General features: G+C 68.7%; 56 protein-coding genes and 1 tRNA gene (2 of these 57 running past the window's edge). 39 read left to right on the forward strand and 18 right to left on the reverse strand.

What is annotated here, in order from left to right; all coding sequences use genetic code 11:
* Nucleotides 1–399, forward strand: partial view of an acyl-CoA dehydrogenase gene (locus KBO27_RS01025; protein ID WP_210968126.1) — the 3' portion only. 1,443 nt of this gene lie to the left of the window's left edge; the window shows 399 of its 1,842 coding nt (coding positions 1,444–1,842); its start codon lies beyond the left edge, outside the window; the stop codon is at nt 397–399.
* Between the two features lie 65 nt (nt 400–464).
* On the opposite strand, the gene KBO27_RS01030 is transcribed toward KBO27_RS01025, so the two are convergent.
* The gene (locus tag KBO27_RS01030) at nt 465–1,775 is read right to left on the reverse strand and encodes a glycosyltransferase family 87 protein (protein ID WP_210968127.1); all 1,311 of its coding nucleotides are present in this window, start codon (nt 1,773–1,775) and stop codon (nt 465–467) included.
* A gap of 64 nt (nt 1,776–1,839) precedes the next feature.
* The gene (locus KBO27_RS01035; protein ID WP_210968128.1) at nt 1,840–2,607 is read right to left on the reverse strand and encodes a deoxyribonuclease IV; all 768 of its coding nucleotides are present in this window, start codon (nt 2,605–2,607) and stop codon (nt 1,840–1,842) included.
* A gap of 177 nt (nt 2,608–2,784) precedes the next feature.
* Between KBO27_RS01035 and KBO27_RS01040 the strand changes: the two genes are divergently transcribed.
* The 6 genes from KBO27_RS01040 (at nt 2,785) to dnaB (ending at nt 8,889) form a co-directional block, all read left to right on the forward strand.
* Entirely contained in the window at nt 2,785–3,723 is a 939-nt protein-coding gene (locus KBO27_RS01040; protein WP_210968129.1) for a hypothetical protein, read from the forward strand.
* A 379-nt stretch (nt 3,724–4,102) separates the two neighbouring features.
* Nucleotides 4,103–4,453 carry a 30S ribosomal protein S6 gene (gene rpsF, locus KBO27_RS01045; RefSeq protein ID WP_235874909.1) on the forward strand — a complete coding sequence of 117 codons (351 nt, stop codon included), beginning with the start codon at nt 4,103–4,105 and terminating at the stop codon, nt 4,451–4,453.
* 44 nt (nt 4,454–4,497) lie between these two features.
* Nucleotides 4,498–4,989, forward strand: coding sequence for a single-stranded DNA-binding protein (locus KBO27_RS01050; protein WP_132672017.1), 492 nt, complete (start codon nt 4,498–4,500; stop codon nt 4,987–4,989).
* Nucleotides 4,990–5,039: 50 nt separating this feature from the next.
* The gene (gene rpsR, locus KBO27_RS01055) at nt 5,040–5,276 is read left to right on the forward strand and encodes a 30S ribosomal protein S18 (protein WP_093419808.1); all 237 of its coding nucleotides are present in this window, start codon (nt 5,040–5,042) and stop codon (nt 5,274–5,276) included.
* A gap of 21 nt (nt 5,277–5,297) precedes the next feature.
* Entirely contained in the window at nt 5,298–5,750 is a 453-nt protein-coding gene (gene rplI, locus KBO27_RS01060; protein ID WP_132686483.1) for a 50S ribosomal protein L9, read from the forward strand.
* A 496-nt stretch (nt 5,751–6,246) separates the two neighbouring features.
* Complete coding sequence (gene dnaB / locus KBO27_RS01065; RefSeq protein ID WP_210968130.1) at nt 6,247–8,889, forward strand: replicative DNA helicase; 2,643 nt, start codon at nt 6,247–6,249, stop codon at nt 8,887–8,889.
* A gap of 119 nt (nt 8,890–9,008) precedes the next feature.
* Here the strand turns inward: dnaB and KBO27_RS01070 are convergent, their stop codons facing one another.
* On the reverse strand, nt 9,009–9,506 hold the full coding sequence (locus KBO27_RS01070) for a hypothetical protein (RefSeq protein WP_132672014.1): 498 nt from the start codon (nt 9,504–9,506) through the stop codon (nt 9,009–9,011).
* Between the two features lie 604 nt (nt 9,507–10,110).
* On the reverse strand, nt 10,111–10,671 hold the full coding sequence (locus KBO27_RS01075; RefSeq protein ID WP_210968131.1) for a DinB family protein: 561 nt from the start codon (nt 10,669–10,671) through the stop codon (nt 10,111–10,113).
* 86 nt (nt 10,672–10,757) lie between these two features.
* On the opposite strand from KBO27_RS01075, the gene KBO27_RS01080 reads away from it, so the two are divergent.
* The 3 genes from KBO27_RS01080 (at nt 10,758) to KBO27_RS01090 (ending at nt 12,657) form a co-directional block, all read left to right on the forward strand.
* Nucleotides 10,758–11,138, forward strand: coding sequence for an SgcJ/EcaC family oxidoreductase (locus KBO27_RS01080; RefSeq protein WP_210968132.1), 381 nt, complete (start codon nt 10,758–10,760; stop codon nt 11,136–11,138).
* 132 nt (nt 11,139–11,270) lie between these two features.
* On the forward strand, nt 11,271–11,948 hold the full coding sequence (locus tag KBO27_RS01085) for an SDR family oxidoreductase (RefSeq protein WP_210968133.1): 678 nt from the start codon (nt 11,271–11,273) through the stop codon (nt 11,946–11,948).
* 415 nt (nt 11,949–12,363) lie between these two features.
* The gene (locus KBO27_RS01090; protein ID WP_281420595.1) at nt 12,364–12,657 is read left to right on the forward strand and encodes an SSI family serine proteinase inhibitor; all 294 of its coding nucleotides are present in this window, start codon (nt 12,364–12,366) and stop codon (nt 12,655–12,657) included.
* Between the two features lie 44 nt (nt 12,658–12,701).
* Here KBO27_RS01090 and KBO27_RS01095 read toward each other — a convergent pair whose 3' ends face one another.
* Entirely contained in the window at nt 12,702–13,358 is a 657-nt protein-coding gene (locus KBO27_RS01095) for a class I SAM-dependent methyltransferase (protein WP_210968135.1), read from the reverse strand.
* A 100-nt stretch (nt 13,359–13,458) separates the two neighbouring features.
* On the opposite strand from KBO27_RS01095, the gene KBO27_RS01100 reads away from it, so the two are divergent.
* The 3 genes from KBO27_RS01100 to KBO27_RS01110 all read left to right on the forward strand — a co-directional run bounded on the left by KBO27_RS01100 (nt 13,459) and on the right by KBO27_RS01110 (nt 15,833).
* Entirely contained in the window at nt 13,459–13,953 is a 495-nt protein-coding gene (locus KBO27_RS01100; RefSeq protein WP_210968136.1) for a nitroreductase family deazaflavin-dependent oxidoreductase, read from the forward strand.
* A complete protein-coding gene (locus tag KBO27_RS01105) occupies nt 13,941–14,678 on the forward strand; it encodes an MBL fold metallo-hydrolase (protein ID WP_210968137.1) in 738 nt (245 codons plus the stop codon). Before KBO27_RS01100 ends, KBO27_RS01105 begins: the two co-directional genes overlap by 13 nt.
* Before the next feature lie 72 nt (nt 14,679–14,750).
* Nucleotides 14,751–15,833 carry an alpha/beta hydrolase family protein gene (locus KBO27_RS01110; protein ID WP_210968138.1) on the forward strand — a complete coding sequence of 361 codons (1,083 nt, stop codon included), beginning with the start codon at nt 14,751–14,753 and terminating at the stop codon, nt 15,831–15,833.
* A 2-nt stretch (nt 15,834–15,835) separates the two neighbouring features.
* Here KBO27_RS01110 and KBO27_RS01115 read toward each other — a convergent pair whose 3' ends face one another.
* Both KBO27_RS01115 and KBO27_RS01120 read right to left on the reverse strand, forming a co-directional pair.
* A complete protein-coding gene (locus KBO27_RS01115) occupies nt 15,836–16,309 on the reverse strand; it encodes an OsmC family protein (RefSeq protein ID WP_210968139.1) in 474 nt (157 codons plus the stop codon).
* Nucleotides 16,310–16,399: 90 nt separating this feature from the next.
* Nucleotides 16,400–16,473: transfer RNA gene (locus KBO27_RS01120), tRNA-Gly, on the reverse strand.
* A gap of 90 nt (nt 16,474–16,563) precedes the next feature.
* Between KBO27_RS01120 and dcd the strand changes: the two genes are divergently transcribed.
* A complete protein-coding gene (dcd, locus tag KBO27_RS01125) occupies nt 16,564–17,145 on the forward strand; it encodes a dCTP deaminase (RefSeq protein WP_132672005.1) in 582 nt (193 codons plus the stop codon).
* Between the two features lie 241 nt (nt 17,146–17,386).
* Nucleotides 17,387–18,793 carry a sugar porter family MFS transporter gene (locus tag KBO27_RS01130; protein ID WP_210968140.1) on the forward strand — a complete coding sequence of 469 codons (1,407 nt, stop codon included), beginning with the start codon at nt 17,387–17,389 and terminating at the stop codon, nt 18,791–18,793.
* A gap of 170 nt (nt 18,794–18,963) precedes the next feature.
* Here KBO27_RS01130 and KBO27_RS01135 read toward each other — a convergent pair whose 3' ends face one another.
* Nucleotides 18,964–19,173: a hypothetical protein gene (locus KBO27_RS01135; protein ID WP_210968141.1), complete on the reverse strand. Its 210-nt coding sequence runs from the start codon at nt 19,171–19,173 to the stop codon at nt 18,964–18,966.
* Between the two features lie 79 nt (nt 19,174–19,252).
* Here KBO27_RS01135 and KBO27_RS01140 point away from each other — a divergent pair, with 79 nt between their 5' ends.
* The gene (locus KBO27_RS01140) at nt 19,253–20,089 is read left to right on the forward strand and encodes a helix-turn-helix domain-containing protein (RefSeq protein ID WP_210968142.1); all 837 of its coding nucleotides are present in this window, start codon (nt 19,253–19,255) and stop codon (nt 20,087–20,089) included.
* A gap of 21 nt (nt 20,090–20,110) precedes the next feature.
* The gene (locus tag KBO27_RS01145; RefSeq protein ID WP_210968143.1) at nt 20,111–20,299 is read left to right on the forward strand and encodes a DUF397 domain-containing protein; all 189 of its coding nucleotides are present in this window, start codon (nt 20,111–20,113) and stop codon (nt 20,297–20,299) included.
* Nucleotides 20,300–20,351: 52 nt separating this feature from the next.
* Here KBO27_RS01145 and KBO27_RS01150 read toward each other — a convergent pair whose 3' ends face one another.
* Nucleotides 20,352–22,580, reverse strand: coding sequence for a (Fe-S)-binding protein (locus KBO27_RS01150; RefSeq protein ID WP_210968144.1), 2,229 nt, complete (start codon nt 22,578–22,580; stop codon nt 20,352–20,354).
* A 538-nt stretch (nt 22,581–23,118) separates the two neighbouring features.
* Here KBO27_RS01150 and KBO27_RS01155 point away from each other — a divergent pair.
* From KBO27_RS01155 to KBO27_RS01180, 6 genes are all read left to right on the forward strand, one after another.
* Entirely contained in the window at nt 23,119–23,442 is a 324-nt protein-coding gene (locus tag KBO27_RS01155; protein WP_132686867.1) for a DMT family transporter, read from the forward strand.
* A 5-nt stretch (nt 23,443–23,447) separates the two neighbouring features.
* Entirely contained in the window at nt 23,448–24,038 is a 591-nt protein-coding gene (locus KBO27_RS01160) for a TetR/AcrR family transcriptional regulator (protein ID WP_307870226.1), read from the forward strand.
* A gap of 492 nt (nt 24,039–24,530) precedes the next feature.
* Nucleotides 24,531–26,405: a molecular chaperone DnaK gene (gene dnaK, locus KBO27_RS01165; protein WP_132671998.1), complete on the forward strand. Its 1,875-nt coding sequence runs from the start codon at nt 24,531–24,533 to the stop codon at nt 26,403–26,405.
* Between the two features lie 17 nt (nt 26,406–26,422).
* Nucleotides 26,423–27,127 carry a nucleotide exchange factor GrpE gene (grpE, locus tag KBO27_RS01170; protein WP_210968146.1) on the forward strand — a complete coding sequence of 235 codons (705 nt, stop codon included), beginning with the start codon at nt 26,423–26,425 and terminating at the stop codon, nt 27,125–27,127.
* Nucleotides 27,128–27,152: 25 nt separating this feature from the next.
* Nucleotides 27,153–28,346, forward strand: coding sequence for a molecular chaperone DnaJ (dnaJ, locus tag KBO27_RS01175; protein ID WP_210968147.1), 1,194 nt, complete (start codon nt 27,153–27,155; stop codon nt 28,344–28,346).
* A gap of 44 nt (nt 28,347–28,390) precedes the next feature.
* The gene (locus KBO27_RS01180; protein ID WP_165944488.1) at nt 28,391–28,819 is read left to right on the forward strand and encodes a heat shock protein transcriptional repressor HspR; all 429 of its coding nucleotides are present in this window, start codon (nt 28,391–28,393) and stop codon (nt 28,817–28,819) included.
* Nucleotides 28,820–29,103: 284 nt separating this feature from the next.
* Here KBO27_RS01180 and KBO27_RS01185 read toward each other — a convergent pair whose 3' ends face one another.
* Nucleotides 29,104–30,207: an FAD-binding oxidoreductase gene (locus KBO27_RS01185; RefSeq protein ID WP_210968601.1), complete on the reverse strand. Its 1,104-nt coding sequence runs from the start codon at nt 30,205–30,207 to the stop codon at nt 29,104–29,106.
* Nucleotides 30,208–30,513: 306 nt separating this feature from the next.
* On the opposite strand from KBO27_RS01185, the gene KBO27_RS01190 reads away from it, so the two are divergent.
* The 5 genes from KBO27_RS01190 (at nt 30,514) to KBO27_RS01210 (ending at nt 36,199) form a co-directional block, all read left to right on the forward strand.
* The gene (locus tag KBO27_RS01190) at nt 30,514–31,275 is read left to right on the forward strand and encodes a pyridoxamine 5'-phosphate oxidase family protein (protein ID WP_372448807.1); all 762 of its coding nucleotides are present in this window, start codon (nt 30,514–30,516) and stop codon (nt 31,273–31,275) included.
* A 320-nt stretch (nt 31,276–31,595) separates the two neighbouring features.
* The gene (locus KBO27_RS01195) at nt 31,596–32,060 is read left to right on the forward strand and encodes a MarR family winged helix-turn-helix transcriptional regulator (RefSeq protein WP_307870184.1); all 465 of its coding nucleotides are present in this window, start codon (nt 31,596–31,598) and stop codon (nt 32,058–32,060) included.
* Between the two features lie 155 nt (nt 32,061–32,215).
* Nucleotides 32,216–32,707 (forward strand): MarR family winged helix-turn-helix transcriptional regulator, encoded by a 492-nt coding sequence (locus tag KBO27_RS01200; protein ID WP_210968149.1) that lies wholly within the window; start codon nt 32,216–32,218, stop codon nt 32,705–32,707.
* Nucleotides 32,704–35,211, forward strand: coding sequence for an MFS transporter (locus KBO27_RS01205; protein ID WP_210968150.1), 2,508 nt, complete (start codon nt 32,704–32,706; stop codon nt 35,209–35,211). The genes KBO27_RS01200 and KBO27_RS01205 overlap by 4 nt, the downstream gene beginning before the upstream one ends.
* Nucleotides 35,212–35,332: 121 nt before the next feature.
* Nucleotides 35,333–36,199, forward strand: coding sequence for a YceI family protein (locus tag KBO27_RS01210; RefSeq protein WP_210968151.1), 867 nt, complete (start codon nt 35,333–35,335; stop codon nt 36,197–36,199).
* Between the two features lie 311 nt (nt 36,200–36,510).
* Here the strand turns inward: KBO27_RS01210 and KBO27_RS01215 are convergent, their stop codons facing one another.
* Nucleotides 36,511–38,088 (reverse strand): alanine/glycine:cation symporter family protein, encoded by a 1,578-nt coding sequence (locus tag KBO27_RS01215; RefSeq protein WP_210968152.1) that lies wholly within the window; start codon nt 38,086–38,088, stop codon nt 36,511–36,513.
* 226 nt (nt 38,089–38,314) lie between these two features.
* Here KBO27_RS01215 and clpB point away from each other — a divergent pair, with 226 nt between their 5' ends.
* The gene (clpB, locus tag KBO27_RS01220) at nt 38,315–40,900 is read left to right on the forward strand and encodes an ATP-dependent chaperone ClpB (protein ID WP_210968153.1); all 2,586 of its coding nucleotides are present in this window, start codon (nt 38,315–38,317) and stop codon (nt 40,898–40,900) included.
* 93 nt (nt 40,901–40,993) lie between these two features.
* Here the strand turns inward: clpB and KBO27_RS01225 are convergent, their stop codons facing one another.
* Entirely contained in the window at nt 40,994–42,199 is a 1,206-nt protein-coding gene (locus tag KBO27_RS01225; protein WP_210968154.1) for an MFS transporter, read from the reverse strand.
* A gap of 90 nt (nt 42,200–42,289) precedes the next feature.
* Between KBO27_RS01225 and KBO27_RS01230 the strand changes: the two genes are divergently transcribed.
* The 5 genes from KBO27_RS01230 to KBO27_RS01250 all read left to right on the forward strand — a co-directional run bounded on the left by KBO27_RS01230 (nt 42,290) and on the right by KBO27_RS01250 (nt 45,848).
* On the forward strand, nt 42,290–42,913 hold the full coding sequence (locus KBO27_RS01230) for a TetR/AcrR family transcriptional regulator (RefSeq protein ID WP_210968155.1): 624 nt from the start codon (nt 42,290–42,292) through the stop codon (nt 42,911–42,913).
* 109 nt (nt 42,914–43,022) lie between these two features.
* The gene (locus KBO27_RS01235) at nt 43,023–43,721 is read left to right on the forward strand and encodes a TtfA family protein (protein WP_307870185.1); all 699 of its coding nucleotides are present in this window, start codon (nt 43,023–43,025) and stop codon (nt 43,719–43,721) included.
* 151 nt (nt 43,722–43,872) lie between these two features.
* On the forward strand, nt 43,873–44,646 hold the full coding sequence (locus tag KBO27_RS01240) for an SDR family NAD(P)-dependent oxidoreductase (protein ID WP_210968157.1): 774 nt from the start codon (nt 43,873–43,875) through the stop codon (nt 44,644–44,646).
* An 18-nt stretch (nt 44,647–44,664) separates the two neighbouring features.
* Nucleotides 44,665–45,207, forward strand: coding sequence for an orotate phosphoribosyltransferase (gene pyrE / locus KBO27_RS01245; protein WP_210968158.1), 543 nt, complete (start codon nt 44,665–44,667; stop codon nt 45,205–45,207).
* Nucleotides 45,204–45,848, forward strand: coding sequence for a TrmH family RNA methyltransferase (locus KBO27_RS01250; RefSeq protein ID WP_132671985.1), 645 nt, complete (start codon nt 45,204–45,206; stop codon nt 45,846–45,848). Before pyrE ends, KBO27_RS01250 begins: the two co-directional genes overlap by 4 nt.
* 87 nt (nt 45,849–45,935) lie before the next feature.
* Here the strand turns inward: KBO27_RS01250 and KBO27_RS01255 are convergent, their stop codons facing one another.
* The 3 genes from KBO27_RS01255 to KBO27_RS01265 form a co-directional block, all read right to left on the reverse strand.
* Nucleotides 45,936–46,607, reverse strand: a complete 672-nt coding sequence (locus KBO27_RS01255; protein WP_210968159.1) for a DedA family protein — start codon at nt 46,605–46,607, stop codon at nt 45,936–45,938.
* Between the two features lie 321 nt (nt 46,608–46,928).
* Nucleotides 46,929–48,083: an N-acetylglucosamine-6-phosphate deacetylase gene (gene nagA / locus KBO27_RS01260; protein ID WP_210968603.1), complete on the reverse strand. Its 1,155-nt coding sequence runs from the start codon at nt 48,081–48,083 to the stop codon at nt 46,929–46,931.
* 125 nt (nt 48,084–48,208) lie between these two features.
* Entirely contained in the window at nt 48,209–48,778 is a 570-nt protein-coding gene (locus KBO27_RS01265) for a SigE family RNA polymerase sigma factor (protein ID WP_132671982.1), read from the reverse strand.
* Nucleotides 48,779–48,872: 94 nt separating this feature from the next.
* Here KBO27_RS01265 and KBO27_RS01270 point away from each other — a divergent pair, with 94 nt between their 5' ends.
* From KBO27_RS01270 to KBO27_RS01285, 4 genes are all read left to right on the forward strand, one after another.
* Nucleotides 48,873–49,151 carry a YciI family protein gene (locus KBO27_RS01270; protein WP_132671981.1) on the forward strand — a complete coding sequence of 93 codons (279 nt, stop codon included), beginning with the start codon at nt 48,873–48,875 and terminating at the stop codon, nt 49,149–49,151.
* A 208-nt stretch (nt 49,152–49,359) separates the two neighbouring features.
* Nucleotides 49,360–50,394: a class II fructose-bisphosphate aldolase gene (gene fbaA / locus KBO27_RS01275; protein ID WP_132671980.1), complete on the forward strand. Its 1,035-nt coding sequence runs from the start codon at nt 49,360–49,362 to the stop codon at nt 50,392–50,394.
* A 289-nt stretch (nt 50,395–50,683) separates the two neighbouring features.
* The gene (locus KBO27_RS01280) at nt 50,684–51,094 is read left to right on the forward strand and encodes a DUF3151 domain-containing protein (RefSeq protein WP_132621800.1); all 411 of its coding nucleotides are present in this window, start codon (nt 50,684–50,686) and stop codon (nt 51,092–51,094) included.
* Between the two features lie 173 nt (nt 51,095–51,267).
* Complete coding sequence (locus KBO27_RS01285; protein ID WP_307870186.1) at nt 51,268–52,356, forward strand: FUSC family protein; 1,089 nt, start codon at nt 51,268–51,270, stop codon at nt 52,354–52,356.
* A 202-nt stretch (nt 52,357–52,558) separates the two neighbouring features.
* Here KBO27_RS01285 and KBO27_RS01290 read toward each other — a convergent pair whose 3' ends face one another.
* The 3 genes from KBO27_RS01290 to KBO27_RS01300 all read right to left on the reverse strand — a co-directional run bounded on the left by KBO27_RS01290 (nt 52,559) and on the right by KBO27_RS01300 (nt 54,301).
* Nucleotides 52,559–52,801, reverse strand: coding sequence for a hypothetical protein (locus KBO27_RS01290; protein WP_210968160.1), 243 nt, complete (start codon nt 52,799–52,801; stop codon nt 52,559–52,561).
* 76 nt (nt 52,802–52,877) lie between these two features.
* On the reverse strand, nt 52,878–53,510 hold the full coding sequence (locus tag KBO27_RS01295; RefSeq protein WP_210968161.1) for an HNH endonuclease family protein: 633 nt from the start codon (nt 53,508–53,510) through the stop codon (nt 52,878–52,880).
* Between the two features lie 152 nt (nt 53,511–53,662).
* Entirely contained in the window at nt 53,663–54,301 is a 639-nt protein-coding gene (locus KBO27_RS01300; RefSeq protein ID WP_307870187.1) for a hypothetical protein, read from the reverse strand.
* Nucleotides 54,302–54,467: 166 nt separating this feature from the next.
* Between KBO27_RS01300 and KBO27_RS01305 the strand changes: the two genes are divergently transcribed.
* Nucleotides 54,468–55,745 carry the 5' portion of an adenylosuccinate synthase gene (locus KBO27_RS01305; protein WP_210968162.1) on the forward strand. The gene runs 9 nt beyond the window's last position, so the window shows 1,278 of its 1,287 coding nt (coding positions 1–1,278); its start codon is at nt 54,468–54,470; its stop codon lies beyond the right edge, outside the window.

Genomic DNA, 55,745 nt, shown 5'->3' on the forward strand with positions numbered 1-55,745 from the left:
AAGACGCTGGAGGCCACCGACGCCGACGAGCGCCTCAAGGAGGAGCGCGAGCTGCTCACCCGCGCCCTCGGTGACGTCCAGGGCCAGCTCGGCACGCTGTTCGAGTTCCTGACCTCCGCCCAGGAGGACATCAAGAACATCTACAAGGTCGGCCAGCACGCCGTGTCGTTCCTGATGTCGGTCGGCGACCTGCTCATCGGCTGGAAGCTGCTGCAGCAGGCCGAGATCGCGCTCGCCGCGCTCGACGCCGGTGCCGGCAAGGACGAGTCGTTCTACCAGGGCAAGGTCGCGGTCGCCCGCTTCTTCGCCAAGAACGTCCTGCCCGAGCTCACCGGCCGCCGCAAGATCATCGAGGCCGCCGACAACTCCCTCATGGAGCTCGACGAGTCCGTCTTCTGATCGGACCCCTCAGAGGAGAGGGCCCCGCGGCGCGCAGCCGCGGGGCCCTCTCTCGTTCTCCGGCCTCAGCCGAGGTTCCTGATGCGGTACCGCGAGGTCTCAGCGGGCACCTCATCACCCGACGGCTGCTCGTCGATGGTCGTGCGAGCCGACAGGAAGGCCACGAACAGCCCCACCAGCAGCGCGGCCCGGCCCCAGACCCCGATCATCAGCGCCTGCGCCGTGAAACCGTCGTGCACACCGCTCGGGATCCCCTCGTTGTTCAGGTACAGCCAGCGGAAGATGCCCGCGCACATCGCGAAATCCGCCACCAGGTACGCCACGATCCATCCCCAGCGCACCTGCACCAGCACGAAGAACGGCAGCAGCCACAACGTGTACTGCGGCGAATGAACCTTGTGCAGCAGCAGGAACCCGCACAGCATCGCCGCCGAAACCTGCACCCACGGGTAGGTCCCGGTCCTCTCGAACCGCAACCAGCCGATCCAGCAGGCCAACGCGAACGACACCAGCATCAGGCCCGGCGAGACGATGCCCATCGCGGACTGGAAGCCGTCATCCCCGGTCCAGTCCCGGAAACCCCAGTACCACACCGAGTTCGTGCTCAAGTCCACCTGACGCCGCGACTGGAACTCGAACGACGCCGCCCAGCCCTGAAAACCCGCCAGCGCGAACGGAACGTTGACCAGCAGCCCCGTCCCCGCGGCCGCACCGGCCACCCGCAACGCGCCACGCCAGTCCCAGCCGCCCTCGGTGAACACGTACAGCATCAACGGCAGCACGAAGATCGCCGGATACAGCTTCAACGCGAAACCCAGCCCCAGCAGCACCGCGGCCACCGTGGAACGACGCGCCAGCGACGCGCTCCAGCGGTGCATCACGAACACCGCCGCCACCGCGCTGGCCACCACCGGCAGATCCCAGTTGTGATCCGCGTAGAGCACCAACGGCGGCCCGATCGCCCACAGCAGCGCCCGCCAGCGGCTCAACCGCCCCAGCCACCACGCCACCGCCAGCCCGAACGGCGCCATCAGCAGCGCCGACGACAGCAGGAACCCGGCATCGGTGCTCACGAACAGCGCACCGGCCCAGATCAGCACCCCGGTCAGCACCGGGTACTCCACGACACCGCCCCACAGCGAGCCGTCCTCGTCGATGCCCCCGTGCACGTACGGGAAGACGTGCCGGTCGATGTCCCGGCCCACCCACAGGTTCTGGATGTCGGAGTAGCAGACGTCCCGGTAGGACCGCATCTGGTAGTCCGGCACCGAGCGGCCCCACTCGTTGAACTCCGGGCCCGTGCAACGAGCCTTGTTCGCGTACCCCAACGCCAACGTCACGGCCGTCAGCAGGCACAACACCGCTAACGCCGACACCGTCAAACCCCGCGCGACCTTGATGCCGGGCTCCTCTCACCCGGACCAGCCGGGAAACAGCCGTTCAGCTCGCCTTCGAGCGGAGGAATTCGATGTCGGCGGCCTGACCCTCGTCCGGGGTCTCGACCACCACCGGCGCACCGGCCCTCGACACCACGTCCACCAGGAGCTCAGGATCGATGTTGCCCGAACCGATGTTGGCGTGCCGGTCCCTCGACGAACCGAACTCGTCCCGCGAGTCGTTGAGGTGCACCAGATCGATCCGGCCGGTGATCGCCTTGACCCGGTCCACCACGTCGAGCAGCTCCTCGCCCGCCGCGTGCGCGTGGCAGGTGTCCAGGCAGAACCCCGCGCCGAACTCGCCCACCGCGTCCCACAACCGGGCCAGCACGTCGAACCGCCGGGCCATCGCGTTCGCGCCGCCCGCGGTGTTCTCGATCAGGATCGGGACCTCGAAACCGCCCTCGTCGGCCTGCCGCTCGAACAGCTTGCGCCAGTTCGCGATGCCCTCGGCCGGGTCGTCGTCCTTCGTGACGTGCCCGCCGTGCACGATCAAGCCCTGCGCGCCGACCTCCGCAGCGGCCTTCGCCTGCTGCGTCACCGACTTCCGCGACGGGATGCGGATCCGGTTGTTCAACGAGGCCACGTTGATCACATAGGGTGCGTGGATGAAAACGGCGACGTCGCTGCCCCGCAGCTGCTCTGCCTGCGGATGCGGCTTCGGCGCCTTCCACCCCTGCGGGTCGGACAGGAAGAACTGCACCACCTCCGCGCCGCGCTCAGCGGCTGCGGTCAGCGGATCGTCATCGCGAACATGGGCGCCGATACGCATGGCACGCAGTCTATTCGTCCACACCGCCCGGACCCGGGAACCGGGGCGCACCGGGGTGTTCCACACTGTGGAACATCAACGGATTTGCCGGATGGCCGCAACCAACGGCGGTACTCGCGCGTTAGGAGCTTTGAGACAGTGACTGTCGATTCGGAGCCGTTCGCGGGGAGGCGAGCCATGGGTACCTGGGGAAACCCCAACCCACTGATCAAACCGAACGCGCTCCGCCGGACCGTATCCGCTGGTGCCGCGGGTCTGGTGATCCTGGCGGGAAGCTGCCTCGGCCTGGGAACGGCCGCCGCCGCCGAGCCGCTGGTCGTCGACCAGCCCATCGCCATCGTCTCGGGTGAGGTCGGCCAGCCGATCTCCGTGCTGCCCAAGACGCTGGACTTCAAGCTCAACCAGGCCGTCCTGCTGGCCATGCCGCTGGCCTTCGGCCCCGCCTCCGACGCCTCCGAGCAGTTCGCCTCGGGCAGCCCCATCGCGCTGGGCACCGCCGAACCCGGCGCCAACTCCTTCTCCGGCCGCGAGATCGCCAAGGCCGCGACACCGCGCCTGAGCCAGCTCGGCCTGCCGGAGGACAAGGTGGAGGCCGTCCGCTTCCACTTCACCAACCTCGTCAGCCTCGGGAACTCGATCACGGTCAACGCCCCGGAGCCGGAGGAGGAGCCCCCTCCGCCGCCGTCCTCGCAGGAACCGCCGCCCGAGCAGCCGTCGCAGACGCCTCCCTCGTCGCAGACCCCGGCACCCGCGCCCGTCGGGCCGCCGCCGTCCGCGCCGTCCACCAGCCCCGTGCCGACCATGCCCAGCGCCAACGGCGCTCCGGCCGCGGTCAGCATGCTGCCGCCGAGCCTGCGCGGCGCCTCGCTGCCGTGGGCCCAGGCCCGCTACGGCCAGGTGCCCGGCATGGCGCCCAACGTCGGTGACCTGGCACGACAGGCCCAGGATCGGCAGCGCGTCCAGGACGAGCAGGACGAGATCCGCGCGGCCGGCCAGGCCGAAGCCCTCCCGACCGAGGTCTCCGAACGCGTCGCCCTCCCGGTCCTCATCGCCGCCGTCTCCCTCGCCGTGGTGACTGCGGCGTTGGTCCGAGCCTGGGTCCTCCGACGCCACTGACCTGGCATTTTCTGTCGGGCGTGGTCCTCTTGCTCAGCGGTGCGGGTGGCGGAACCTGACACGCCTTCTGGCTCCGGGATCCGCGACTTGAGTATTTCTATACGCGGCGCTGCGGCTGTCCTCCCCAGAAGACGTGTCAGAACCCGCGGCGGTGCCGGTTGATCGGGTGGGGCAAGGAGAAAGCACCCTCGGTGCTTGCCTGACGGCGGTCGGTAGCGCTCAGCGTGGGATCGCGCCTTCGGCCTCATCTCGGCTCCGGGTACCGCTGAGCGGGGCAATCGCAGCGGTGTCGGGGGCCCTTGCTACCGTTGCCTGGTTCGTTGACGCGAACGACCCTCCTGCCACGGAAAGTCCGTGGCCGTGAGTCCACAGGAGGTGAATGGTCTTCATGCGTCACTATGAGCTCATGGTCATCCTGGACCCGAGCCTGGACGAGCGCACCGTCGCTCCGTCCTTGGAGAACTTCCTCAACGTCGTCCGCAACGACGGTGGCACCGTCGAGAAGGTCGATGTCTGGGGCCGTCGTCGGCTGTCCTTCGAGATCAACAAGAACTCCGAGGGCATCTACGTCGTCCTGGACCTCAACGGCGAGCCGGCCACCATCAAGGAGCTGGACCGTCAGCTGAACCTCAACGAGTCGATCCTGCGGACCAAGGTCCAGCGGAAGATCGTTGAGCCCCGCAAGGTCGCGCGCGCCGCCAAGGCCCGTGCCGCCAAGGCGTCTGCCTGATCCAGGCCCGTACCCGCTAACGACCAGACTGGAGTCCCCAGGTCATGGCTGGTGAAACGGTAATCACGGTGGTCGGCAACCTGACCGCCGATCCGGAGCTGCGCTTCACCCCGTCCGGTGCTGCGGTCGCGAACTTCACCGTCGCGTCCACCCCGCGGACCTTCGACCGCCAGAGCGGCGAGTGGAAGGACGGCGAGGCGCTGTTCCTGCGCTGCAACATCTGGCGGCAGGCTGCGGAGAACGTGGCCGAGACGCTGACCCGGGGCATGCGTGTGGTCGTGCAGGGCCGGCTGCGCCAGCGGTCCTTCGAGACCAAGGAAGGCGAGAAGCGCACGGTCGTCGAGCTCGAGGTCGATGAGATCGGTCCGTCGCTGCGCTACGCCACCGCCAAGGTCAACAAGGTCAGCCGTGGTGGCGGAGGCGGTTTCGGCGGTGGCGGCGGAAGCGCCCCGGCCGGTCCGCCGGCCGACGACCCGTGGGGTTCGGCCCCGCCGGCAGGTTCCGGTGGCGGCTTCAGCGACGAGCCGCCGTTCTGACGCTCGCCGCAGCTAACGCTTAGGAAGTTTTTCGTTCAGGAGGAAGACCAATGGCCAAGGCGCCTGTGCGCAAGCCGAAGAAGAAGGTCTGCGTGTTCTGCAAGGACAAGGCCACGCTGATCGACTACAAGGACACGACGCTGCTTCGGAAGTACATCTCCGACCGCGGCAAGATCCGTGCCCGCCGGGTCACCGGCAACTGCAGCCAGCACCAGCGCGACGTCGCCATCGCGGTGAAGAACGCGCGTGAGATGGCCCTGCTGCCCTACACCTCGACCGCTCGCTGATTAAGGGAAAGGAGTCACGTCATGAAGATCATCCTCACCGCTGACGTGTCCGGCCTCGGCGAGTCCGGCGACATCGTCGAGGTCAAGGACGGTTACGCGCGGAACTACCTGCTGCCCCGCAACCTGGCCATCGTGGCCACCAAGGGTGCGCAGAAGCAGGTCGAGACGATCCGTCGCGTCCAGGAGAACCGCCGCGTGCGGAACCTGGAGCACGCTCACGAGCTCAAGCAGCAGCTGCAGAACCTGGACGCGGTCACGCTGACCGCCAAGGTGTCCTCGCAGGGCAAGCTGTTCGGCTCGATCACCAGCGGCGACGTCGTCGCCGCGGTGCGCAAGGCCGGTGGCCCGAACCTCGACAAGCGTTCGGTCTCGCTGCGCGGCCACATCAAGTCGCTGGGCAAGCACATCGTCGACGTGCAGCTGCACCCCGACGTGACGGCCAACGTCAACGTCCAGGTGACCGGCGAGCAGTGACCCGGTAGTACCGGACTCTTCAAACGGCATCGTCCACTCCGGCATTCGTGTGACGGGGTGGACGATGCCGTGTCCCGGCCGTGCACTGGCGGTCACGATGATCTCTCTCCGATCACCCACCGCTGTTGATTGCGACACGCCGATGGTGGCGACACGCCGGGAGTTTCCACGGATTTCTTCCACAGCTTGTACGCAGGCTCTGAACTGGGGTTTTGAGTCGATCAAGGCTACTTGTCCCCAAGTTGTCCCCAGCAGCGCGGAACGCTGTCCGAAGTTATCCCCAGCTCGTTTCAATCTATCCACAGGTTGTCCCGAGGTTTGTCCACAACTTGAGTTGCCTGCTCTGTGCGGGCGATCTAGCTTCGCGCGCGTGCGCTTGTGCCTACGCTCCGTCTCGGTGTCCCGACGACGGCGTGGACGCGCGCGTGCGAGAGGGTTCGGTCGCCGTGGTGTGCACGGACGACAGGCTGCTGGTCGGAGGAGGTGACGGGGTCCGGTGACGGTTCCCGACGATCGGGACGACGACCCGTACTTCGCGGACAACGGTGGGGGTGCACCCGGCGGCGCCAGCACGTTCGAGCGCCAGCCTCCGCAGGACCTCGCGGCCGAGCAGTCCGTGCTCGGCGGAATGATGCTGAGCAAGGACGCGATCGCCGACGTCGTCGAGGCGCTGAGCCCGAACGACTTCTACCGGCCCGCGCACCAGGCCATCTACGACTGCATCCTCGACCTCTACGGCCGCGGTGAACCGGCGGACGCGATCACCGTCTCCGCGGAGCTGGAGCGCCGCCAGGAGCTGGTCAAGGTCGGCGGCGCCCCGTACCTGCACACGCTGATCTCCACGGTCCCCACGGCCGCGAACGCCGGCTACTACGCGGAGATCGTCTCGGAGAAGGCGATCCTGCGCCGCCTCGTGGAGGCGGGCACCCGCATCGTGCAGCTGGGCTACCACGGCTCGGAGGGCGCGGCGATCGAGGAGGTCGTGGACCGCGCCCAGGCGTCGATCTACGACGTCACCGAGCGCAAGGCCAGCGAGGACTACCACGCCCTGGAGGAACTCCTCCAGCCCACGATGGACGAGATCGACGCGATCGCGTCCCGGGGCGGGGAGTCCCAGGGCATCCCCACCGGCTTCGCGGACCTCGACGCCCTGACCAACGGCCTCCACGCAGGCCAGATGATCATCGTCGCCGCGCGACCCGGCGTGGGCAAGGCGCTCGCCTTGGACACGCCTCTGCCCACGCCCGATGGCTGGACGACCATGGGTGAGGTCGAGGTCGGTGACCACCTCATCGGCGCTGACGGCAAGCCCACCAGGGTCGTCGCAGCTACCGAGGTCATGCACGACCGCCCGTGCTACCAGGTCGAGTTCTCCGACGGAACGACGGTCATCGCCGACGGCAACCACCAGTGGTTGACGGATACGAGGGCGTCGAGGAAATCCGCCCACGCGGCAGCCACCGGATACAACCGGATGCGCAACCAGCGGACTTTCGCCGAGGTGCGAACCACGGAGGAGATCGCGGCGACGTTGCGGTGCCACACGGCCGACCGCCGTCTGAACCACTCCGTCAACGCCACCTGTCCTATCGACCTTCCGGAACGAGAGCTGCCTCTCGCGCCCTACGTCCTGGGCGTCTGGCTCGGTGACGGCACTTCGGCGTCAGCGGCGTTCACCAGCGCTGATCCGGAGATTGCCGCGTACGTCGAGGGCGAAGGCTACTACGCCCCTGAGATTCGGCACCTGTACTACGGGATTCAGTTCGTGCCGCCGGAGCCGGCCGCAGAGCGCCTCTGCGTCGTCTGCGGTGAGGCCTTCGTGCCCAAGACCAGTCAGGTCCGGACCTGCGGTAGGAGCTGCGGCGGCAAGGCTCGCTTCATGTCCGCTCCGGTTGCGCAGCCCACTTGCCCTGACTGCGGCAGGCCGACGTGCGGCCTTCGCCAGTGCCAGCGATGCCGCAACGAGCGGGGAACCGTCCAGGCGCTCCTGCGGACGATGGGTGTGCTCGGGAACAAGCACATCCCGGAGGATTTCCTGCGAGCTTCGGAGAGTCAGCGGCGGGCGCTGCTCGCGGGCCTGCTGGACACCGACGGGACCGTCCTGCCCAGTGGTTCGGTGCAGTTCAGCGTCACCAACGAACGCTTGGCGCGCGACACCTACGAGTTGGTCGTCAGCCTCGGGTACCGCTGCTCGTGGACGACCAAACGGGTGCGTGGGCGCTGCGAGGAAACCTCGACGGCTTTCCAGCTGACCTTCAGCACGCAGGACGAGGTCTTCCGACTGGAGCGCAAGAAGCTCGTCCACAAGGAGCGGACCGCGCGCAAGCCCCGGATGGTCGGGATGCGCTACATCACCGCTGTCCGGCCGGTGGAGAGCGTGCCGGTTCGGTGCGTCGAGGTGGATTCGGTCGATCACCTCTACCTCGCGACGCGGTCGATGATCCCGACGCACAACTCCACCCTGGGACTGGACTTCGCCAGGTCAGCGTCGGTGAAGCACGGTTTGGCGAGTGTCATCTTCTCGCTGGAGATGGGGCGCACCGAGATCGTGATGCGCATGCTCTCCGCCGAGGCGCGCATCCGCCTGGGCGACATGCGCGGTGGTCGCATGACCGACGACGACTGGACCCGGCTGGCCCGGCGGATGAGCGAGATCAGCGAAGCGCCGATCTTCGTCGACGACTCGCCGAACCTCACGATGATGGAGATCCGCGCCAAGGCGCGTCGTCTCAAGCAGCGCCACGACATCCAGCTCATCGTCGTGGACTACATGCAGCTGATGACCTCGGGCAAGCGCGTCGAGTCCCGTCAGCAGGAGGTCTCGGAGTTCTCCCGAAACCTCAAGCTGCTGGCCAAGGAGCTCGAAGTCCCGCTGATCGCGATCTCCCAGCTCAACCGTGGTCCGGAGCAGAGAACGGACAAGAAGCCGCAGCTGTCGGACCTGCGTGAGTCGGGATCCCTGGAGCAGGACGCGGACATGGTCATCCTGATCCACCGCCCCGACGCCTTCGAGCGGGACGACCCCCGCATGGGCGAAGCGGACCTCATGGTCGCCAAGCACCGTGCCGGTCCCACCGCGACGATCACCGTCGCCCACCAGCTCCACTACAGCCGCTTCGTCGACATGGCCCAGGAGTAGGCCGGGTCATGGGCAGTTTCTCGAAGCGGGTGTCCGACTCTCAGTCGTGATGCCCATCGTCTGGCCTGAGAACCGGGGTCACGTCGTCGTCACATCTAGAGCTGGAGGTGCCTCAGCGCTCAGCGGAGGATCTCCACCAACAGCACCCACGCGTTGAGCAACGCGCCGACGAAGGCCGCGATCACCCCGGCCGGAAGCCAGTACAGCCCGCCAAGGGTCCCGGTGATCGTCCCTAGCCCCCCGACGACCGTCGCCACCGACAGCAACCCGGCAGGTATGGCGCTGTTGGTGATCCACGACAGGAGCGGCTGTTCCGGTGAGCGCAGCCAGGGCCGGTTCAACACCGCCAGCCACGCACCGGTGACCGCGCCGAGCACTACTAGCTCCGTCCCCAGGGCGCTCTCGCTCTGGCCGGGGATCAACAGCAGCAGCGCGATCACGAGTGGTGCGGCGAGCAGCATCAGGGTGTGCCCGGCCCGGGCCGTCAGCCGGTACCCGGCCAGAATCCGCTCCAGGTTGATCGACAACGCCACGAACACCAGACCTGCCAGCGCAGCACCCGCACCGGCCACCGCAACACCAAAGTCGGCCCACGCCTCGGCCTGATAGGCACCCACGGCGCCGATCGTGCCAGCAGTCGCGACTGGCGGCGCGGCGATGCCGCAGTGCGGAGGAGATCGCCACCGCCTGCAGCACCAGCAGCCGGAGAACAACGGCGATGAACGGACGCTCACGTGAGATCAGCGGAGGTGACCCCGTTCCGCCCGCGTGGCGCAAGAGCGTTGTCCCCACGAGCCCCGATTCCTCCGTTGCGACCTCGTGTCCCAAACAGCTCCACCAACCCGGAATACCCCCGTAATCGGGTTCCGAAATACCCCCGTATTCGGGTACCTGATTACGGCGGTAATCCGTGTTCCCCGGGTACCAGGGCCGGGTGCGGGTGTGAGAGCTCGTTGTTGGCGTGGTGCCGGCTTCGGTGGGGCAGTGGTGCCTGCCTCCACCGCCCCTGGCGTGCATGCGGTGCGCCGGCGTGGAGCTGTCGAACCCGGCCTTCGTTCGCGTGCTGGAGGAAGCCGCGGCTTCCAGCGATGGCACGGACGAGCGCACGGCCCGCTTCACGGTCACCGAGCAGGACCACCACGACCGCTGATCCTCGCGGGGCGGGCGGAAACCCGGCCCCGGCGCGTCGATTCACCCCTGGCCCCGCCGAGACGACGTGCTCTAGCTGTGGGCGTAGAGGTCTCGGATGAGGCAGACCTCTGAGAGGTGGTGGATGAGTTCGCGGTTGATGTGCAGGACCAGTTCTGCCATGGGGGCGGTCGGGTAGGGCTCCTTGTCGCCGACGGGTTCGCGGAGCTGGGCCTCGGTGAGGCGGTGCAGTCCGGTGAGCCAGACGTCGAGCTGGGTTTCGAGCTGGCCGAGGGCGGTGGCCGCGTCGCCCGCGTACTCCCAGGACTCGTAGCTCGCTTCGGGCGCGCCGAAGTGGGCGGCGCTGCGGGCGGCGAGCACGCCGACGATGACGTGCCCGAGGCGCCAGGCGATCGTGGTGAACGGGGCCGGGTCGGGTGCGGGGAAGCCGTAGTCGATCGTGAAGTTCCCGGCGCCGGCCTGGATCTGCGCGTTCGAGGTGCCGCGGGGCCGGACGCTCCAGGCGCCGGGGACCGGGGACCAGAAGTACTCGTCGTCGGTCAGGCCTTCGAGGCGCGGCCGGATCAGGTTGGTCCAGTGCCACTCCCACTGCTCCCGGAGGGCCTGGGGCCAGTCGAAGTCTTTCGCATGCATCCCGTCAGCCTGGCACCGATGCCCGACAGCGGCAGGTCGTCGCGAGGTGTCGACTTCGACTCTGGTCGAGGTCCCAGAGTGGTGGCATGACTGTTGAGAACGACCGCGAGGCGATCGAGCAGGTGGTGGCGGAGGTCCAGCGGACGCAGCGGGCCAAGGACGCCGAGGGATTCCTGGCCCTGTTCCACCCCGATGCTCTGTGGACCACCGCCGCGGGCAAGGTGCTGATCGGCTTCGACGCGATCGCCGAGTTCACCCGTGCGGTGCTCCCCGGCGCTTCCTGGGACGGGGAGGTGACCTACGAGGCGGTGCACGTCCAGTTCTTGCGGCCCGATGTCGCCGCGGTGAAGGTCCGGCAGATCTACCGCTCGGAGGGCACCGAGGGCGCGCCCACGTACGTGCTGACCCGGGCGTCCGATGGCCGCTGGCTGGTGCACGTCGGGCAGAACACCCTCGTGGCCTCGTAATCCGGTTCGACGACGTGCGCGGTCGGGCTACGGTGTGATCCGTTGTGACGGCTCGGCCCGGAGGGGACCCATGTTCTCGCTCGTCGGCAGGAAAGCGCTGGTCACGGGTTCGGCGCGCGGCTGGGGCTGGAGATGGCGCGCGGGTTGGCTCGGTCGGGCGCGCACGTGGTGCTCAACGGCAGGGAGGCCGACGCCGTGGGCGCGTCGGTGGAGGAGCTGCGCGGCGAGGGGCTTTCGGTCGAGGCGGCGGTCTTCGACGTCACCGACCCCGGGGCGCCGGACGTGGTGCGCGATCTGGAGCCGGATGTGCTGGTCAACAACGTGGGTCAGCGGGATCGGCGAGGCGTCGGTGAGCTCACGCCCGCGGACCTGGCGCGGTTGCTGGAGAACCACCTCATCACCGCGTACGCGTTGTCGCGGGTGGTCGCGGAGGGGTTGGTCGCGCGCGGTGCGCCGGGACGGATCATCAACATCTCGTCGGTGATCGCGCAGTTTGGGCGTGCCGGCGATGTCGGTTATCCGGCCGCGAAGGCGGGTCTCGACGGGCTGACGCGCGCGTTGGCGGCTGATCTCGGGCCGTCGGGGATCACGGTCAACGCGGTGGCTCCGGGCACGTTCGCCACCGAGGTCAACGCCGCTTTGGCCGATGATCCGAGCTGGTCGGAGTGGCAGCGCACGCGCACGGCTCTGGGCCGGTGGGGTCGTCCGGAGGAGATCGCGGGTGCGGTGGTGTTCCTCGCCAGCGACGAGGCGTCGTTCATCACCGGTCAGACGCTGGCGGTCGACGGTGGTCTCACGTCGAAGTTCTGAAGCCGAGCGCATCGCGCGCTAGAGTTGCGGGCGTTCCACCGGACGATGGCAATGGGAAGCGGAATCTCGATTCTCAGTTGAAATCTCCGAGAAATAATTGTCCTCAGTAGACGGTAACTACTCGTGCGTAAAAATCCTTGTGTTGTCGCTGAATTGGGTGACACGGGGCTACGTCGGGTAATGCAGTAGCGTGTGGCTCACCCGGTGTGGCGGGTTCGCCAGCCGAATTCAGACTCGCGGGAAGCGTTGGCGCGCAGTTGGTTTCCCGCGCAACAGCTGAACCGAAATCCTGCAACAGGAAAGTTGAGGAACGGTGTTTGCGAAACTGACTCGCCGAGTGCTTCTCGCCTCGGCCCTCATCGCTGGAACCGCAGTCGTCCCCGGGATCGCCCACGCGGCGCCGGCCGACAGCACGATGCGCTTGACCGTTCAGAGCCGGGACATCACCGCGAACAAGTTCGGTGAGCTCAAGTGCCACCCGGCGGGCGGCACGCACCAGCACGCGGCCAAGGCGTGCGAGGAGCTGGAGAAGGTCAACGGCGACTTCACCGCCATGCAGGCCAACGTGTCGAAGGTCTGCACGATGCAGTACCAGCCCGTCACGGCGAAGATCGAAGGCAAGTGGCGCGGCAAGGAGGTCAGCTACACGCAGACCTTCTCCAACAGCTGCACGATGCAGGTCAAGACCGGCGTCGTCTTCGAGCTCTGAGGTCGTTGCTCGGCGGGCTCCGCTGAGAGCCCGCCGAGCACGGCTCATCGCGTGAAGAGCGCCCGCCAGGAGGTCATGTCCGGGTTCGCCGGCAGCGGTGCCTGCTCGATCCGCTCGACCCGCAGGCCACCGGTGGCGAAGGCTTCGATCTCGCTGCGGGTCAGCGGCCACGGCGGACCGTCCACATCGGTGCCTTCGGCTCGAACTCCGGAGATCACCAGCAGTTCGCCGCCCGGCGCGACCATCGCCGCGACCCGGTCGGTGGCCTCCGCGCGCAGCGACAGCGGCATCGACTGCACGGTGATCGACTCCAGCACGAAGTCGAACCCGCCGACCCACTCCGGTGGCGGGTCCAGCAGATCAGCGGTCACGTACTCGACCCCGGAACCGGCGTGTCGCGCGCGGGCGTCGCGGATCGCGGTCTCGGAGATGTCGAACGCCGTGGTCCGGAATCCCAGCGAGGCCACGAATTCGGCGTCCCGCCCGTAACCGCAGCCGACCACCAGCGCCGACCGGCCGGAGCCGTCGACATCGCGCCCCCAGTCGGGCAGCAACCCGTGCGGTGCCTCCAAGTCCCACGGCACCACGGCCTCGCCGCCGGAAGCCGCGGCGTAGAGCGGTTCGAACCAGCCCGTCGGTCGTCCTTCCGACAACGCTTCCCCGGCGAACCGGCTCGCGTCGGCGTCCCTCGGATCCACCATTTCCCCAATCACCCCGAAGTTCTCGCGAACCCGAACATCTTCCCAGCCGCGTCCACCGAATTCTCCGGTCGCGGGGCGGGATCTGTGCTCTGCTGGTCGGATGACGGATGACCGGTCCTCGCGGGTCGCGAACCTGGCCGCGAGGCTGCTGCGCACCAGGTGGCTGGTTCGGGCGCCGATCTGGATCTTCCGCGCGGGTCTGGGCGGGGTGTTCGGGCAGCGCCTGCTCATGCTCGAACACGTCGGTCGCAAGTCCCGGCAGCCCCGGTACGTGGTGCTGGAGGTCGTCGACCGAACGGAAACCGGCTACGTCCTGGCCGCCGGTTTCGGCGAGCGCACCCAGTGGCTGCGCAACCTCGACGCCCACCCCGGCGCCCACGTCTCCGTCGGCGCCCGGTCGCGGGTTCCGGTGGAGGCCAGGAGGCTCACGCCCGCCGAAGCGGCCGAGACCCTGCAGCGCTACGCCGCCAGGAATCCCCGCGCCTGGGCCAAGCTGCGCCCGGTCTTCGAGCGGACGTTGGGAGCCCCGATCTCGGAGTCCGGCACGACGCTGCCGATGGTCGCCCTGACCGAGACACGTCCGTGCGGCGGGTGACCGTGCTCGGTAGCTGCGCGGCCTTCCCGGAACAGGGCCGGGCGTGCAGCGGATTCGCGGTGGACTGGGCCGGGCACCGCCTGGTCCTCGACCTCGGCTACGCGACCCTGCCGAGGCTGTTCGACCACTGGCCGGACGGCCGGGTGGACGCGGTAGTCATCACCCACGAACACCCCGATCACTGCATCGACCTGCACGGCCTGTTCCGCGCGAGATTCTACGGCGGTGGGCCGACACTGCCGTTGTACTGCCCTCCTGGCGTGCTCGACCGGCTCGCCGGCCTGGAACCCGACGTCGACCTGCACGCGGTCTTCGACGTGCACCCGCTACCGGGGGCGTACCGGGTTGGGCCGTTCGAGCTGACCGGTCTGGCACTCCCGCACTTCGTGCCCAACACGGGAATCCGGTTGAGCGCCGAGGGCATCACGTTGGCCTACACCGGAGACACGGGAGTGGACCGGAACCTCGTGGAACTGGGCCGGAACGCCGAGCTGTTCATCGTCGACGCCACCGACCGGCCCGGCGAAGCTTCGCGGCGGAACCTGCTGTCCGCCACGGAAGCCGGGTGGTGGGCGCAGCGGGCGGGTGCCCGGAACCTGATGCTCACGCACTTCTGGCCGGGCAACGACCGCGCAGCAGCCCTGGCCGCAGCACGAGCGGAGTTCGCCGGAGACGTGTTTACGGCCGAAGAGGGTTCCACGTTCGCCTTTGCTCCCAACGGGTAGTGGCCGCGGGAAGGCCCGGTCGGGGTGGTTGAGCTGTGCTCTGCTGGTCGGTGGGACTGGGAGGAGGCGGTCGTGCGCTGGATCCGGATGCTGCTGTGCGCGCTCGTCCTGCTGTGCCTGGCGCCGCAGGCGAGTGCGCGGACCTCACCGCCGACGCTGCCCCCGCCGCAAGGGGCCTTTCCCGTCGGCGAGGTCTCGTTCCCACTCGTGGACCCGGATCGTACCGATCCGTGGCACCCGGCCGGCGGGCCGCGGACGCTGATGACGACGCTGCGGTACCCGGCGGTCGACGGACGCGGTGAGCAGGCGGAGTACATGCACCCGGAGGTCGCCCGGCAGTCCACGGCCAACTGGCTGGTGGACGTTCCGCCCGAGCAGGTCGCGGCCACGCGGACGCACGGCGAGCAGGCGGCCGTCCCGAGGACGGGCCGGTGGCCGTTGGTGGTGCTCTCGCCGGGCTTCTCGTTGCCGCGCGCCACGGTGAGCTCCCTCGCCGAGCACCTCGCCGGCAGCGGTTACGCGGTCGCCACGGTGGACCACCTCCACGAGGCGCCGATCGCGCTGCCGGACGGTCGGGTGGTGCCGTGCGCCAGGCCGGTGCCGTGCGGTCTGCACGATCTGCAGCCGGTGGTGGAGTCGCGCGTTCTCGACCTGGGCTTCGTCGTCGATCACCTGTCCGCGCTGCCGTTCGTGGACGGCGAGCGCATCGGGGTCGCAGGGCATTCGATCGGCGGCGCCAGCGCGCTGACCCTCCAACGCCGGGATCCGCGGATCGATGCCGCGGCCAACCTCGACGGCACCCTCTACCGGCCGGAGTCCGTGGCCGGTCTCGACCGCCCGGCGCTGCTGCTGCGCAACGGCGAAGCCTGGGAGGGCGACCAGGATCCGACGTGGGGTCAAGCGTGGCCGGGCATCCACGGCTGGAAGCGCTGGCTCGCGGTCCGGGGCACGGACCACTCCTCGTTCACCGACATCTGGTTGATCATCGACCAGCTCACCGGTCAGGGCCCACCGCTGGATCCGGCTCGGGCCATCGACGTGACGCGCACCTTCCTCGCGGCGTTCTTCGACCAGCACCTCAAGCACGAGCCACGACCGGTGCTGGACGGGCCGTCGGCGCAGTTCCCCGAGGTGGTGTTCGTCGGGACCGGGTGAGGTCAGAGGACGTGGGCCTCGGGCTCGTGGTGGATGGGGAAGTTGACCGAGCGGGCGATGAAGCAGACCTCGTGGATCTTGCCGTGCAGCGAGTTGGCCTGGTCGATCATCGATTCCTCGGTGACGGTCACCTGGGGCCGCAGCGTCACCTCGGTGAGCCGGCCGCCGCCTCCGCGCTCGTCCATCGTCATGACACCGTGCGCGTCGTCGGTGTAGTCGACGACGACCACTCCGGCGTTCGCGCTCAGGTGCAGGAACCAGAGCATGTGGCACTGGGCGACGGTCGCGACCAGCAGCTCTTCGGGGTTCCACCGGGACGGATCGCCCCGGAACGCGGGATCGGCCGACGCCGCGATGGGATCTTTGCCCTGCGCGAGGATCTCGTGCGCGCGGCTGAAAGCCCGGTAGTCGTTCGTGCCGGTTCCGAGATTCCCGGTCCATTCGATCGAGACGTCGTAACCATGCGCTGTCGCCATGCGAGGAGTGTTGGCAGCGGAGTGCTGAAAGCTGCGGGAAAAAGAAAGACCCAGGGAAGCTCTGGGCTTCTGACCTGGGTCTTCGTTCCGTGGAGCGGATGACGGGAATCGAACCCGCGTTCTCAGCTTGGGAAGCTGATGTTCTACCATTGAACTACATCCGCATTCGTCGCAACGGTGCTCACCGTTCGACGCTGCGTAGATTAGCACGGTGGGCGGGGAAGATCGACATCGGCTCCCGATACCCTGGTCGTGTGCTGCTGAGTGATCGGGACCTGCGTAAAGAGCTGGACGAGGGACGTCTCGAACTGGATCCGTTCGACCCGTCGATGATCCAGCCGTCGAGCATCGACGTGAGGCTGGACCGGTACTTCCGGGTCTTCGACAACACCCGCTACACCCACATCGATCCGTCGAAGCAGCAGGACGAGCTGACTTCGCTGGTCGAGACCCACGAGGACGAGCCGTTCGTGCTGCACCCGGGCGAGTTCGTGCTGGGGTCGACGTTCGAGTCGGTGAAGCTCCCCGACGACCTGGCCAGCCGGCTGGAGGGCAAGTCCTCGCTGGGGCGGCTGGGTCTGCTGACGCACTCCACGGCCGGGTTCATCGACCCGGGTTTCAGCGGCCACATCACGCTGGAGCTGTCCAACGTGGCGAACCTGCCGATCACCCTGTGGCCCGGGATGAAGATCGGCCAGCTCTGCCTGCTGCGGCTGTCCAGCCCCGCCGACTTCCCGTACGGGTCGAAGGAGGCGGGTTCGCGGTACCAGGGTCAGCGGGGCCCGACGTCCTCCCGCGCGTACCTCAACTTCAACGTCACCGACACCCGCCGCTGAGCGCTGCTGCTCGGGCGTGGAGCAGTGCGTTGCGAAGCCGGGTGGTAACGCTTCGCGTTCCCAGTGAATGTGACGTTTTGCCAGGTAAGCGCTGTTGCCTGGAGATTTGATGATGGGTGAAACAAATCACCCTGAATCGAGCAAGGCAAGTGCGGGGTTCAGAACTTAGGATCCCTCCGCCCGGCGCTCTGGAACGATCCCGCAACGGGGCGGATCGGCGTGTGGGCAAGCGGGAGAATCGATGTCCGCATTGCAGTCGCGTGCCTCGGGCGGAACCGCCAAGCTCGGGCACGTGGTGATGATCGCCGGGGCTGCGGCTCTCGGCGGCTTCTTGTTCGGCTACGACACCTCGGTGATCAACGGCGGTGTCGACGCGATCCAGGAGCACTTCGGCGTCGGCTCGGCCCTGACCGGCCTGACCGTGTCGTCGGCGCTGCTGGGCTCGGCCGTCGGTGCCGGTATCGCCGGTGGCCTGGCCGACCGGATCGGCCGGATCCGCGTCATGCAGCTGGCCGCGGTGCTGTTCATCATCAGCGCCATCGGCTCGGCCGTTCCCTTCGCGATCTGGGACCTGGCGATCTGGCGCGTGGTCGGTGGCGTCGCCATCGGCATCGCCTCGGTGATCGCCCCGGCCTACATCGCCGAGGTCGCGCCCGCCGAGTACCGAGGCCGGCTCGCCTCGTTGCAGCAGTTGGCGATCGTGCTCGGCATCGCCCTGTCCCAGCTGGTCAACTACGCCCTGGCGGCGTTCGCGGGCGGCAGCGCGTCCGGGATGCTGGGGCCGATCCAGGCTTGGCAGTGGATGCTCGGCGTGGCCGCGATCCCGGCCGTGGTCTACCTCGTGGTGGCCTCCGCGATCCCGGAGTCGCCGCGTTACCTGGTCGCCGCCGGCAAGCTCGACCGGGCGCGCGAGGTGCTGAACAAGATCGAGGCGGGTGACGCCGACGCCAAGATCGCCGAGATCCAGGGTGCCCTGGGCGGCGAGCGCAAGCCGAAGCTGAGCGACCTGCGAGGCAAGTTCGGCGTGCTGCCGATCGTGTGGGTCGGCATGGCGATCGCCGCGTTGCAGCAGTTCGTCGGCATCAACGTGATCTTCTACTACTCGTCGTCGCTGTGGCACTCGGTCGGCATCAACGAGGAGAGCTCGCTGCTGCTGAGCCTGTTCACCTCGATCGTGAACATCATCGGCACCCTCGTGGCCATCGCGCTGGTCGACAAGATCGGCCGCAAGCCGCTGCTGGTGATCGGTTCGGTCGGCATGACGGTCTCGCTGGCCGTGACCGGCTGGGCGTTCAGCTTCGCGCGGGTCGTCGGAGAGGACGCCATGCTGCCCGCGCAGTGGGGTGTCGTCGCGCTGATCTCGGCGAGCGCGTTCGTGCTGTTCTTCGCCGCCTCCTGGGGCGTGGTGATGTGGGTGCTGCTGGGCGAGATGTTCCCGGCGCGCATCCGCGCCGCCGCGCTGGCCGTCGGCACGGCGACCAACTGGGTGGCGAACTGGCTGGTGACGGTGAGCTTCCCGAGCATGCGGGACTGGAACCTGCCGGTCACGTACTTCATCTACGCGGCCTTCGCGGCGCTGTCGGTGGTCTTCGTGGTCAAGTACCTGAAGGAGACCAACGGCCGCTCCCTGGAGGAGATGGGCAGCTGACCCGGCTCCCCCGCAGCCGCAGTCGAGGGCGTCCCCACCCGGGCGACGCCCTCGACTGCTTTTCGGGGCCAGGACCGGCCTCATGAGCTGCGGCGACGAGGTGGGATTCGAATTTCGCGCGAAATTCGACCGCCGAAGTTCGGGCTCGGGGGGGGGGGGGGGGGGGATGGTCAGGGGCGGTAGAGGGTGAGGTTGAAGAGGTCGCCGAAGCGGGCGTTGGCGTTCTCGGCGGTGTCGAAGACCGCGAACTGGCTCCTGCCGCGTTCGAGCCAGAACAGGACCGCTCTGGTCTCCAGCTCCATGCCCCAGATCTGGACCTTGTCCGGGTCGGGTGTTCCGTCGGTGTTCTTCTCGGCGAGGCCGAAGATCGTCGGTGTCATCGCGTTGATGGTCCGCACGGGATTCCCCCGTTGGGATCACCGCAATCGGGAATCCCGGTCCTGGGCTCCCGCTGGGATCATGGAATTCGTGCGCAGCAGCCCCACGTTCCGGCGTCGTCGGCTCGCGCGGCGGATACGGCGGTTGCGGGAGGACGCCGGGCTCACCCAGGAGCAGGCCGCCGCTTCGCTGGACATGTCGACAAGTGCCCTCAGCCGCAAGGAGACCGGCGAGGTCGCCACCTCCGTCCACGAGGTGCGCTCGATGATGGACCTCTACGACGCCTACGACCCGGAGCTCGTTGATCTGGCCAGGTCGGCGAAGGCGAAGCCGTGGTGGCACGCGTACGGCATTACTAGTCGCGGTTATTTCGACTTGGAAGAAGAGGCTGTTTCGGTTCGCGATTGGCAGTCCGCCTTCCTGCCGGGATTGCTCCAGACCGAGGACTACGCGCGCGGAGTGTTCGATGGAGTGAGCGTGCTGGCGGAGAAGGAGATCGACAAGGCGGTGGCAGCGCGGATGCGGCGGCGGCATCGGCTGCACGATGCGGATGAGCCGCTGTGCTTCTCGGCGGTGATCGATGAGTCGGTGCTGCTGCGTCCGGTGGGTGGACCGGCGGTGATCCGGAAGCAGCTCGCGGCGTTGCTGGAACTCATGGACATTCCGACCGTGACAGTGCAGATCATGCCCGTTGCGGCAGGCGCTCACCGCGGCCTGGAGGGCTCGTTCACGCTGCTCAGCTACGCGGATGTCGAGGAGGACGACGTCCTGTTCGTGGAGCACGCGGTCGGCTCGCTGCACATCGACAAGCCGGAGGCGGTCGCGATGGCGGCGTCGACTTTCGAGCGGATGCGCGCCAGTGCCTTGAACGGTGAGGAATCGGCCGCGCTCATCAGTCGGTTAGTGTCCGACTGCTAACCCGAGCGAAGGCGCGGAACCATGGATCTATCGGATGCCCAGTGGCGCAAGAGCAGCCGTAGCGGCGGTGGCGGCGATGGGAATTGCGTTGAAGTCGCGTTCGTCAGCGACGCCGTGGCGGTGAGGGATTCCAAGGACCCCGCCGGTCCGGCCCTGGCCTTCCCAACAGAGTCTTGGCGGCAGTTCTTGACGTCCCTCGCCGACCGCTGATTTCAAGACGGGCGCCACCCTCGCGGGAGGCCCCCTTCTCAGCTCAGAAGCGTCAGCTGCTGGCGGGTTCCGCCTCGGCTGCGCCGTCCTTCTTGTCGTCGCCGCGCTTGACCGCGTTGAGCAGCAGCTGGGCGACGTCGACGACCTCGACGGACTCGTTGGCGACCTTCTCGCTCTTCCGAGCGGTCAGGCCGTCGGAGAGCATCACCTTGCAGAACGGGCAACCGGTGGCGATCTTCGAGGGGGCGGTGCCCAGGGCCTCGTCGACGCGCTCCTGGTTGATCCGCTTGCCGGTGCGCTCCTCCATCCACATGCGGGCACCGCCGGCGCCGCAGCACATGGAGCGGTCCGCGTGGCGCGGCATCTCGCGGAAGGTCGCACCCGCGGCGCCGACCAGGTCGCGCGGCGGCGTGTAGACCTTGTTGTGCCGTCCCAGGTAGCAGGGGTCGTGGTAGGTCACGTCCTCGGCGACCGGGGCGACCGGGGTCAGGCGCTTCTCGCGGACCAGCTTGTTGAGCAGCTGGGTGTGGTGCACGACCTCGTAGTCGCCGCCGAGCTCGGAGTACTCGTTGGCGAGGCTGTTGAAGCAGTGCGCGCAGGTCGCGACGATCTTGCGCTTGCCCGGCTCGCGGCCCTCGAAGACTCCGTTGAGGACCTCGACGTTCTGCTGGGCCATCATCTGGAAGATGAACTCGTTGCCCGCGCGGCGGGCCGGGTCACCGGTGCAGGTCTCCTCCGGGCCCAGCACCTTGTACTTCACGCCGGCCATGTGCAGCAGCTCGGCGACGGCCTGGGTGGTCTTCTTCGCGCGGTCCTCGAAGGCACCGGCGCAGCCGACCCAGAACAGGTACTCGTCGTCGGCGGCGAGCTCACCGTCGAAGACCGGCACCTCGAAGTCCAGGTCCTCGGTCCACGCGAGGCGGTCCTTGGCGTTCTGGCCCCACGGGTTGCCCTTGTTCTCCAGGTTCTTGAACATCCCGCCCAGCTCGGTCGGGAAGTTCGACTCGATCATGACCTGGTAGCGGCGCATGTCGACGATGTGGTCGACGTGCTCGATGTCCACCGGGCACTGCTCGACGCAGGCACCGCAGGAGGTGCAGGCCCACAGGACCTCGGGGTCGATGACGCCCATCTCCTCCGGGCCGCCGACCAGCGGGCGCTCGGCCTCGGCCAGCGCCAGGGCGTTGATCTTGCCCAGCTTCTCCTCGGCGCCGTCACCGGTGATGCCGACCTCGTCGCCGGCCATGTCCTTGCTGCCACCGGCGAGCAGGTACGGGGCCTTGGCGTAGGCGTGGTCGCGCAGCTGGGTGATCATCAGCTTCGGCGACAGCGGCTTGCCGGTGTTCCAGGCGGGGCACTGCGACTGGCAACGACCGCACTCGGTGCAGGTCGTGAAGTCCAGCCAGCCCTTCCAGGAGAAGTCCTCGACCTTGCCGGCGCCGAAGACGTCGGTGTCGGGGTCGGCCTCCTCGAAGTCCAGCGGCTTGCCGCCCGACATCATCGGCTTGACCGCGCCCAGGGCGACGTCACCGTCGTCCTCGCGCTTGAAGTAGATGTTGAAGAACGCGCTGAACCGGTGCCAGGCCACACCCATGGTCATGGTGCGGGCGACGACGATCAGCCAGACGGTGGCGCTCATCAGCTTGATGAAGGCGAACACCGAGACCAGGTTCTCGCTGGCGGGCAGCAGCATGCCGACCGGGCCGGAGACGAACTCGGCCCACAGCGGCATCTCGTGCACGCCCAGGGCGGCCTTCGCGGCGCGGACACCGAGGATGCCGATGCCCTCGATCAGCACCACGGCCTCGATGAAGTAGGCCCAGGCGAAGTTGGAGCCCTGGAAGCGGGAGACGCGTCCGGCCTTGCGCGGGTGGTTGGCCTGGCGGATCGCCATCAGCACGAGGATGCCGACGACCGTGCCGACGCCCAGGATCTCCATCAGCAGGTGGTAGATCGCCAGGTGATCGAGGATCGGCCAGCCCCACGTGGGGACGAAGACCTCGCCGTAGGCCTCGAACAGGGCAAGGGAGCCGAGCAGGAAGCCCCACATGACCAGCCAGTGCCACACGCCGACGTGGCGGAACTTGTTCATCCGGGTGTGCGCGGCGAACTCCTTGACCAGTGTGGCCAGACGCGCCAGAGCCGGACCGTTCCGGGTGCCGTCGGGTTGCCCGAGGCGGATGATCCGCACGAATCGGGCGATGGTCATGGCGAACATGCTCCACGCGACGACGCCGAGCGCGACCGAGATCGCGCCAAGCGTGATCTGTACAGCACCCATGCTCGCGGCCTCCTGTTTCGGGGGTTGTCCGTTTGGGGAGCGTACGCCCTGTTACCCGCTGGTAACCACGGGGGCCGGGGCGTGAATTCGGGAACAGACGGTGATTCTGCGAGACCCCAGGTCGAAAAACTACTTGGGCGTTCGTCCAGTTTTCTGCTATTTTCGGTGCGGTGACGACCAGATCGCGGTCGTCCGGGGTGCCGGGTGTTTCTGGAGTTGTCGCTGTTGAACGCCCGGGGCAGGTGTGGGCACGTGCCGCGGTTTCACCGCCGCGGCGGTGCCGATCAAGGCAAACTGATGAGCGCTTGTGCGATTTTCGCCACGTAATTGATCGAGTGAACGTCGTCATCGATCGATCCGCACCTGGGGGTAGGGGCATGGTGGATCCGCCATCCCGATCGTCATCCGGGCGGCGATCGCCGTGTCCATGACCATCTGGGGCCTCGGCGAGCGCGACTGATCCCGTTCGTTCCCGCCACCCGGGGACGCGCACGTCCTAAAAGTTGGGCGATCGCCCATGTTGATTCGAGGAGGTCTCGTGGCGTATCTGCTGCTCGTGGTGGCGATCTGCAGCGAAGTGGTGGGCACGGTGTCGCTGAAGCTGTCGGAGGGCTTCAGCAAGCCCGTCCCGTCGGTCGCGGTCGTGATTGGATATGCGATCGCGTTCACCGCCATGAGCGCGGTGCTCAAGCTCGGGCTGCCCGTCGGCGTCGTCTACGCGATCTGGGCAGGGGCCGGCGTCGCGCTGGTCGCCGTCATCGGAGCGGTGTTCCTCGGTGAGTCGATCACGGCTGTGCAGGTCGCGGGCATCGCGCTCATCATCGGCGGGGTGGTGGCACTGGAACTGGGAGGCGCGCATTGACAGAGGTGACCGACGGGCGGCGGCTCAAGGGAGAACGTCGCCGCCGCGCGATCGTCGACGCGGCGCTTCGGGTCGTGGCCCGCGAAGGCGTCGGCGCCGTCAGCCACCGCAACGTCGCGCGCGAAGCGGGCGTCCCGCCGGCGTCGATCGCGTACTACTTCAACGGCATCGACGACCTGCTGGTCGCCAGCCTGCTCGACGGGTGCGAAGGCCTCGTCGAGCAGATCACCACCGTCCGCGAGCAGGTCACCGACAACACCCAGTGGCCGCGCGCCATCGCCGAACTGCTCGTCCGCATGATCATCGAGCAGCGCGAGCGCACCATCGGCGAGTACGAGCTCTACCTCCTCGCCGCCCGCCGACCCGCCCTGCGCCCGGCCGCGCGCCGCTGGATCGATCTCATCCGGGGCAACATCAACAACGGCGAAGGCGCTGACGACCCGGTGATCAGCGCCTTCATCGCGGGCATGGACGGCCTGCTCATCCAGGCCCTCATCGCCGACGAACCCCCCACCGTCGACGACCTCGAACCGGTCCTCCGCTTCCTCATGCACCCCCACGACTACCTGCGCCTGGGCACCTCCACCCCAACGTGACCTGGTCCCTGCGGCCGGGCACGTGGTGGCCGGATTACTCCGGTAATCGGGTTCCCGAATACGGCGGTATTCCGTCCCCGAACCCGGATTACGGCGGTATTCCGGGTCACCGACGTCCCGTGGTAGCCAGGTCATGCACCGAGTGCCGCGGTGGTCCGGTCATTTCCCGAACCGCTGCAACCCGGACGCCGAGTGCCGCCGTGGTCTGGTCGCGGATTCACGGATTACCGCCGTAATCGGGTCCCTGATTACCGCCGTATTCGGGTCGCCTTGGGCTGGGCGGGTGACGTCCCGGCGTGTCGAGTGGGTCACCCGGTGAGGGGCGCGGGAACTGATCTGGCTGGTCAGGCGTTGGACTGGCAGAAAGCTTGAGTGGCCCTTGCTCAACCCGTTTGACGGTGCGCATGGGTAGTGGGTAAAACTTGAGCGAGCAAGGCTCAAGAGCCGTCGGACGGCCTTGGGCGGACTGGACTAGTACTGGAGGAACCACCCATGGCGCGAGCGGTCGGCATCGACCTGGGGACGACCAACTCCGTCGTTTCCGTCCTGGAGGGCGGTGAACCGACGGTGATCGCCAACTCCGAGGGCTCGCGGACCACGCCGTCCATCGTGGCCTTCGCGAAGAACGGCGAGATCCTCACCGGTCAGCCTGCGAAGAACCAGGCGGTCACCAACGTTGACCGCACCATCCGGTCGGTCAAGCGCCACATGGGCACCGACTGGAAGGTCGGCATCGACGAGAAGGACTACACGCCGCAGGAGATCTCCGCGCGAGTCCTGATGAAGCTCAAGCGCGACGCCGAGGCGTACCTGGGCGAGGACGTGACCGACGCGGTCATCACCGTCCCCGCCTACTTCGAGGACGCCCAGCGCCAGGCCACCAAGGAAGCCGGTCAGATCGCCGGCCTCAACGTGCTGCGCATCGTCAACGAGCCGACCGCCGCGGCCCTGGCCTACGGCCTGGACAAGGGCGAGGCCGAGCAGACGATCCTGGTCTTCGACCTCGGTGGCGGCACCTTCGACGTCTCGCTGCTGGAGATCGGCGAGGGCGTCGTCGAGGTCCGCGCCACCTCCGGTGACAACCACCTCGGTGGTGACGACTGGGACGAGCGGATCGTCGACTGGCTGGTCGAGAAGTTCAAGTCGTCCAACGGCATCGACCTGACCAAGGACCGCATGGCCATGCAGCGGATCAAGGAAGCCGCTGAGAAGGCCAAGATCGAGCTGTCCTCCTCGTCGACCGCGGGCATCAACCTGCCCTACATCACCGTCGACGGTGACAAGAACCCGCTGTTCCTGGACGAGACGCTGTCCCGCGCCGAGTTCCAGCGGATCACCTCCGACCTGCTCGAGCGCTGCCGCAAGCCGTTCGAGTCGGTCATCCGCGACGCGGGCATCAAGCTCTCCGAGATCGACCACGTCGTGCTCGTCGGTGGTTCCACCCGCATGCCGGCCGTGTCCGACCTGGTCAAGGACCTGACCGACGGTCGCGAGCCGAACAAGGGCGTCAACCCGGACGAGGTCGTCGCCGTCGGTGCCTCGCTGCAGGCCGGTGTGCTGCGCGGTGAGGTCAAGGACGTCCTGCTGCTCGACGTCACCCCGCTGTCCCTGGGCATCGAGACCAAGGGCGGCATCATGACCAAGCTGATCGAGCGCAACACCACGATCCCGACCAAGCGCTCCGAGACCTTCACGACCGCTGACGACAACCAGCCGTCGGTGCAGATCCAGGTCTTCCAGGGCGAGCGCGAGATCGCCGCGCACAACAAGAAGCTCGGCATGTTCGAGCTGACCGGCCTGCCGCCGGCGCCGCGCGGGGTCCCGCAGATCGAGGTCACCTTCGACATCGACGCCAACGGCATCGTGCACGTCTCCGCCAAGGACCTCGGCACCGGCAAGGAGCAGTCGATGACGATCACCGGCGGCTCCGCGCTGCCGAAGGACGACATCGAGCGCATGGTCTCCGACGCCGAGGCCCACGCCGAGGAGGACAAGAAGCGTCGCGAGGAGGCCGAGGCCCGCAACCAGGCCGAGACGCTGGTCTACCAGACCGAGAAGGTCCTCAAGGAGAACGACGAGAAGCTGCCCGAGGAGACCAAGACCAAGGTCAAGGGCGCGATCGACGAGGTCAACGAGGCCCTGAAGGGCGAGGACGTCGACGCCATCTCCAGCGCCGTGGAGAAGCTGGCCACCGAGTCGCAGGCTCTCGGCCAGGCCCTCTACGCCGACGCCGGTGCCGCCGCCGCGGGCGACGCGGGTGCCGGTGACGCCGCTGGTGAGGCCGGTGCGGGCTCCAGCTCCTCCGCCAAGGACGACGACGTGGTGGACGCCGAGATCGTCGACGACGAGGACGAGAAGAAGAAGTGACTTCGGACAGGCCCGAAATGTCGCGCAACGAAGGCGAGCAGCAGGAGCCGGTGGTCGTCCGGGATCGGCGTCGAATCGACCCCGAGACCGGCGAGCGCCGGACCCCTGCTCCGAACGGAGACGAGGCTCAGGTGGCCGAAAGCATGTCCGGCACCCTCGACGAGGAGTTCGGTCAGGCCGACGCGTCGGCCGAACAGCCCGTCGACGGTGCCTCGCCCGAGCAGGGTGGCGAGTCCACCGGCCTGCAGAAGCAGGTCGACGAGCTCACCGCCGACCTCAAGCGGGTCACCGCGGAGTACGCGAACTACCGCAAGCGGGTGGAACGAGACCGCGAATCGGTGATCGCCGCCGCGAAGGCGTCGGTGGCCGGTGACCTGCTGACCGTGCTCGACGACCTGGAGCGGGCCGAGGCGCACGGCGACCTCAACGGCGCGTTCAAGGCGGTGGCCGACAAGCTCATCGGCACGCTGAACTCCTCCGGTCTGGAGGCGTTCGGCGCCGAGGGCGACGAGTTCGACCCGTCGGTGCACGAGGCCGTTCAGCACACCACCTCGTCGGAGGTCTCCGGGCCCACGGTCACCACCGTGATGCGCCGCGGCTACCGGTTCGGCGAGCGGGTGCTGCGCCCGGCGATGGTCGCGGTGACCGACTACGAGGCCGACGGCGAAACCGCGTCCGAGGCCGGTGCCGGCCAGTCCGGCGAGTCCACCGAACAAGAGTGACCATGAGCGGAAGGAGGAGCGTCCGGTGAGTGCCAGGGAATGGCTCGACAAGGATTTCTACGCTGAGCTGGGCGTCTCCTCCGATGCTTCGTCCGAGGACATCAAGAAGGCGTACCGGAAGCTGGCCCGGGAGAACCACCCCGACGCCAACCCCGGCAACGCCCAGGCCGAGTCCAAGTTCAAGGCGGTCTCGGAGGCCTACGGGGTGCTGTCCGACCCCGACAAGCGCAAGCAGTACGACGAGGCCCGGCGGCTCTTCGGAGCCGGCGGGCTCGGCGGCGCCGGTGGCGGCTTCGGTGCTCCGGGCGGCTTCGGCGGTCCCGGCGGTGCCGGTGGAGGCTTCGACCTCGGTGACCTCTTCGGCGGTCAGCAGGGGGCCGGTGGCCTGGGCGACCTGTTCGGCGGGTTGTTCGGCAACCGGCGACCCGGTGGCGGCGCGGGCCCGACCACGGCCAGCAGGCCGCGGCGCGGAGCCGACGTCGAGACCGAGGTGCGCATCGACTTCTACGAGGCGGTGCGCGGTGCCACGGTGCCGCTGCGGCTGTCGAGCCCGGCGACCTGCCAGACCTGCCGGGGCTCGGGCGCCAAGCCCGGAACCCGGCCGCGCGGCTGCTCCACCTGCGGTGGAGCGGGTCTGGTCACCCGCAACCAGGGCGCGTTCGCGTTCAGCGAGCCGTGCCCGGACTGCCGGGGACGCGGCCAGATCATCGACAGCCCGTGCGAGGACTGCGCCGGTGAGGGCATCAGCACCCGCACCCGGACGCTGACCGTGCGCATCCCGCCAGGGGTGGACGATGGGCAGCGGATCCGGCTGGCGGGACAGGGCGAGCCCGGGCGTCAAGGCGCCACTTCGGGTGATCTGTTCGTCGTGGTGCACGTCAACGGCAACAAGGTGTTCGGACGATCCGGTGACGACCTGACGATCTCGGTCCCGGTCACCTTCCCGGAGCTCGCGCTGGGCACTACGTTGGCGGTGCCGACCCTGGACGGGAAGGTCACGTTGAAGGTTCCCGCCGGAACCAGCAGCGGGCGGACCTTCCGGGTGCGTGGCAAGGGCGTGGGCAAGAAGGCCGGTGGCAACGGGGACCTCCTGGTGACGCTGCAGGTCGCGGTGCCGTCGAAGCTCGACGGCAAGGCGGCCGAAGCGCTCGCCGAGTACGCCGAGGCCACCGCCGACCACGACCCGCGCAGCGAGCTGAACGAGTTGCTCGGGAGGTAAGCATGGCCGGCCGCATGACGGGTCCCGGTGGGATCGGACCGGAGATGGGATTCGCGTTCCCGCCCGGTTCCAACGAGGACACCCCGATGTTCGTGATCTCGGTGGCGGCGCAGCTGTCCGGTCTGCACGCGCAGACGCTGCGCAGCTACGACCGGCTCGGACTCGTCTCGCCCGGACGCACCGCGGCAGGCGGCCGACGCTACTCGCTGCGCGACATCGCGCTGCTGCGCGAGGTCCAGCGGCTCTCCCAGGAGGAGGGCGTCAACCTCGCCGGGATCAAGCGCATCATCGACCTGGAGAACCAGGTCGACGCGCTGCAGGCCAAGGTCACCGAGCTCACCGAGGAGGTCGCCGCGGCCTACGCGGCGGCGGAATCGGCGGCGGCCCAGATCCACGCCTCCTACCGCAGGGACCTCGTCCCCGTGCGCCAGGAGACCGCGCTGGTCGTCTGGAAGCCGAACCGCAAGCGGTAGGGCGGTGTTGTGGTCGTTTTGCTCAGCGGTGCCAGTGGCGGAACCTGAGGTGGCCCTCCTGCTCCGGGCGCGCCGACTCATGTATGCCAATACACCACGTCGACACGTCCTCACAGGAGAACCACCTCAGAACCCGCGGCGGTGCGAGCTGCTCAGGCGGTGAAGGAGAAAGCGGCTACGCCGCTTGTGAAGGCAACGAAAAGGCACCTCCCCGTCGTGGGAGGTGCCTTTTCGTGTCAGGCGAGCGGCGAAGACGGTTCGCACCGCTGATCAGGACGAGCGACTCAGTCCAGCGTAAAAGGGTCGTAGCGGATGTTGTCGAGGGTGGTGCCTGCTACGAGCATCTTCGAGACGGTGGCTCGGATCATCGCCGGGGAGCCGGAGACCAGCACGTCCCAGCCCTCCCAGGCGCCGTAGCGGGAGACGACGTCGGCGATCGTGCCGTGCTCGACCCCGTCGACGTTCGGGTCGTTCTCCAGCACGGCCGTGATCGTCAGCCACGGGTTGTGCATCGCGATGCGGCGGAGGTTCTCCAGGTCGTAGAGGTCGTCGCGGGTGCGTCCGCCGTAGAAGAGCTGCACGCGCGGGTTCTCGCCGTACTGGGCGAGGTCGTCGATGATCGCGCGCAGCGGCGTGACGCCGGTGCCGCCGGCGACCATCAGGACGTCCGGCGAGTTCTCCCGGTCGACCGTCAGCCGACCCATCGGCGAGCCGATCCGCCACTGGTCACCGGGCTGCGCGTGGCCGACCACGGCACGGCTGACCCAACCGCCCTCGACGGAGCGGACGTGGAACTCCATGACGCCGTCGTCGCTGGGCGCGTTCGCCGGTGACAGGTACCGCCACATCCGGGGCCGCTGGGGGACCTCGACGCTGACGTACTGGCCGGGCAGGTAGGGCACCGGGTGATCGGTCTGCACGCGGACCACGGCGAGATCCCAGCTCAACCGCTCGTGGTGCAGGACCTGGCCGGTGTACCAGGCGGGGCCGTCGTCGGCGGCGGCCGCTTCGGTCATCGCCGAGGCCATGACCGTGTAGGCCTCCGCCCACGCGCGTTCGACCTGGTCGGTCCAGGAGTCACCGGCGTAGCGCTTGATGGACGCCAGCAGCGCGGTGCCGACCGCCTCGTAGTGCTGGGTGACGACACCGAACTTGCGGTGGTCGCGACCCAGCTGCTGCAGGAACGGCAGCAGCTCGTCGGGCTTGTCGACCATCTGGATGACGTGCACGAGCGCCCGAAGCAGGCGGCTGCGCTGCACCTCCATGTTGGCGGCGAACAGCTCGCGGGTGTGCGGCGCGATGCTGAACAAGGTGCCGTAGAAGAACTTGGCCACCTCGTCGGCATGCGGTTCGACCACCGCGTAGCTCTCGCGGATGAGTCGAACCATCTTGCTCACACCGGAGTTGGACGGTTCGTTGTTCGGGGGCGGACCGGGGCTCAGTACGGCGTTCGTCATCGTTTCGGGCGCAGTCTTCTCCACGTTGGCGGCAGGCACCTGGGGTGGGCGCAACCGCTACCTGCAAACGTCCCCCGACATCAGGGGCGACCCTAACCCCTGATCGGACGTACGTCTGCCTTGATGGCACTTTCGAGTGCTTCGTAACTACTTCACGTAGATAATCCATCAATCGGTCGGGGGAAAGCTAGTGGCGAACCTGTTACCGGACGGGGCTACATGACACTGTGGTCCGCCGTGACCCCCGATCACATCAACCCGGTCGGCGTGGCTCCCGATGCCATGCTGGACCTGGAGCTGTCCGACAGCACAACGCCCCCCGTCCCGATCCCCGCCCGATTATCCGAGCCGCAGCTCACCGACCCGTTCTGGCAGGAATCCCCGACTCTGCCCGGATCGGCCGGTGAGCACCTGCTCCAGAGCGCCTACGGCACCGAGAAGCGGGCCCGCCGCTTCTACGACGACCAGGTGCTCGACCGGCTCAACGACGAGATGAAGGAGTTCATCGGGCGCATGGAGCTGGCCTTCGTGGCGACCTCCGACGCCCGAGGCGAGTGCGACTCCAGCCTGCGGGCAGGCCCGCCCGGCTTCGTCGAGGTCCTCGACGACCAGCACGTCTGCTACCCCGAGTACCGGGGCAACGGAGTGATGGCCAGCCTCGGCAACATCAGCGAGAACCCGCACGTCGGCATCCTGCTGGTGGACTTCGTCACCGACCTGATCGGCCTGCACGTCAACGGCAAGGCCCGCATCGTCGAGGACGCCGACCTGCGCGGCATTTACCCCGCGCTGCCCTCGGAGTTCGACCGCGGCCGCACGCCCGAGCGCTGGGTGGTGGTGCAGGTCGAGGAGGCCTACATCCACTGCCGCAAGCACATCCCCCGGATGATGCCCGTCCTGCGGGAACGCACCTGGGGCACCGACGACGTCAAGCGCAAGGGTGGCGACTACTTCAGCGCCAAAGGCATGCCCCGCCCTTGGCACGAGGTCTCTGCGTGAGGCTCCGTGGTTGTTCTGCTCAGCGGTGCGGGTGGCGGAACCTCAGACGCCGTCTGGCTCCGGGATCCGAGACTTGAGTATGAACGGATACGCGGCGCTACGGCTGCCCTCGCCAGACGACGTCTGAGAACCCGCGGCGGTGCCGGTTGCTCAGGTGGGGCAAGGAGAAAGCACCTCCGATGCTTGCCTGACGGTTCTTGGTGATCGGTGCGGCGTCTTCCGGTTTGGGAATTGGGTTGACGAGTTCTCGGGCTGGTGCTCTGCGTTGCGGTCGTGCTCCCTAGAGTGGGGCGAAACGGTCGCGAGGTGCGGGGAGAGACGTGAGCGAGCAGGACGACGAGATCGCGGAGGACCCCGCGCGCCGCGAAGCGGCCGAGGAGATCGAACGCGAGCTGGTGATGATGTTCCGCAACGCGCGGAACCTCTCCACGCACGTCGCCGCGCTGGTGCACCCGGACCTGGACCCGGCCTCCTACACGATGTTGCTGATGGTGGCCAACGAAGGACCGCTGCGCGGCATGGACCTGGCCGGCCGCACCGGCCTGGACAAGTCCACGGTCTCGCGGCAGATCGCCACCCTCGTCGACCTGGAGCTGCTGGAGCGCGCCCCCGACCCGGACGACGGCCGCGCCCGCCGCATCCAGCTCTCCGACCTGGGGCAGGAGCGCCTGGAGCGGGTGCGCGCCGAGCGCCGCAAGCACCTCCACGGCCAGTTCGCCAGCTGGAGCACGCAGGACCTCGCCGACCTCGCCCGACTGCTCGGCAAGCTGAACCAGACCAGCTGATCTGACGGTTCCGGCCCGCCTTCCCGGGTCCTGAATCGTCTCCTATCAGGCAAAACGGCCAAAACGGCCGGTGGTGCGAGTCACCCTCATTTCAGTTGCGTGCTGCAACCAAGTGGTCTTATTGTTGCCTAGAGCAACTAAAAGGATGGGCTCGCATGGGACCTACACCAGAGACCTGCGGTGAGCTGCTCCGCCCGCTCCGCGCCTTGATGGGCCTCAAGCAGGTCGCGCTGCAACGGGGGTTGCAGCTCTCCGACCAGGTCCCCTACGCCGCGGCGGGGCTGCTCACCGAGCTCGTGCACCGCGGCGAATGCCGGGTCTCCGACCTCGCTCACCACCGCATCGTCGATGCGTCCGTGGTGAGCCGGCAGGTGAACCAGCTCGAACAAGCCGGGCTGATCACACGTCGGCCGGACCCCGCCGACCGCCGGGTCTCGCTGCTGCGGACCACCGAGCTCGGCGACCGGGTCGTCGCCGAGCTCGAGCAGAAGAAGTCGGAGTGGATCGGCGAGGCGCTGGTCGGCTGGGAGGACGCGAAGGTCCGCGAACTGGCCCGGTTGCTCGGCGACGCGATGTCCGACATCCGCCGCCACACGATCGAAAGCGGAGATCACTCAGACTCCGGGATGGGGGAAGGAACTCGATGACCAGCTCGACGGAGACGGCGCCGAAGGTGTCGACTCAACCGAGCGCGCCGCACGAGTCGGCCCAGGACCAGGCGATGTCGCACCGCCAGATCCTGGAGGCCATGTCCGGCCTGATGTTGGCGCTGTTGGTCGCCATCCTCAGCTCGACCATCGTGTCCAATGCGCTGCCGAGGATCATCGCCGACCTGAACGGCACCCAGGGCCAGTACACCTGGGTCGTCACGGCGATGCTGCTGACCTCCACGGCCTCCACCCCGCTGTGGGGCAAGCTCTCCGACCTGTTCAGCAAGAAGCTGCTGTACCAGATCGCGATCACCATCTTCACCGTCGGCTCCGTGGCCGGTGGTTTCGCGCAGTCGATGGAGACCCTGATCGGTTTCCGCGCCCTGCAGGGCATCGGCATGGGCGGCCTGCAGGCGCTGATCCAGGTCGTGATCGCCGCGATGGTCCCGCCGCGCGACCGCGGTCGCTACAGCGGCTACATCGGCGCCACCTTCGCCGTGGCCACCGTCAGCGGTCCGCTGGTCGGCGGCGTCATCGTCGACACCCCGTGGCTGGGATGGCGCTGGTGCTTCTGGGTCACCGTGCCGATCGCCGTGGTCGCCTTCATCGTGCTCGGCCGGGTGCTCAAGCTGCCGGTGATCAAGCGCGAGGTCAAGATCGACTGGTTCGGCGCGCTGTTCCTGGTCGGCGGCGTGTCGCTGCTGCTGATCTGGGTCTCGCTGGCCGGCAAGAACTTCGACTGGCTCTCGCCGGAGACCGGCTACTTCGTCGGTGGCGGCATCGTCGCGCTGATCATCGCCGTGATCATCGAGTCCAAGCACAGCGAGCCGATCGTGCCGCTGAAGATGTTCCGCAACCCCACGGTCACGATGGCCACCATCGGCACCGTCGCGGTCGGCACCGCGATGTTCGGCGGCGCGGTGTTCCTGGGGCAGTACTTCCAGATCGCGCGCAGCTTCAGCCCGACCACCGCGGGCCTGATGACGCTGCCGATGGTCGGCGGTCTGTTCATCTCCTCCACGGTCAGCGGTCAGGTCATCTCCCGGTACACCGGCAAGACCAAACCCTTCCTCGTGGTCGGTTCGATCGTGATGATCATTGCGATGGGGCTACTGAGCACCGTCGATCACGAAACGAACCTGGTGCTGGTGGGGGTCTACCTCTTCCTGATGGGCACCGGAGTCGGCATGCTCATGCAGAACCTGGTGCTGGCGGTGCAGAACGCCACCAGCGCCAAGGACATGGGCTCGACGACCTCCGTCGTCACCTTCTTCCGCACCTTGGGAGGTTCGGCTGGTGTGTCGGTGCTAGGCGCGGTGCTGGCCACCCGCGTTCAGGACTACATCGTGGAAGGGCTGGCGAAGATCCCCGGCGCGGCTCAGGCCGCGGCCTCCGGAGGCGGAACGGGATCGCTGGACATCGGACACCTGCCCGGGCCGATCCAGACCATCGTCCGCGCGGCGTACGGGGATGCCATCGGCGACATCTTCCTCATCTCGGCGTGCATCTCCGTGGTCACCTTCCTCGCGGTGCTGTTCATCCGCGAGAAGCCGTTGCGGACCACGATCGAAAGCAACGAGGAAATGGAGACGGCTTCAGTGGCCGCACACGAAGAGGGCCGGAACAACGGCGCGCAGATGAACTCCGCCCAGGCCGGCCCGTGGACCGAGCCGTCGATCCCGTCGTTCGCCTCCAACGGCGCGGCGCTGACCGGCCGGTTCATGGACGGCCAGGAGCACGCCCAGCAGCGGGTCGTGCACGGGGTCGTCCACGACTCGATCGGCACCCCGGTGTCCGGCGTGGTGCTGACCCTCACCGACGCCAACGGGCGCCAGGTGGAGCGGGCGCGCACCGACAACGACGGCGAGTTCAGCTTCGCCGTCGACAACGGCGGCACCTACGTGCTGATCGCTTCCGGCGGCAGCTACCAGCCCACCGCCTCGATGGTGGTCGTGGCCGACCGCCCGGTGAGGCACGACGTGCAGCTGCTCGGCGCCGGTGAGCTCAGCGGTCTGGTGCACGTCGGCGGTGTCGGCGTGCCGGGCGCGATGGTGGTGCTCACCGACGTGCGCGGCGAGGTCGTGGCCACCAACGCCACCGACGCCGACGGCGACTACGGCTTCTCCGACCTGGTCGGCGGCTCCTACGCGCTGACCGTCACCGCGGACGGATATCGTCCGGTGGCCCACCCGATCGTGGTCACAGACGGGGAGCGGGTGCGGCTCGACGTCGCCCTGCAGACCGGGGCGCAGCTGAGCGGCGTCATCCGGTCGGCCAACCTGGGCGTGCCGGTGCCGGACGCGCGGGTGACGCTGCTCGACGGTTCGGGCGCGGTGGTGGCCGCGGGGACCACCGACATCGACGGCAACTACCACTTCACCGACCTGCCCGACGGCGAGTACACGGTGATCGCCAGCGGTTATCCGCCGATCGCGGGCTCGCTGCGGCTGACGGGCCAGGAGACGTCGCACGACGTCGACCTGGGCTACCCCGAAGGCTGACCGGTCGCACCAGCACCACCCCGGAGGTCACGGTCGTGCTGCGGCGGGCGGGATCGACTGGACGTCGGCCCGCCCGCTGAGCAAGATCATGATCGAGCTCTGCTTCAAAGGAGTGTTTCAGATGGATCTCGGCCAACCGCAGGCCGCGGCCGCCCACGGCGAGACCGGTGCCGCCCGGGGTGCCGGGGCGGTGACCGCCTCGGTGCGCGGCAGCGACGGCTGGCCGGTGCCGGAGGCGGTGCTCACCGTCATCGACGGTAGCGGCACCCAGGTCGCACGAGCTCAAGGCGACGCGCAGGGCTCGGTGATGGCCTCCGGCCTCGCCGCGGGCGCCTACACCGCGATCGTCACCGCGATCGGCCACGAGCCGGTCGCCCGCACCACCCTGGTGCACGAGGGAGCGACCGCCCACCTCGGTGACGTCGAGGTCCGCCGCATCGGCGGTGCCGACCTGCCCGCCCCCGGGCTGTGGCGGATCGACCCCGTGCACTCCTCCATCCAGGTCACCGCCAAGCACCTGGGCCTGAGCAGCATCCACGGCCGCTTCAACGAGTTCTCCGGCGAGGTGCGCATCGGCACCCCGGTCGAGAAGTCGCTGGTGGAGGCCCGCATCAACGCCGACACCATCGACACCGGCAACAAGCTGCGCGACGACCACCTGCGCACCGAGGACTTCCTCAACGTCGCCGAGTACCCGGAGATCACCTTCCGCTCCACCGGGCTGCGCCCGCGCGGCGGCGACAAGTGGGACCTGGAAGGCGAGCTCACCATGCTCGGCGTGAGCAAACCGGTCATGCTGGACACCCGCTTCGACGGAGTCGGCCCCGACCAGTGGGGCGGCACCCGGGCCTCGGCCTCGGCGGTCGCGCAGCTGCGTCGCGACGACTTCGCCGTGCGGTTCAGCCAGTCCCTCAAGAGCGGCATCGCCACCGTCGGCACCACGCTGCGCGTGCAGATCGACATCCAGGCGGTGCACGAGCAGGAATGAGACCAGGAGCGGTCTGCTGTGGCTGGCTCGGCCGCTCCTAGAGAGAAGAAGCCGTGCGCACGTCGGGGGTGCGCACGGCTTCTTCGTTTCTTCTGTTCCGGCACTCCATTTGCTCAGCGGTGCGGGTGGCGGAACCTCAGGCGCCTTCTGGCTCCGGGATCCGCGACTCATGTATGTCCAAGACACGGCGCTGCGGCTGTCCTCACCAGAAGACGCCTGAGAACCCGCGGCGGTGCCGGTTGCTCAGGTGGGGTACTGAGAAAGCGACTTCGTCGCTTGCCCGGCCCCCGCAACCGGCACCGCCACTGGGATCAGACGCCGGACTTCGAGTCGACCTTGCGGACTTCGCCGGAGCGGATCTTGGCCTTGTAGTCGGCCAGCTCCCGCTTGACCACCGGGATCATGATGTAGAGGCCGATGATGTTGAACAGGGCCAGCAGGAACAGCACCGCGTCGGTGAAGTCCATGACGCTGCTCAGGCTCAGCACCGAGCCGACGATCACGAACAGGCAGAACACGACGTTGTAGATGTTGCGGCTCACCGAGGTGTTGCCGAACAGGAACAGCCACGCGCGCTGGCCGTAGTAGCCCCAGGTGATGATCGTGGAGACGGCGAAGAGCACGACCGCCACGGTCAGCACGTACGGGAACCAGGGAAGGACCTCGGCGAAGGCCTGCGAGGTCACCGTGACGCCGTCCGGCTCCTCGCCGCCGGCCAGCACGGCCTTCTGCCCCTCGACCCACAGCTGCGGCTGCGCGATGACGATGGTCAGCGCGGTCATGGTGCAGATGATGACGGTGTCGATGAAGGGCTCCAGCAGCGCCACCAGGCCCTCGGTGGCGGGGTGCTGGGTGCGGACCGCGGAGTGCGCGATCGGCGCCGAGCCCAGACCGGCCTCGTTGGAGAACGCGGCGCGCTGGAAACCGACGATCAGCACGCCGATGAGACCGCCGAACCCGGCCTCCGGGGTGAACGCGCCCTGGATGATCGTGACGACCGCGTCCGGCACGGCGGTGATGTTGACGCCGATGACCGTCAGCGAGGCCAGGACGTAGATGATCGCCATCGCCGGGACGAGCTTGCTGGTCACCGCGCCGATGGATTTGATGCCGCCGACCACGACCGAGCCGACGATGATCGCCAGGATGATGCCGAAGATCAGCGCGGCACCGTCGGAGCCGAGCAGGCCCTCCTCGCCACCGGTGACGTCGCGGACCTGGGCGAAGGTCTGGTTGGCCTGGAACATGTTGCCGCCGCCGACGCCGAACAGCAGGATCATGATCGCCGCGAGCACGGCGAGCACCTTGCCCAGGCCGCGGCCGAAGGCGTTGGGGATCTGCTCGGCGAGGCCCTTGCGCAGGTAGTGCATCGGACCGCCGTGAACGTTGCCGTTCGCGTCGATCTCGCGGTACTTCACACCGAGGGTGCACTCGACGAACTTGGTCGCCATGCCGAGCAGACCGCAGAGGATCATCCAGAAGGTGGCGCCCGCGCCGCCGACGGTGACCGCGACACCGACACCGGCGATGTTGCCCAGGCCGACGGTTCCCGACAGCGCCGACGACAGCGCTTGGAAGTGGTTGATCTCGCCCGGTTCGTCCTTGCTGGTGTACTTGCCGCGCACCAGGTCGACCGAGAGCTTGAAGTTGCGGATCTGCACGAAGCCGAAGACCAGGGTGAACACCGTCGCGGCGATCACCAGCCAGGCAACGATCCAAGGGAAGGTCACGCCGAAGACGGTGATCTCACCGAACACGAACCCGGAGAAGGCCTCCGAGATCGGCGTGAAGACGTTGTTGATGGTGTCCTCGATGCCGGCGAGCGGGCCGGCATCGGCCGCAAGGACGAGTTCGCCGTCCGGCGGTGGTGTCCCCAAGGTGTAGGTCATGGCGCAATAGCAAAGCGAGCAAAACCCCTGAAAGCAAGCACTGTGCGTAACAATCTGCGGAAGGTTGGTCCGATTGGTCAGACCCATGTTTACTCGGTGTGAAAAAAGAAAATTAGTGTGAAACTGGACTTGAGCGGAACACGCTCAACTTTTGTTACGTTGGACGTGTGGAGTCTGGTGCCGACGAGCGGGACGACCAGGCACGACAACCGGCACGAGGTGAGGAATGGACGCGTTCAACCCGACGACGAAGACCCAGCAGGCGATCTCCTCCGCGGTCCAGGCCGCCACGATGGCGGGGAACCCGGATGTGGGCCCCGCGCACGTGCTCGGCGCCCTGCTCGCGCAAGGCGACGGGCTGACCGCACCGCTGCTCACCGCCGTCGGAGCGGACGTCGCCGACGTGCGGCGCGAGCTCGACTCGCTGACGAACTCGCTGCCCGCCGCCACCGGAAGCACGGTCGGCGCCCCGCAACTGTCGGGCGAGGCCGTCAAGGCGCTCACCCGCGCGCAACGCCTGGCCACCGAGATGGGCGATGACTACGTCTCCACCGAGCACCTGCTCGTCGGGCTGGCCGCCGAGGGCGGCCGGGTCGCCGACCTGCTGCGCAAGCACGGCGCCACCCCCGACGCCCTGCGGGAGGCGTTCGCCCAGGTGCGCGGCTCGGCCCGCGTGACCAGCCCCGATCCCGAAGGCACCTACCAAGCGCTGCAGAAGTACGGCCAGGACCTCACCGAGCGCGCCCGCGCAGGCGAGCTCGACCCGGTCATCGGCCGCGATGCCGAGATCCGCCGCGTCGTGCAAGTGCTGTCCCGCCGGACCAAGAACAACCCGGTGCTCATCGGTGAGCCCGGCGTCGGCAAGACCGCCATCGTGGAGGGCCTCGCGCAGCGGGTCGTCGCGGGCGACGTGCCCGAATCGCTGCGCGGCAAGCGGGTCGTCTCGCTCGACCTCGGTTCGATGGTGGCCGGCGCGAAGTACCGGGGCGAGTTCGAGGAGCGGCTCAAGGCGGTGCTCAAGGAGATCACCGAATCCGCCGGTCAGGTCATCACCTTCATCGACGAGCTGCACACCATCGTCGGCGCCGGGGCCTCCGGCGACGGTTCGATGGACGCGGGCAACATGATCAAGCCGATGCTGGCGCGCGGCGAGCTGCGCATGGTCGGCGCGACCACGCTCGACGAGTACCGCGAGCACATCGAGACCGACGCCGCGCTGGAACGCCGCTTCCAGCAGGTGCTCGTCGGCGAACCGAGCCCAGAGGACGCCGTGGCGATCCTGCGCGGGCTCAAGGAGCGCTACGAGGTCCACCACGGCGTCCGGATCACCGACGGCGCCCTGGTGGCCGCCGCGACCCTCTCCGACCGCTACATCACCGCCCGCTTCCTGCCGGACAAGGCCATCGACCTGGTCGACGAGGCGGCGTCCCGGCTGCGGATGGAGATCGACTCGCGCCCGGTGGAGATCGACGAGGTCGAGCGGGCCGTGCGCCGGCTGGAGATCGAGGAGATGGCGCTGGCCAAGGAGTCCGACCCGGCCTCGGTCGAACGGCTCGCCGCGCTGCGCGCCGAGCTCGCCGACCGGCGCGAGAAGCTCTCCGAGCTCACCGCGCGCTGGCAGCAGGAGAAGGAGTCCATCGACAAGGTCCGCGACCTCAAGACCCAGCTGGAGCAGCTGCGCGGGGAGTCCGAGCGCGCCGAGCGCGACGGCGACCTCGGCAAGGCCGCCGAACTCCGCTACGGGCGGATCCCCGCGCTGGAGAAGGAGCTCGACACCGCCACCCACGCGCAGACCGAGCGCAAGGCGATGCTGCAGGAGGAGGTCACCGCTGACGACGTCGCGGACGTCGTCAGCGCCTGGACCGGCATCCCCGCGGGCCGCCTGATGGAGGGCGAGACCACCAAGCTGCTGCGGATGGAGGACGCCCTCGGCGCCCGCGTCGTGGGCCAGTCCGAAGCGGTGCGCGCGGTCTCCGACGCGGTCCGGCGCACCCGCGCCGGTGTCGCCGACCCGGACCGGCCGACCGGATCGTTCCTGTTCCTGGGCCCGACCGGGGTCGGCAAGACCGAGCTGGCCAAGGCGCTGGCCGGGTTCCTGTTCGACGACGAGCGGTCGATGATCCGCATCGACATGAGCGAGTACTCCGAGAAGCACTCGGTGTCCCGCCTGGTCGGCGCCCCGCCCGGCTACGTCGGTCACGACCAGGGCGGTCAGCTCACCGAATCGGTGCGCCGCAGGCCCTACTCGGTGGTGCTGTTCGACGAGGTCGAGAAGGCCCACTCCGACGTCTTCGACGTGCTGCTGCAGGTCCTCGACGACGGGCGGCTCACCGACGGGCAGGGCCGCACGGTCGACTTCCGCAACACGATCCTGGTGCTGACCTCCAACCTCGGGTCGCAGGCCATCGCCGATCCCAACCTCGGCGAGCGGGACCGCGACGAGGCCGTGATGTCGGTGGTGCGCGGGCACTTCAAGCCCGAGTTCCTCAACCGGCTCGACGACGTCGTGGTGTTCCACCAGCTCAACACCGAGGAGCTCACGTCGATCGTGGACATCCAGGTGGACCGGCTGGCCAAGCGGCTCGCGCAGCGGCGGCTGAGCCTCGACGTCCAGCCGGCGGCGCGGGACTGGTTGGCGCTCAACGGTTTCGACCCGGTCTACGGCGCTCGGCCGCTGCGCCGCCTGGTGCAGTCGGCCATCGGTGACCAGCTGGCCCGCAAGCTCCTCGGGGGCGACATCCGCGAGGGCGACAAGGTCCGCATCGACGTCACCGACGACAACGACGCCCTCACCGTCGAACCCGCGGAGTGACCTCGCGGCCGGGTGAGCGATTCGAATTTCGCGCGAAATTCGAGCCCGAACTTCGGCGTTCGAATTTCGCGCGAAATTCGAATCGCCCCGGCCTCAGCGGCGGATCGTGGACAGGGCTGCGATGGCGGCGAAGAGGGAGGCCGCCGCGGTGAAGACCAGGGTGGCCGTCGTCAGGTCCGTGATGGTGCTGATGTAGCCGAGCACGACCGCCGGGACCGTGGCCGAGAGGTAGGCGACGACGTAGATCATCGCCGCCGTGCCCGCGCGCTGGTGCGGGGCCGCCAAGCCGGTGAGCATCCGGAACGCGCCCATGAACATCAGTCCCCAGCCGACGCCGAGCACGGCCGTCGCCACGAAGAACAGGTCGGCGTGGTGGGACAGCACCGCGGCCGCGATCCCCGCCATCGCGATGATCATCAGCACCGCTCCGACGCGCACCGCTCGCTCGGCGGCCCAGCGGGCCAGCAGCAGCTGCGTGAGACCACCGACCCCGGCCAGCACCGCCACCGGAAGTCCGCTGATCAGGTTCGGCAGGTCGTGCACCATGCCCTTGACCACCGACGGGGCCAGCGACATGAACATCCCGCCGACGATCCACGAGGCCAGCACCATGGTCGACATCAGCGCGAACCGGACTCCCTGGCCCGCCGGGACGACCGGCCTGCGAGGGCGCAGCGCCTCACCGATCGAGCTGGTCTTCGCCACCGGCTCCGGCATCGCGACCACGACCGGGATCGCCACGGCGAAACCGGCTGCGAGCAGCAGATAACTGGTCAGCGTCGGGCCCGGGACGAACTGCACCAGGACTCCCGACAGCAGTGATCCGCCCGCCATGCCCAGCGCCGCCGCGACCCCGTTGACCAGCGAGCCCTGGCTGGATCCGGGGCGCTGGAAGTCCAGCAGCGCACCGCTGATCGCGCTCGTCGCCGCACCCGTGGCCAGGCCCTGCAGCACGCGGCCGGCGAACAGGCCGCCGACGCCGGTGGCCAGCGCGAGCACCAGCACCGCGGCGATCTCCACCACCAGCGCGCCGATCAGCACCGGGCGCCGTCCGATGTGGTCGGACAGCGACCCGCACAGCAGCAGCGCCACCAGGATCGCCACCGCGTAGGAGGCGAACACCTCCGTCAGGACGGTGTTGGTGAACCCCCACCGCTGCTGGTAGATCGAGTACATCGGGGACGGGGCGGTGGAGGCCATCAGGAACAGGGCGTAGATCCCGCCGATGAACCAGAACGAGCCGGAACGTGACAACCCGCGCTCGCGCGTGAGGCTGGGGCGTGCCAGTTCGGTGGTCATGGATTTCCTCTGCGGTCGGGTTCGGGGACGTCCGGCAACGACAACCTCTTAGCGGAACGAACCATTCCGCGCGGGCGTAGCCTTGTGTCCATGGCCACAGCAACGACCGCTCGGCACGACGACGCCGTCATCCGAGCCGCCCGGGAGGTCTTCGCCGAGCACGGGATGGCCGCTCCGATGGCCGAGGTCGCCAAGCGCGCCGGGGTCGGCGTGGCCAGCATCTACCGCCGCTACCCGAGCAAGGCCGAGCTCGTCGAGCAGGTGCGCATCGCGGCGTTCCGCCTGGTCATCGACGAGGCCGAGGCCGCGCGCGCCGAGGAGCGAGATCCGTGGCGGGCGCTGAGCCGCTTCATGCACCGCTGCCTGCGGGAGGGGTCGGGCATCGGAACGGTGCTGCCGCAGCTGGAGAAGCGGCACACCTTCTCGGTCGAGTTCCGCGACCTGCAGCAGCGCGTCGCCGAGGTGATCGAGTCCCTGGTCGACGATGCCAAGCTGGCCGGAGAGCTCCGCGCCGACGTCGACTGGACCGACGTCCTGCTGCTGTTCAAGCACCTCAACCCGTCGCTGCCGACCACCGAAGCCCGTCGCGCCGAACTCCGCGCTCGCTACCTCGGTCTGGTCCTGGAGGGCCTCCGCGCAGACGGTGCCGCCCTGCGCGGTCCTGCGCCCGACACGGCCGAGTGGCGGGCGCTGTGCGACAACCGCGCCGATTGATCCGGCCGGATCAGGGTTTTCGCACGTCAAGGTCAGCCGAACGAGCGGTTCGGATTCCGATGCCCAGGTGATCTTCGAGTTCCGCGATGTTCGGACTACCCTGCCCGGTGTGGGCATACCTGCGTGGCTCTGGTTCCTCGTCGCCGTCGTCGCGATCGTCGCCGGCGTCGCGCTGCTGATCTCCGACCGATCGCAGCGCACCTCCAACAACCGGGAGCGGCGCCGCTGGGCGGCGCTGCGCGGTTGGCAGTTCGCCGAAGTGGACCGCGTCCTGCCGACGCGGTGGGAGCGCGGCGTGCTCGCCCAGTACGGCGCGACGACCGCGATGGACGTGGTGGCGGGCTCGACGTTCACCGCCGACGGCCGTCGCCAGGTCTACGTGCTGGACCTGGAGGCCGGGGGCAAGAACGTCGCCGTCCTGGTGGGCGTCCGCTGCCGCCGCACGACCCCGGCGACCATCGAGCTGTGGCTGCCGGACGTGCCGGTGCCCCAGGACTCCGGGCTGGACCTGCTCGGACCGGTCGGTTCGCGCTACGCCTTCGTCACCGAGGTCGCCTCGGCCCGCCCGCTGGTCACCGCCGACCTCGTTGACGCCACCGAGGAGATCGGCCAGGACGTCACCGTGGTCTGGCTGGAGAACGACTGGGTGCTGGCCGCGATGCACCCAGCCGACGCCGACCCGGCGCGCCTGGAACGCCTGCTGCGCGATCTCGGCGACCTCGCCGACCTGGTCGACCCGTTCGACAGCGACCCCAACACCGCTCCGGCCGAAACCGAAGCCGAAGAGCCCTCGGAACACATCCAGTAGCCGCACCGTCGGGCGAGCGGCGAAGCCGCTTCCTCCCTCACCACCTGAGCACCTGGCACTGCCGGGGGTTCTTCGGTGGCGAGGAGCGGTTCAGGTTCCGCCGAGCAAACCGACCACGACCCCGGATCCACGAGACCGGTAGGTTCGGCGTATGCCTACCGCACTCGTCACCGGTGCCACCGCGGGTATCGGCCGCACCTACGCTCGTCGGCTGGCCGCTGAAGGTCACGACATGGTCCTGGTCGCGCGCGACACCGAGCGGCTCGAAGAGCTCGCCGACCGGCTCCAGACCAGGCACAACGTGCGGGTCGAGATCCTCCCGGCGGACCTGTCCGACGCCGCGCAGCGGGCGAAGGTCGCCGAGCGGCTCAGCGACGCGTCCAGGCCGGTGGACGTGTTGGTCAACAACGCCGGGTTCGGCACCGGCGGGGCCTTCTGGGACCTCGCGCCCGAGGTGCTGCGGCAGCAGCTGGACGTCAACGTCGCGGCGGTGCTGGAGCTCACCCACGCGGCCGTGCGGACGATGCGCGAGCGCGGGCGCGGCGACGTGATCAACGTGGGCAGCGTGGCCGGGTTCTTCACCGTCTCCGGCTCCACCTACGCGGCGACCAAGGCGTACGTGATCGCCTTCTCCGAGGGCCTGGCGACGTCCCTGGCGGGCACCGGGGTGCGGGTCATGGTGCTGTGCCCCGGGTTCACCCGGACCGAGTTCCACGAGCGCGCCGGCCTGGAGATGAGCAAGCTGCCGCGGGCCTTCTGGCTGCAGGCCGACCAGGTCGTGCACGAGTCGCTGGCCGACCTCCGCGCGGGCAAGGCGGTGTCGATCCCGGGCGCCCAGTACAAGGCGCTGGTCGCCATCGGACGGCTGATCCCGAAGAAGCTGCAGCGCATGGTGGTCACCCGCACCGTTCCCGGCCGGACCTGAGAACTATCCTCGGGTCTCGTGGTGAACGAGAAGCAGCGCTCCGAACTGGCCCGTCTGGTCAAAGAGCTCGCGGTGGTGCACGGCAAGGTGACGTTGTCCTCCGGCAAGGAGGCCGACTACTACGTGGACCTGCGCCGGGCGACCCTGCAGCACCAGGCGGCCCCGCTGATCGGGAGTCTGCTGCGGCAGATCACCGCTGACTGGGACTACACGGCCGTCGGCGGGCTGACCCTGGGCGCCGACCCGGTCGCCGCGGCCATGATGCACGCCGACGGTCCCGCGCTGGACAGCTTCGTGGTGCGCAAGTCCGCGAAGGCCCACGGCATGCAGCGCCAGATCGAGGGACCGGACATCACCGGCAGGCGGGTGCTGGCCGTGGAGGACACCTCGACCACCGGCGGCAGCGTGCTCATCGCCGTGGAGGCGCTGCGCGAAGCGGGCGCCGAGGTGGTCGGCGTGGCGACCGTCGTCGACCGCGACACCGGGGCTCGCGAGGCCATCGAGGAAGCGGGACTGCCCTACCGCACGTTGCTGGGGCTGTCCGACCTCGGACTGGCGTGAGCGAGGACGTCGGGCCCACCGAGTGGGGCACCAGCGTCGGCGTCGGCCCGTGGGAGGGCCCCTGGCCGGACGACGAGCGCTACGACCCGGAGCTGCTGGAGCACGGTGACCGGCGCAACGTCGTCGACCACTACCGGTACTGGAAGCGGGAGGCGATCGTCGCCGACCTGGACCAGCGGCGGCACGACTTCCACGTGGCCATCGAGAACTTCCAGCACGACCACAACATCGGCACGGTGGTGCGCACCGCCAACGCGTTCCTTGCGGAGGCGGTGCACATCGTGGGTCGCCGCCGCTGGAACCGTCGCGGCGCGATGGTGACCGACCGCTACCAGCACGTCCACCACCACCCGGACGTCGAGTCGCTGACCGCGTGGGCGCGGGAAGCGGGCCTGGCGATCGTGGCGGTGGACAACACGCCGGGGGCGATCCCGGTGGAGCGCGCGGAGCTGCCGCGACGGTGCGTGCTGCTGTTCGGCCAGGAGGGGCCCGGGCTGCACGAGGAGTCCCGCCGCGAGGCCGACCTGGTGGTCTCCATCGCGCAGTTCGGCTCCACCCGGTCGATCAACGCCGGCGTCGCCGCGGGCGTGGTCATGCACACCTGGGTGCAGCAGCACGCGGACCTCGGCCTGGCGTGGTGAGCTGCGGGCGGTTCGGACCCGAACCGACCCCGGACGCGAAAGAAGAGCCGGACCCGATGGGTGCCGGCTCTTCTTCCGAGGGTTCCGTCAGGCCGCTTCGCGGGCCTTCTCGCGGCGTCCCTTGATGTACTCGATGATGATCGGCACGATCGAGATCACGACGATGATGATGGCCATGGCCTCGATGTTGTTCCGGATCCACGGGATGTTGCCCAGGAAGAACCCGAGCAGCGTCATGCTCAGGGTCCAGGCCACACCGCCGATGGCCGAGTAGCTGAAGAACTTCCTCTGGTCCATCTGCCCGATGCCGGCCACCGCCGTGATGAACGTGCGGACGATCGGCACGAAGCGGGCCAGGATGATCGCGCGGGCGCCGTACTTCTCGAAGAACGCGTGCGTCTTGTCGACGTGCTCGCGCTTGAACAGCTTCGAGTCGGGCTTGTTGAACATCGCCGGGCCGACCTTGCGCCCGATCCAGTACCCGGTCACGTTGCCGACGAAGGCGCACACCGCCAGCAGCACGCAGACCAGCCAGATCGGCGTGTTGATCGCGCCGATGGCGACGAACATGCCGGTCACGAACAGCAGCGAGTCACCCGGCAGGAAGAAGCCGATGAGCAGACCGCATTCGGCGAAGATGATCAGGCAGACGCCGATCAGCGCGAACGGGCCGAGACCAGAGACGATGTTCTCCGGATTCAGCCAATCCGGAAGCAGAGCGAGCGCGGGCTGTGCCGCGGCGGCGAATTCGGACGTCACGCTTGCCAACGGTACCGTGACGCCGCTTCGCCCGGATTTCGGGAGAGCTGCGGGACATCAACGCAGCGCACACCCACGATCACCCAATGGGGTAAAGGACTGTGACGCCCGCCGCGAGCAATCCGGACAGGAGTCCCAGAACGATCACGAAGAGCAGCACTCCCGTGGGAGTGGCTCGCAGCGTGCGCTGCGACGAGGAGGGCCGACCGCCCGCTCGCGCCCGTAACGCGGCGGACAGCGCGTCCTCGGTTTCCCGGCCGTTCATCCCCCGACCCTAACCAGCCGCCCGGCCGAACGGCTGCAGATCGGCGATGCAGCAGGTCACGAGGGTTGGGTGAGCCAACGGCCGCCGTGCATGACGCCCTGCAGGTCCAGGTCGTCACCGAGCACGACCATGTTCGCCTCCGCGCCCGGGCGGATCTCGCCCACGTCGGCCAGCCCGAGCCGCCGCGCCGGGTTCGTCGAGGTGGCCGCGACCGCGGCGGGCACGGACAGCCCGCAGCTGCGCACCAGGTTGCGGAACGCGGCGTCCATGGTCAGCGTGCTGCCGGCCAGCGAGCCGTCGGCCAGGCGGGGCTCGCCGTCGACGACGGTCACCGGCAGCGCGCCCAGCTCGTAGGTGCCGTCACCGGCTCCGGTGGCGCTGATGGCGTCGGTGACCAGGATCGTCCGGTCGGTTCCGGCGTGGGTGGCGGCCAGCCGGGCGACGGTCGGGTGCAGGTGCACCAGGTCGCAGATCAGCTCCACACTGACCCGCTCGTCGTCCAGCAGCGCGCCGACCGGTCCGGGTTCGCGGTGGTGCAGCGGGCGCATGCCGTTGAACAGGTGCGTCGCCACGGTCGCTCCGGCGTCCACGGCCTCCAGCACCTGGTCGGCGACCGCGTCGGTGTGCCCGACGGCCGCGATCGCACCGCCGTCGACCAGCTGCCGGACCGCGTCCCGCGAACCGGGCAGCTCGGGCGCGAGGGTGACCATCCGGACCGCGCCGCGGCCGGCGTCGAGCAGCTGGCGGACGTCGTCGGCCTCCGGCGCGCGCAGCGCCTCCGGAGCGTGCGCGCCGCAGCGGGCGTGCGAGAGGAACGGTCCTTCCAGGTGAACTCCGGCCAGCAGGCCGTCGGCGGTCAGCTCGGCCAGCGTGGCGATCTGCTTGACCAGCTCCGGCACCGGCGCGGACACCAGGCTCGCCAGCATCGTGGTGGTGCCGTGCGCGCGGTGGTGGGCCACCGCGGTCTCGGTCTGCTCGGGTTCGAGGGAGGTGAACGAACCGCCGCCACCGCCGTGGCAGTGGATGTCCACGAAGCCCGGCACCAGCCAGCGCCCGGACAGCTCGATCGCCGGGCCCTGGGGGACGGCGCCGTCGCCGACGGCGGCGATCTTGCCCGCGGACACCCGCACCCAGCCCGGTTGCGCGACTCCGCCCGGGGTGACGACCCGCGCGCCGGTGAGGATCAGTTCGGCAGTGTTCACAACGACGATCCTCCGCCAAACGCGAGCAGTGGTCTACACCAAAATCGGTGTTTTACGGCTCAGCCGAACCCGCTGAACCGGTCACGGACGGTGAGACCGGAGGGAATGTCTGATTCGCCGAATATAGACCGTCGTCAGCTCGCGATGTGCTTCTGCAACGCCTCCAGGGCGCGGCTCGCCGTCGACTTGACGGTGCCCTTGGAGACGCCGGTCGCCTCGGCGATCTCGGCCTCCGACAGGTTGCCGTAGTAGCGCAGCACCAGCACCTCGCGCTGCCTGCGCGGCAGCTTGCCCAGCGCGTCCACCACCGCCTGGTGCTCGGCGGTGAGCATCGCCAGCGACTCCGCGGAACGCGCGTTGGCCTGGTGCGGCGGCTGGTACTCGCGGGCGGTCTTGCGGCGGCGCAGCATCGAGCGGGAACCGTTGACGACCGCCGTGCGCAGGTAGGCGATCGCGGCGTTGGCGTCGCGCAGCCCGGACCAGTTCCGGTAGAGCCCGGTGAAGGCCTCCTGGACCACGTCCTCGGCGCTGCTGATGTCGTCGACCAGCAGGATCGCCAGCCGGACCATCCGCATCCGCTGCTGCTTGTAGATGTCCTCCAGGGACAGCGGTTGCTGAGTCTCCCGGTGGACTCCGTCCAACTTGCGCAGGGTGCCGAAGGTCTTCTCGACGCTGCGCTCGATCCCTTCCGAATCACCGCCCATGATCGAAGAACTTACCGGGCGAGGATGGGTTCGCGGGGCGGGTTCGGGTTAGCGTCCATGACGATCGTTGAATCCGCCGCTAGGGAGGCAGAACATGGCGAGGTTCGTTGTCGAGCTGGTCTACGGGCCCGACGAGGACAAGAGGCTGGAGGTCCGCCCGGAGCACCGCGAGTACTCGCGAGGACTGGCCGAGCGGGGCACGCTGCTGGCCGGCGGGCCCTACACCGACGGCAAGGGCGCGCAGATCATCTACGAGACCGCCGACGAGGCCGAGCTCCAGGACGTCCTGGCCGCCGACCCGTACACCAAGGCCGGGGTGATCGCCTCGACCACCATCCGCCAGTGGGAAGTCGTCACCGGCGCTTGGCTGTAGGCGGCGGGTGCTCCAGCGTGTGAGTATGTGCACAGGATCGTTTTCTGAATCCTTGCACCAACTTTTCAAAACAACACCGCTGGGGCACTGTGACGCGCGAAAGAGTGGTATGTGCCCCGACGCGCCGCGGACGGTGCGCTGGGGTTCCTAGGATGCTGCGCGATCTCGCGTCACTTCACGACCGAACTCCATCTGAGGAGGATGACCGATGCCCATCGCGACCCCCGAGGTCTACACGGAGATGCTGGACCGGGCGAAGACCGGTGAATTCGCCTACCCAGCGATCAACGTGACCTCGTCGGAGACGCTCAACGCGGCGCTGCGCGGGTTCGCCGAGGCCGAGAGTGACGGCATCATCCAGGTGTCGACCGGGGGCGCCGAGTTCGCCTCCGGCACCAAGGTCAAGGACATGGTCACGGGTGCCACCGCGCTCGCCGAGTACGCGCACGTCGTCGCCGCCAAGTACCCGGTGAACATCGCGCTGCACACCGACCACTGCCCGAAGGACAAGCTCGACGGCTACGTCAAGCCGCTGATCCAGATCAGCCAGGAGCGCGTCAACCGCGGCGAGAACCCGCTGTTCCAGTCGCACATGTGGGACGGCTCGGCGATCGACCTCGACGAGAACCTGCAGATCGCGCAGGAGCTGCTGGAGCTGTCGGCCAAGGCCAAGATCGTCCTGGAGCTGGAGGTCGGCGTCGTCGGCGGCGAAGAGGACGGCGTCGCCAACGACATCAACGACAAGCTCTACACCGCGCCCGGCGACTACATCAAGACCGTCGAGGCCCTCGGCACCGGCGAGAAGGGCCGCTACCTGCTGGCCGCGACCTTCGGCAACGTGCACGGCGTCTACAAGCCGGGCAACGTCAAGCTGCGCCCGGAGATCCTCAAGCAGGGTCAGGACGTGGTGTCGGAGAAGCTGGGCCTGGCCGCCGGCTCCAAGCCGTTCGACCTGGTCTTCCACGGTGGTTCCGGTTCGCTGCTGGAGGAGATCCACGAGGCGGTCTCCTACGGCGTGATCAAGATGAACATCGACACCGACACCCAGTACGCCTTCACCCGGCCCATCGCGGACCACATGCTGAAGAACTACGACGGTGTGCTCAAGATCGACGGCGAGGTCGGCAACAAGAAGACCTACGACCCGCGCAGCTACCTCAAGGTCGCCGAGCAGGCCATGGCCGCTCGCGTCGCCCAGGGCTGCGAGGTCCTCAAGTCCGCAGGCCGCATGATCGCCGGCTGACGTTTCCTGTTCCTGCTGCTCGTTCTGCGTGGCGGTGCGGGTGGCGGAACCTGACACGCCTTCTGGCTCCGGGATCCGCGACTTGAGTATGTCGAATACGCGGCGCTGCGGCTGTCCTCCCCAGAAGACGTGTCAGAACCCGCGGCGGTGCCGGTTGCTCAGGTGGTGAAGGAGGAACCGGCTTCGCCGGTTGCCTGACGTTTGTTGGCTTGGTTGTTGTTCTGACGGTCCGTCTGCCCTGTGGGTGGACGGACCGTCGTCGTCTTGGGTGAAGTGCGAGGATGAGGGCATGACGAGGAATCTGTTGGAGCCGCCGGAGACGCTGCTGCCGGAGAGCCCGGAGGCGCAGGGCGCCCTGGACGCAGGCACCGACCCCGCCGAGGTCGCCGCGCAGCACCCGGCGTTCAGCGCCGCTTGGGCCGCGCTCGCCGACAACGCGCTGAACAGCGGGGAGAACATCGCCGCGTACGCCTACGCGCGCACCGGGTACCACCGCGGCCTGGACGCCCTGCGCCGCTCGGGCTGGAAGGGCTTCGGCCCGGTCCCGTGGCGCCACGAGCCCAACCGCGGCGTGCTCCGCTCGATCGCGGCACTGGCCAAGGCGGCTCGCGCCATCGGCGAGACCGAGGAGTTCGACCGCTGCCGCCAGCTCCTCGAGGACAGCGACCCGGCCTCCCTGGAAGCCAACGACCTCGCCTGACGACCGCGAACCCGGCCCCGCGCGAACCCGCTGTCCGCACGGGGCCGGTTCGTCGTGCCCGGGTCCCGCACGTCCCGGGTGGACCGGATATCAGTGGAATTCCGGACCCCGATTTCCACTGAGATCCGGGACCGCCCGGCGGGCGCGGGCGTTCGGTGGCGGAGGATGGTGTCGTGCTGCGTTTGCGTGAGGAGTTGACCCGCCGGCTCCGGCGGTTGCTGCGCACCGGTGTGCCGATCGTCCAGTGCGCGCTGGCCGCCGGCGTGGCCTGGTTCCTCGCGCACGACATCGTCGGGCACGTCGCGCCGTTCTTCGCCCCCATCGCCGCGGTGATCTCGCTGGGCGTCTCGCTCGGGCAGCGGATGCGGCGAGCCCTGGAACTCGTCGTCGGCGTGAGCATCGGCGTCGGCGTCGGCGACGTCCTGATCTCGGTGATCGGCACCGGGACCTGGCAGATCGCGCTGGTCGTCGCGCTGGCGATGTCCACCGCCGTGCTGCTGGACAGCGGCGGCGTGATCGTCCTGCAGGCCGCGTCATCGTCCGTGCTGGTCGCGACGCTGCTGCCGCCCGCCACGGCCGGCGGGCTGACGCGGATGCTCGACGCCGCGATCGGCGGGCTGGTCGGCTTCGCCGTCGCCGCGCTGCTGCCCGCCAACCCCCTCGCGGTCGCGCACCGCAACGGTCGCGTCGTGCTGGGGGCGCTCGCCGACGCGCTGCGCGGGGTCGCGAGCGCGGTCGCGCACCGCGACGTGTCCATGGCCGCCGACGTGCTGGCCGACGCCCGCAAGAGCCACAAGTCCGTCGAGGAGTTCCGCGCAGCGCTGGAGGCCGGGGCCGAGATCGCCCGGTTCGCGCCGATCCGCTGGCGCAGGCGCGGCGACCTGGATCGCTACGAAACCGCCGCCACACCCGTCGACCGCGCGCTGCGCAACACGCGCGTGCTGGCCCGGCGGGCGCTGGCCGCGCTGCGCGACGAAGAACCCGTTCCACGCCCGCTACCGGGCATGCTGGAGGAGCTCGCGGGAACCGTGGTGCTGCTGCGCGACGAGCTGGCCAGCGGCAAGGATCCGCTGCAGGCCAGGGAAGCCGCGCGCTCGGTCGCCAAGAAGTCCACAGTGGAACTGCTGGGCGAGGGCGACTTCTCGATGCAGGTCGTGGTCCTGCAGGTGCGCTCGATCGCCGTCGACCTGCTGCAGGCCTCCGGCCTGACCCGCACCGAAGCCGTCGCGGCCCTGCCGCCACTCCACCCGGACGAGGGCTAAGAGCTGCTTGAGTATGCGGCGGAGCCGCATACTCTTCCACCACCCGAGGCGCTGGCAGCGCCGCGGGTTCGCCAGCGCCTTCGTGGCGAGTTCGCCGGGACGCCGCGTATTCGAATACTCAAGGAGCGGCGCACGGAGTCCACGGAGGCGCTCAGGTTCCGCCACCCGCACCGCCACGCAAAGCGTTTCCCCACAGCTCCGCTTAGGGACGGTTCAGCACCGCTGCGAGGCTGGCGTGCAGCGGCTCGTGGTCGCGGGGGTCGTGCAGCTCGCAGTCGGCTGTTGAGAGGCGGTACCACTCCTCGGCTCCGGAGTAGCGGATCCACACCTTCACCGCGCTCTGCTCGCAGGAGGTCGCCAGCTCCAAGTCGCCGGTGATCACGCCGACCTCATCGGTCATCACCCCGCCCGGGGGCGCGGTCAACGTCGTGCGCAACTCAGCCATGACGGCCAGTGTGCCTTCCTTGCGAGAAGAAAGCGGGCACCTCCACGCCGGGAAGTGCCCGCTGCTCCGAAGACGATCAGCAGCCGTCCAGGGCGGTCTGCAGGGCGCCCTTCTCGGCTTCGGTGATGGTCAGCTGGTACTTGTGCTTGGTGCCGACCCACATCGAGGCGTAGGTGCAGTGGTAGTCGGTCGCCGGCGGCATCCAGGTGTCCGGGGTCTGGTCGCCCTTCTCCTGGTTGACGTTGTCGGTGACCGCGATGAGCTGCGGGCCCTCCAGGTCGTTGGCGAACGCCTGGCGCTGGTCCTGGGTCCACTCGGCGGCACCGGAGCGCCACGCGGCGGCCAGCGGCACGATGTGGTCGATGTCCACGTCGGACGGCTGGGTCCAGGTCTCGCCGTCGTACGGGCTGACCCAGCTGCCGGCGGTCGGGTAGCAGTCGGAGCCGACCTCGACGCCGTCGCCGTCCCGCTTGAGCACCGCTTCGCGGGTGTTGCAGTTGTCCGGCCCGTCGATCCAGTGCGGGAACTTCTCCCGGCTGTAGCCGTCCATCGAGCCCTCGGCGGCGACGGTCAGCTCAGCGAGCTCGGCCTTGGCGGTGGCCGGGTCGGGGACGCCCGGCGGCTCGGCGGCGGCCGGGATGGCGAGCCCGATGCTGATCAGTCCGGCCAGCGGCAGGGCGGTCAGGGTCGCGCGCAACGAACGTGTCATGGCTTCCTCCGCAGTGGGCTAGATCGCCTGCTTCGTGATGACGATTGCCCACGTGGGTGGCCGATTCAATGCCGAAGAGTGGCCGGAAGGTGACATGGCGTGAAGTCGCCACCGATCGTGGTAGCAAAATGTGAATTCCACACACCCGGTGATCAACGCGCCAGGTTGAGGTCCTCGGTGTGCCGGTACCAGACCCACTTCTCCATCGGCCGGGGGTGATCGCTGCCGTCGTGCCGCACGGTGGCCGACCGGAACGACGCCTGGAACGCCCGGCCCCGGGCCGTCCCGGTGCGACGGCGCAGCAGTCCGCGCCGGGTCACGCTCACCCGCAGCCCGTCCATCGGGGGATCGATCGTGTGGTTCAGCGGATCGGCCGTCGGGTCCGGCAGCGGTGCCGCGTCCGGGTCCGGGGAGACCACGAGACTGTGCGCGGCGCCGTTGAGGACCTGCTCGTCGTCGCAGTACGCCTGCCCGGTGATCGGTGCGATCACGCCCTCGCCCAGCAGGATCCCGCCAGAGTCGTCCCTGATCAGCGGCACCGGTCGCGGGGAGGCGGTCAGCGCGCGCTCGAAGTCCCCGACATCCAGGCCCCACAGCCGGGCCACCGGCGAGTCGGCCACCGGCACGTAGCCGACGGTCAGCTCGGTCAGCCGCTCCTTGCGCAGCAACCGCAGCACGACGGCCGCCAGGTCCATGTCCGTGCCGCGCACGACCACCCGATCGGTTGCTTCTGCCAGCAGCGGATCGACCTCGTTGCGACCCGGCGCGGCGGAAACCTCGTGCCATTGCACAGAGTCACCGGCCGGACGCGCTGCGCCATCAACGTTTCCGCAGGACAATGCGGTGGTACTCACGATTCGCTCCTGGTTTACCCTGATCGACCGGCATACCCCGTGGTGGGAGCGGGCGAAGCGTGCGGTCACGCTGGCGACCACCCAGTCCAGGTTGGAGTTTCACATGCCGGCGATCGTGCTGATCGGCGCCCAGTGGGGCGACGAAGGCAAGGGTAAGGCGACAGACCTGCTCGGCGAGCAGGCGCAGTGGGTCGTGCGTTACCAGGGCGGCAACAACGCGGGACACACCGTCGTGCTCCCGGACGGGCAGGACTTCGCGCTGCACCTCATCCCGTCGGGGATCCTGACCCCCGGCGTGACGAACGTGATCGGCAACGGCGTCGTCGTCGACCCGGGCGTCCTGCTGGAGGAGCTCGCAGGTCTGGAGGAGCGCGGGGTCGACACCTCGCGGCTGCTGCTGTCCGCCGACGCGCACCTGATCATGCCGTACCACGTGGCCATCGACCGCGTGACCGAGCGGTACCTGGGCAAGAAGCAGATCGGCACCACCGGTCGCGGCATCGGCCCCTGCTACCAGGACAAGATCGCTCGCGTCGGCGTCCGGATGCAGGACCTGCTCGACGAGAAGATCCTGCGCCAGAAGGTCGAGGCCGCCCTCGACATCAAGAACCAGATCCTGGTCAAGGTCTACAACCGCCGCGCGATCGACGCGGAGGAGGTCGTGGACACCGTGCTGGGGCAGGCGGAGAAGTTCGCGGGCCGCATCGCCGACACCAAGCTGCTGATCAACAAGGCGCTGGAGCGCGGCGAGCGGGTGCTGCTGGAGGGTTCCCAGGGCACGCTCCTCGACGTCGACCACGGCACCTACCCGTTCGTGACCTCGTCGAACCCGACCGCCGGTGGCGCTTCGGCCGGTTCCGGCGTCGGCCCGACGAAGATCAGCGCGGTGATCGGCATCCTCAAGGCCTACACCACGCGCGTCGGCGCGGGTCCGTTCCCGACCGAGCTGACCGACGAGGCCGGCGAGAACCTGCGCAAGCAGGGCGGCGAGTTCGGCGTGACCACCGGTCGCTCGCGGCGGACCGGGTGGTTCGACGCGGTGATCGCCCGCTACGCGACCCGCGTCAACGGCATCACCGACTACTTCCTGACCAAACTCGACGTGCTCTCCGGCCTGGAGACCATCCCGATCTGCGTCGCCTACGACGTCGACGGCGAGCGGGTCGAGGAGATGCCGATGACCCAGACCGGCGTGCACCACGCGGTTCCGGTGTACGAGGAGATGCCGGGCTGGTGGGAGGACCTCAGCGACTGCCGCACCTTCGAGGACCTGCCTGCCAACGCCCGCGCCTACATCGAGCGCATCGAGGAGCTCTCCGGTGCCCGCGTGTCGGCGGTCGGCGTGGGTCCGGGGCGCGATCAGACGATCGTGCGTCACTCG

This window comes from Saccharopolyspora endophytica, from assembly GCF_018070075.1.
Taxonomy (GTDB): Bacteria; Actinomycetota; Actinomycetes; order Mycobacteriales; family Pseudonocardiaceae; genus Saccharopolyspora; species Saccharopolyspora endophytica.

Bases quoted from the DNA above. Each gene is read 5' to 3' on its own strand.
- KBO27_RS01095 (WP_210968135.1), bottom strand. From the start codon at position 13,358: ATGGTGGATCCGAGGGACGCCGACGCGAGCCGGTTCGCCGGGGAAGCG.
- KBO27_RS01215 (WP_210968152.1), bottom strand. From the start codon at position 38,088: ATGACCTACACCTTGGGGACACCACCGCCGGACGGCGAACTCGTCCTT.
- KBO27_RS01135 (WP_210968141.1), bottom strand. From the start codon at position 19,173: ATGACACCGACGATCTTCGGCCTCGCCGAGAAGAACACCGACGGAACA.
- KBO27_RS01280 (WP_132621800.1), top strand. From the start codon at position 50,684: ATGACGAGGAATCTGTTGGAGCCGCCGGAGACGCTGCTGCCGGAGAGC.
- KBO27_RS01085 (WP_210968133.1), top strand. From the start codon at position 11,271: ATGGCGCGCGGGTTGGCTCGGTCGGGCGCGCACGTGGTGCTCAACGGC.
- KBO27_RS01265 (WP_132671982.1), bottom strand. From the start codon at position 48,778: ATGGGCGGTGATTCGGAAGGGATCGAGCGCAGCGTCGAGAAGACCTTC.
- clpB (WP_210968153.1), top strand. From the start codon at position 38,315: ATGGACGCGTTCAACCCGACGACGAAGACCCAGCAGGCGATCTCCTCC.
- KBO27_RS01295 (WP_210968161.1), bottom strand. From the start codon at position 53,510: ATGACACGTTCGTTGCGCGCGACCCTGACCGCCCTGCCGCTGGCCGGA.
- KBO27_RS01230 (WP_210968155.1), top strand. From the start codon at position 42,290: ATGGCCACAGCAACGACCGCTCGGCACGACGACGCCGTCATCCGAGCC.
- KBO27_RS01205 (WP_210968150.1), top strand. From the start codon at position 32,704: ATGACCAGCTCGACGGAGACGGCGCCGAAGGTGTCGACTCAACCGAGC.
- KBO27_RS01040 (WP_210968129.1), top strand. From the start codon at position 2,785: ATGGGTACCTGGGGAAACCCCAACCCACTGATCAAACCGAACGCGCTC.
- KBO27_RS01185 (WP_210968601.1), bottom strand. From the start codon at position 30,207: ATGGTTCGACTCATCCGCGAGAGCTACGCGGTGGTCGAACCGCATGCC.
- rpsR (WP_093419808.1), top strand. From the start codon at position 5,040: ATGGCCAAGGCGCCTGTGCGCAAGCCGAAGAAGAAGGTCTGCGTGTTC.
- KBO27_RS01145 (WP_210968143.1), top strand. From the start codon at position 20,111: ATGGATCTATCGGATGCCCAGTGGCGCAAGAGCAGCCGTAGCGGCGGT.
- KBO27_RS01075 (WP_210968131.1), bottom strand. From the start codon at position 10,671: ATGCATGCGAAAGACTTCGACTGGCCCCAGGCCCTCCGGGAGCAGTGG.
- rplI (WP_132686483.1), top strand. From the start codon at position 5,298: ATGAAGATCATCCTCACCGCTGACGTGTCCGGCCTCGGCGAGTCCGGC.
- KBO27_RS01180 (WP_165944488.1), top strand. From the start codon at position 28,391: ATGGGATTCGCGTTCCCGCCCGGTTCCAACGAGGACACCCCGATGTTC.
- KBO27_RS01080 (WP_210968132.1), top strand. From the start codon at position 10,758: ATGACTGTTGAGAACGACCGCGAGGCGATCGAGCAGGTGGTGGCGGAG.
- KBO27_RS01240 (WP_210968157.1), top strand. From the start codon at position 43,873: ATGCCTACCGCACTCGTCACCGGTGCCACCGCGGGTATCGGCCGCACC.
- KBO27_RS01225 (WP_210968154.1), bottom strand. From the start codon at position 42,199: ATGACCACCGAACTGGCACGCCCCAGCCTCACGCGCGAGCGCGGGTTG.
- KBO27_RS01100 (WP_210968136.1), top strand. From the start codon at position 13,459: ATGACGGATGACCGGTCCTCGCGGGTCGCGAACCTGGCCGCGAGGCTG.
- KBO27_RS01090 (WP_281420595.1), top strand. From the start codon at position 12,364: ATGCGCTTGACCGTTCAGAGCCGGGACATCACCGCGAACAAGTTCGGT.
- grpE (WP_210968146.1), top strand. From the start codon at position 26,423: ATGTCGCGCAACGAAGGCGAGCAGCAGGAGCCGGTGGTCGTCCGGGAT.
- dnaK (WP_132671998.1), top strand. From the start codon at position 24,531: ATGGCGCGAGCGGTCGGCATCGACCTGGGGACGACCAACTCCGTCGTT.
- KBO27_RS01150 (WP_210968144.1), bottom strand. From the start codon at position 22,580: ATGGGTGCTGTACAGATCACGCTTGGCGCGATCTCGGTCGCGCTCGGC.
- KBO27_RS01210 (WP_210968151.1), top strand. From the start codon at position 35,333: ATGGATCTCGGCCAACCGCAGGCCGCGGCCGCCCACGGCGAGACCGGT.
- fbaA (WP_132671980.1), top strand. From the start codon at position 49,360: ATGCCCATCGCGACCCCCGAGGTCTACACGGAGATGCTGGACCGGGCG.
- KBO27_RS01130 (WP_210968140.1), top strand. From the start codon at position 17,387: ATGTCCGCATTGCAGTCGCGTGCCTCGGGCGGAACCGCCAAGCTCGGG.
- KBO27_RS01290 (WP_210968160.1), bottom strand. From the start codon at position 52,801: ATGGCTGAGTTGCGCACGACGTTGACCGCGCCCCCGGGCGGGGTGATG.
- KBO27_RS01115 (WP_210968139.1), bottom strand. From the start codon at position 16,309: ATGGCGACAGCGCATGGTTACGACGTCTCGATCGAATGGACCGGGAAT.
- KBO27_RS01140 (WP_210968142.1), top strand. From the start codon at position 19,253: ATGGAATTCGTGCGCAGCAGCCCCACGTTCCGGCGTCGTCGGCTCGCG.
- KBO27_RS01200 (WP_210968149.1), top strand. From the start codon at position 32,216: ATGGGACCTACACCAGAGACCTGCGGTGAGCTGCTCCGCCCGCTCCGC.
- KBO27_RS01050 (WP_132672017.1), top strand. From the start codon at position 4,498: ATGGCTGGTGAAACGGTAATCACGGTGGTCGGCAACCTGACCGCCGAT.
- KBO27_RS01035 (WP_210968128.1), bottom strand. From the start codon at position 2,607: ATGCGTATCGGCGCCCATGTTCGCGATGACGATCCGCTGACCGCAGCC.
- rpsF (WP_235874909.1), top strand. From the start codon at position 4,103: ATGGTCTTCATGCGTCACTATGAGCTCATGGTCATCCTGGACCCGAGC.
- KBO27_RS01270 (WP_132671981.1), top strand. From the start codon at position 48,873: ATGGCGAGGTTCGTTGTCGAGCTGGTCTACGGGCCCGACGAGGACAAG.